Source organism: Halobacillus sp. B23F22_5 (assembly GCF_043497085.1).
Taxonomy (GTDB): domain Bacteria; phylum Bacillota; class Bacilli; order Bacillales; family Halobacillaceae; genus Thalassobacillus.
Window position 1 is genome coordinate 1 of record NZ_JBIEKI010000019.1, and the last position, 57,671, is coordinate 57,671.

Annotated in this window: 58 protein-coding genes, 1 tRNA gene and 3 pseudogenes (1 of these 62 running past the window's edge); 19 read left to right on the plus strand and 43 right to left on the minus strand. The window is 42.2% G+C overall.

From position 1 onward, the window contains the following. Window positions 1-164: 164 nt before the first annotated feature. Window positions 165-237: transfer RNA gene (locus ACGTN9_RS17985), tRNA-Ala, on the minus strand. Between the two features lie 158 nt (window positions 238-395). Here ACGTN9_RS17985 and ACGTN9_RS17990 point away from each other — a divergent pair. Next, the gene (locus tag ACGTN9_RS17990; RefSeq protein WP_499595407.1) at window positions 396-737 is read left to right on the plus strand and encodes a YflT domain-containing protein; all 342 of its coding nucleotides are present in this window, start codon (window positions 396-398) and stop codon (window positions 735-737) included. Between the two features lie 52 nt (window positions 738-789). Here the strand turns inward: ACGTN9_RS17990 and ACGTN9_RS17995 are convergent, their stop codons facing one another. From ACGTN9_RS17995 to trpE, 7 genes are read right to left on the minus strand one after another with little or no spacing between them, the layout of a single operon-like run. Further along, window positions 790-1,374, minus strand: a complete 585-nt coding sequence (locus ACGTN9_RS17995) for an anthranilate synthase component II (RefSeq protein WP_499595410.1) — start codon at window positions 1,372-1,374, stop codon at window positions 790-792. Window positions 1,375-1,407: 33 nt separating this feature from the next. Next, complete coding sequence (gene trpA, locus ACGTN9_RS18000) at window positions 1,408-2,211, minus strand: tryptophan synthase subunit alpha (protein ID WP_499595413.1); 804 nt, start codon at window positions 2,209-2,211, stop codon at window positions 1,408-1,410. A gap of 1 nt (window position 2,212) precedes the next feature. Next, window positions 2,213-3,406 (minus strand): tryptophan synthase subunit beta, encoded by a 1,194-nt coding sequence (gene trpB / locus ACGTN9_RS18005; RefSeq protein WP_499595416.1) that lies wholly within the window; start codon window positions 3,404-3,406, stop codon window positions 2,213-2,215. Continuing rightward, on the minus strand, window positions 3,366-4,043 hold the full coding sequence (locus ACGTN9_RS18010) for a phosphoribosylanthranilate isomerase (RefSeq protein ID WP_499595419.1): 678 nt from the start codon (window positions 4,041-4,043) through the stop codon (window positions 3,366-3,368). Before ACGTN9_RS18010 ends, trpB begins: the two co-directional genes overlap by 41 nt. Continuing rightward, window positions 4,040-4,801, minus strand: a complete 762-nt coding sequence (gene trpC, locus ACGTN9_RS18015; protein WP_499595421.1) for an indole-3-glycerol phosphate synthase TrpC — start codon at window positions 4,799-4,801, stop codon at window positions 4,040-4,042. The genes ACGTN9_RS18010 and trpC overlap by 4 nt, the downstream gene beginning before the upstream one ends. Next, window positions 4,794-5,813 (minus strand): anthranilate phosphoribosyltransferase, encoded by a 1,020-nt coding sequence (gene trpD, locus ACGTN9_RS18020; RefSeq protein ID WP_499595424.1) that lies wholly within the window; start codon window positions 5,811-5,813, stop codon window positions 4,794-4,796. The genes trpC and trpD overlap by 8 nt, the downstream gene beginning before the upstream one ends. After that, the gene (gene trpE, locus ACGTN9_RS18025; protein ID WP_499595427.1) at window positions 5,810-7,318 is read right to left on the minus strand and encodes an anthranilate synthase component I; all 1,509 of its coding nucleotides are present in this window, start codon (window positions 7,316-7,318) and stop codon (window positions 5,810-5,812) included. The genes trpD and trpE overlap by 4 nt, the downstream gene beginning before the upstream one ends. 352 nt (window positions 7,319-7,670) lie before the next feature. Here trpE and ACGTN9_RS18030 point away from each other — a divergent pair, with 352 nt between their 5' ends. From ACGTN9_RS18030 to ACGTN9_RS18040, 3 genes are read left to right on the plus strand one after another with little or no spacing between them, the layout of a single operon-like run. Further along, entirely contained in the window at window positions 7,671-7,874 is a 204-nt protein-coding gene (locus ACGTN9_RS18030; protein ID WP_499595431.1) for a PLD nuclease N-terminal domain-containing protein, read from the plus strand. Continuing rightward, entirely contained in the window at window positions 7,874-8,782 is a 909-nt protein-coding gene (locus ACGTN9_RS18035) for an ABC transporter ATP-binding protein (protein ID WP_499595434.1), read from the plus strand. Before ACGTN9_RS18030 ends, ACGTN9_RS18035 begins: the two co-directional genes overlap by 1 nt. Next, window positions 8,779-9,555: an ABC transporter permease gene (locus tag ACGTN9_RS18040; protein WP_499595437.1), complete on the plus strand. Its 777-nt coding sequence runs from the start codon at window positions 8,779-8,781 to the stop codon at window positions 9,553-9,555. Before ACGTN9_RS18035 ends, ACGTN9_RS18040 begins: the two co-directional genes overlap by 4 nt. 375 nt (window positions 9,556-9,930) lie before the next feature. On the opposite strand, the gene ACGTN9_RS18045 is transcribed toward ACGTN9_RS18040, so the two are convergent. The 3 genes from ACGTN9_RS18045 to ACGTN9_RS18055 all read right to left on the minus strand — a co-directional run bounded on the left by ACGTN9_RS18045 (window position 9,931) and on the right by ACGTN9_RS18055 (window position 12,308). After that, window positions 9,931-10,740 carry a GNAT family N-acetyltransferase gene (locus tag ACGTN9_RS18045; RefSeq protein ID WP_499595442.1) on the minus strand — a complete coding sequence of 270 codons (810 nt, stop codon included), beginning with the start codon at window positions 10,738-10,740 and terminating at the stop codon, window positions 9,931-9,933. Next, window positions 10,740-11,909, minus strand: a complete 1,170-nt coding sequence (locus ACGTN9_RS18050; RefSeq protein WP_499595446.1) for an FtsW/RodA/SpoVE family cell cycle protein — start codon at window positions 11,907-11,909, stop codon at window positions 10,740-10,742. The genes ACGTN9_RS18045 and ACGTN9_RS18050 overlap by 1 nt, the downstream gene beginning before the upstream one ends. Before the next feature lie 162 nt (window positions 11,910-12,071). Then, on the minus strand, window positions 12,072-12,308 hold the full coding sequence (locus ACGTN9_RS18055) for a hypothetical protein (protein WP_499595450.1): 237 nt from the start codon (window positions 12,306-12,308) through the stop codon (window positions 12,072-12,074). Between the two features lie 176 nt (window positions 12,309-12,484). Here ACGTN9_RS18055 and ACGTN9_RS18060 point away from each other — a divergent pair, with 176 nt between their 5' ends. Then, entirely contained in the window at window positions 12,485-13,672 is a 1,188-nt protein-coding gene (locus ACGTN9_RS18060) for a M14 family metallopeptidase (RefSeq protein ID WP_499595452.1), read from the plus strand. Window positions 13,673-13,714: 42 nt separating this feature from the next. On the opposite strand, the gene ACGTN9_RS18065 is transcribed toward ACGTN9_RS18060, so the two are convergent. The 6 genes and pseudogenes from ACGTN9_RS18065 to ACGTN9_RS18090 all read right to left on the minus strand — a co-directional run bounded on the left by ACGTN9_RS18065 (window position 13,715) and on the right by ACGTN9_RS18090 (window position 18,516). Beyond that, window positions 13,715-14,707, minus strand: coding sequence for a sodium:calcium antiporter (locus ACGTN9_RS18065; protein WP_499595454.1), 993 nt, complete (start codon window positions 14,705-14,707; stop codon window positions 13,715-13,717). 46 nt (window positions 14,708-14,753) lie between these two features. Continuing rightward, window positions 14,754-15,208: pseudogene (locus ACGTN9_RS18070) on the minus strand (SAM-dependent methyltransferase). Between the two features lie 20 nt (window positions 15,209-15,228). Then, window positions 15,229-17,388 (minus strand): ATP-dependent helicase, encoded by a 2,160-nt coding sequence (locus ACGTN9_RS18075; protein WP_499595455.1) that lies wholly within the window; start codon window positions 17,386-17,388, stop codon window positions 15,229-15,231. A gap of 129 nt (window positions 17,389-17,517) precedes the next feature. Continuing rightward, a pseudogene (locus ACGTN9_RS18080) lies at window positions 17,518-17,853 on the minus strand (MBL fold metallo-hydrolase); the annotation flags it as partial. Window positions 17,854-17,887: 34 nt separating this feature from the next. Next, window positions 17,888-18,052, minus strand: a pseudogene (locus tag ACGTN9_RS18085) (sulfurtransferase TusA family protein); the annotation flags it as partial. A gap of 230 nt (window positions 18,053-18,282) precedes the next feature. After that, window positions 18,283-18,516, minus strand: coding sequence for a hypothetical protein (locus ACGTN9_RS18090; protein ID WP_499595458.1), 234 nt, complete (start codon window positions 18,514-18,516; stop codon window positions 18,283-18,285). Between the two features lie 227 nt (window positions 18,517-18,743). Here ACGTN9_RS18090 and ACGTN9_RS18095 point away from each other — a divergent pair, with 227 nt between their 5' ends. Then, window positions 18,744-18,902 carry a hypothetical protein gene (locus tag ACGTN9_RS18095; RefSeq protein WP_499595461.1) on the plus strand — a complete coding sequence of 53 codons (159 nt, stop codon included), beginning with the start codon at window positions 18,744-18,746 and terminating at the stop codon, window positions 18,900-18,902. A gap of 254 nt (window positions 18,903-19,156) precedes the next feature. Here ACGTN9_RS18095 and ACGTN9_RS18100 read toward each other — a convergent pair whose 3' ends face one another. Together ACGTN9_RS18100 and nadE are read right to left on the minus strand one after the other, a co-directional pair. Further along, window positions 19,157-19,717: a cysteine hydrolase family protein gene (locus tag ACGTN9_RS18100; protein WP_499595464.1), complete on the minus strand. Its 561-nt coding sequence runs from the start codon at window positions 19,715-19,717 to the stop codon at window positions 19,157-19,159. A gap of 15 nt (window positions 19,718-19,732) precedes the next feature. Next, on the minus strand, window positions 19,733-20,476 hold the full coding sequence (nadE, locus tag ACGTN9_RS18105) for an NAD(+) synthase (protein WP_499595582.1): 744 nt from the start codon (window positions 20,474-20,476) through the stop codon (window positions 19,733-19,735). Window positions 20,477-20,636: 160 nt separating this feature from the next. On the opposite strand from nadE, the gene ACGTN9_RS18110 reads away from it, so the two are divergent. From ACGTN9_RS18110 to tnpB, 4 genes are all read left to right on the plus strand, one after another. After that, complete coding sequence (locus ACGTN9_RS18110; RefSeq protein WP_499595467.1) at window positions 20,637-21,632, plus strand: potassium channel family protein; 996 nt, start codon at window positions 20,637-20,639, stop codon at window positions 21,630-21,632. 107 nt (window positions 21,633-21,739) lie between these two features. Beyond that, window positions 21,740-22,423 (plus strand): bacillithiol biosynthesis deacetylase BshB2, encoded by a 684-nt coding sequence (gene bshB2, locus ACGTN9_RS18115; protein WP_499595585.1) that lies wholly within the window; start codon window positions 21,740-21,742, stop codon window positions 22,421-22,423. A gap of 98 nt (window positions 22,424-22,521) precedes the next feature. Next, a complete protein-coding gene (locus tag ACGTN9_RS18120) occupies window positions 22,522-22,710 on the plus strand; it encodes a CsbD family protein (RefSeq protein WP_499595469.1) in 189 nt (62 codons plus the stop codon). Window positions 22,711-23,157: 447 nt separating this feature from the next. Continuing rightward, window positions 23,158-24,264, plus strand: coding sequence for an IS200/IS605 family element RNA-guided endonuclease TnpB (tnpB, locus tag ACGTN9_RS18125; RefSeq protein WP_499595588.1), 1,107 nt, complete (start codon window positions 23,158-23,160; stop codon window positions 24,262-24,264). 133 nt (window positions 24,265-24,397) lie between these two features. Here the strand turns inward: tnpB and ACGTN9_RS18130 are convergent, their stop codons facing one another. Next, window positions 24,398-24,820, minus strand: a complete 423-nt coding sequence (locus tag ACGTN9_RS18130; RefSeq protein ID WP_499595472.1) for a DUF4064 domain-containing protein — start codon at window positions 24,818-24,820, stop codon at window positions 24,398-24,400. Window positions 24,821-24,978: 158 nt separating this feature from the next. After that, window positions 24,979-26,826: a translational GTPase TypA gene (typA, locus tag ACGTN9_RS18135; RefSeq protein ID WP_499595475.1), complete on the minus strand. Its 1,848-nt coding sequence runs from the start codon at window positions 26,824-26,826 to the stop codon at window positions 24,979-24,981. A gap of 243 nt (window positions 26,827-27,069) precedes the next feature. Here typA and ACGTN9_RS18140 point away from each other — a divergent pair, with 243 nt between their 5' ends. The 3 genes from ACGTN9_RS18140 to ACGTN9_RS18150 all read left to right on the plus strand — a co-directional run bounded on the left by ACGTN9_RS18140 (window position 27,070) and on the right by ACGTN9_RS18150 (window position 29,132). Next, window positions 27,070-27,903: a sensor histidine kinase gene (locus ACGTN9_RS18140; protein WP_499595477.1), complete on the plus strand. Its 834-nt coding sequence runs from the start codon at window positions 27,070-27,072 to the stop codon at window positions 27,901-27,903. A 2-nt stretch (window positions 27,904-27,905) separates the two neighbouring features. Beyond that, window positions 27,906-28,538, plus strand: a complete 633-nt coding sequence (locus ACGTN9_RS18145) for a response regulator (protein WP_499595591.1) — start codon at window positions 27,906-27,908, stop codon at window positions 28,536-28,538. A 114-nt stretch (window positions 28,539-28,652) separates the two neighbouring features. Beyond that, window positions 28,653-29,132, plus strand: coding sequence for a FixH family protein (locus ACGTN9_RS18150; protein ID WP_499595480.1), 480 nt, complete (start codon window positions 28,653-28,655; stop codon window positions 29,130-29,132). 197 nt (window positions 29,133-29,329) lie between these two features. Here ACGTN9_RS18150 and ACGTN9_RS18155 read toward each other — a convergent pair whose 3' ends face one another. From ACGTN9_RS18155 to ACGTN9_RS18165, 3 genes are all read right to left on the minus strand, one after another. Beyond that, complete coding sequence (locus tag ACGTN9_RS18155; protein ID WP_499595482.1) at window positions 29,330-29,626, minus strand: 4a-hydroxytetrahydrobiopterin dehydratase; 297 nt, start codon at window positions 29,624-29,626, stop codon at window positions 29,330-29,332. 25 nt (window positions 29,627-29,651) lie between these two features. Further along, entirely contained in the window at window positions 29,652-31,442 is a 1,791-nt protein-coding gene (locus ACGTN9_RS18160; RefSeq protein ID WP_499595485.1) for a M3 family oligoendopeptidase, read from the minus strand. 121 nt (window positions 31,443-31,563) lie between these two features. Then, window positions 31,564-31,779, minus strand: coding sequence for a hypothetical protein (locus ACGTN9_RS18165; RefSeq protein ID WP_499595488.1), 216 nt, complete (start codon window positions 31,777-31,779; stop codon window positions 31,564-31,566). A 328-nt stretch (window positions 31,780-32,107) separates the two neighbouring features. Here ACGTN9_RS18165 and ACGTN9_RS18170 point away from each other — a divergent pair, with 328 nt between their 5' ends. Together ACGTN9_RS18170 and ACGTN9_RS18175 are read left to right on the plus strand one after the other, a co-directional pair. Further along, window positions 32,108-33,052 (plus strand): LLM class oxidoreductase, encoded by a 945-nt coding sequence (locus ACGTN9_RS18170; protein ID WP_499595490.1) that lies wholly within the window; start codon window positions 32,108-32,110, stop codon window positions 33,050-33,052. A 20-nt stretch (window positions 33,053-33,072) separates the two neighbouring features. Further along, a complete protein-coding gene (locus ACGTN9_RS18175) occupies window positions 33,073-33,786 on the plus strand; it encodes a DUF5694 domain-containing protein (RefSeq protein WP_499595493.1) in 714 nt (237 codons plus the stop codon). 39 nt (window positions 33,787-33,825) lie between these two features. On the opposite strand, the gene ACGTN9_RS18180 is transcribed toward ACGTN9_RS18175, so the two are convergent. Further along, window positions 33,826-35,439, minus strand: a complete 1,614-nt coding sequence (locus ACGTN9_RS18180) for a BCCT family transporter (protein WP_499595496.1) — start codon at window positions 35,437-35,439, stop codon at window positions 33,826-33,828. 552 nt (window positions 35,440-35,991) lie between these two features. On the opposite strand from ACGTN9_RS18180, the gene ACGTN9_RS18185 reads away from it, so the two are divergent. Then, entirely contained in the window at window positions 35,992-36,261 is a 270-nt protein-coding gene (locus ACGTN9_RS18185; RefSeq protein WP_499595500.1) for a hypothetical protein, read from the plus strand. 21 nt (window positions 36,262-36,282) lie between these two features. Here ACGTN9_RS18185 and ACGTN9_RS18190 read toward each other — a convergent pair whose 3' ends face one another. Then, entirely contained in the window at window positions 36,283-36,537 is a 255-nt protein-coding gene (locus ACGTN9_RS18190; RefSeq protein ID WP_499595502.1) for a hypothetical protein, read from the minus strand. 156 nt (window positions 36,538-36,693) lie between these two features. On the opposite strand from ACGTN9_RS18190, the gene ACGTN9_RS18195 reads away from it, so the two are divergent. Then, window positions 36,694-37,596, plus strand: a complete 903-nt coding sequence (locus ACGTN9_RS18195) for an acetamidase/formamidase family protein (RefSeq protein ID WP_499595505.1) — start codon at window positions 36,694-36,696, stop codon at window positions 37,594-37,596. 34 nt (window positions 37,597-37,630) lie between these two features. On the opposite strand, the gene ACGTN9_RS18200 is transcribed toward ACGTN9_RS18195, so the two are convergent. From ACGTN9_RS18200 to ACGTN9_RS18250, 11 genes are all read right to left on the minus strand, one after another. Beyond that, on the minus strand, window positions 37,631-38,053 hold the full coding sequence (locus tag ACGTN9_RS18200; protein WP_499595508.1) for a hypothetical protein: 423 nt from the start codon (window positions 38,051-38,053) through the stop codon (window positions 37,631-37,633). A 186-nt stretch (window positions 38,054-38,239) separates the two neighbouring features. Continuing rightward, window positions 38,240-38,668 (minus strand): GNAT family N-acetyltransferase, encoded by a 429-nt coding sequence (locus ACGTN9_RS18205; RefSeq protein ID WP_499595512.1) that lies wholly within the window; start codon window positions 38,666-38,668, stop codon window positions 38,240-38,242. Window positions 38,669-38,728: 60 nt separating this feature from the next. Continuing rightward, window positions 38,729-38,863 carry a hypothetical protein gene (locus ACGTN9_RS18210; RefSeq protein WP_499595515.1) on the minus strand — a complete coding sequence of 45 codons (135 nt, stop codon included), beginning with the start codon at window positions 38,861-38,863 and terminating at the stop codon, window positions 38,729-38,731. A gap of 125 nt (window positions 38,864-38,988) precedes the next feature. Beyond that, window positions 38,989-40,569 (minus strand): acyl-CoA synthetase MbcS, encoded by a 1,581-nt coding sequence (gene mbcS / locus ACGTN9_RS18215; protein ID WP_499595518.1) that lies wholly within the window; start codon window positions 40,567-40,569, stop codon window positions 38,989-38,991. Window positions 40,570-41,501: 932 nt separating this feature from the next. Then, window positions 41,502-42,350, minus strand: coding sequence for a YitT family protein (locus ACGTN9_RS18220; protein ID WP_499595520.1), 849 nt, complete (start codon window positions 42,348-42,350; stop codon window positions 41,502-41,504). Between the two features lie 242 nt (window positions 42,351-42,592). Further along, on the minus strand, window positions 42,593-44,476 hold the full coding sequence (locus tag ACGTN9_RS18225; RefSeq protein ID WP_499595594.1) for an ATP-binding protein: 1,884 nt from the start codon (window positions 44,474-44,476) through the stop codon (window positions 42,593-42,595). A 481-nt stretch (window positions 44,477-44,957) separates the two neighbouring features. Then, window positions 44,958-45,737, minus strand: a complete 780-nt coding sequence (pdaA, locus tag ACGTN9_RS18230; RefSeq protein WP_499595522.1) for a delta-lactam-biosynthetic de-N-acetylase — start codon at window positions 45,735-45,737, stop codon at window positions 44,958-44,960. Window positions 45,738-45,864: 127 nt separating this feature from the next. Continuing rightward, window positions 45,865-47,172 (minus strand): Na+/H+ antiporter family protein, encoded by a 1,308-nt coding sequence (locus tag ACGTN9_RS18235; RefSeq protein WP_499595525.1) that lies wholly within the window; start codon window positions 47,170-47,172, stop codon window positions 45,865-45,867. Window positions 47,173-47,379: 207 nt separating this feature from the next. Next, window positions 47,380-47,526, minus strand: coding sequence for an SE1561 family protein (locus ACGTN9_RS18240; RefSeq protein ID WP_499595527.1), 147 nt, complete (start codon window positions 47,524-47,526; stop codon window positions 47,380-47,382). Between the two features lie 154 nt (window positions 47,527-47,680). Continuing rightward, window positions 47,681-48,469: a YfkD family protein gene (locus ACGTN9_RS18245; RefSeq protein WP_499595530.1), complete on the minus strand. Its 789-nt coding sequence runs from the start codon at window positions 48,467-48,469 to the stop codon at window positions 47,681-47,683. Between the two features lie 124 nt (window positions 48,470-48,593). Further along, a complete protein-coding gene (locus ACGTN9_RS18250) occupies window positions 48,594-48,986 on the minus strand; it encodes an OsmC family protein (protein ID WP_499595532.1) in 393 nt (130 codons plus the stop codon). Window positions 48,987-49,149: 163 nt separating this feature from the next. On the opposite strand from ACGTN9_RS18250, the gene ACGTN9_RS18255 reads away from it, so the two are divergent. Continuing rightward, entirely contained in the window at window positions 49,150-50,325 is a 1,176-nt protein-coding gene (locus tag ACGTN9_RS18255) for an MFS transporter (protein WP_499595534.1), read from the plus strand. Window positions 50,326-50,413: 88 nt separating this feature from the next. Here ACGTN9_RS18255 and ACGTN9_RS18260 read toward each other — a convergent pair whose 3' ends face one another. From ACGTN9_RS18260 to ACGTN9_RS18285, 6 genes are all read right to left on the minus strand, one after another. After that, window positions 50,414-51,421: a metal ABC transporter solute-binding protein, Zn/Mn family gene (locus ACGTN9_RS18260; protein WP_499595535.1), complete on the minus strand. Its 1,008-nt coding sequence runs from the start codon at window positions 51,419-51,421 to the stop codon at window positions 50,414-50,416. Window positions 51,422-51,497: 76 nt separating this feature from the next. Then, window positions 51,498-51,911 carry a Fur family transcriptional regulator gene (locus ACGTN9_RS18265; RefSeq protein WP_499595538.1) on the minus strand — a complete coding sequence of 138 codons (414 nt, stop codon included), beginning with the start codon at window positions 51,909-51,911 and terminating at the stop codon, window positions 51,498-51,500. Then, window positions 51,908-52,765, minus strand: a complete 858-nt coding sequence (locus tag ACGTN9_RS18270; RefSeq protein WP_499595540.1) for a metal ABC transporter permease — start codon at window positions 52,763-52,765, stop codon at window positions 51,908-51,910. Before ACGTN9_RS18270 ends, ACGTN9_RS18265 begins: the two co-directional genes overlap by 4 nt. Further along, on the minus strand, window positions 52,758-53,537 hold the full coding sequence (locus tag ACGTN9_RS18275) for a metal ABC transporter ATP-binding protein (RefSeq protein WP_499595543.1): 780 nt from the start codon (window positions 53,535-53,537) through the stop codon (window positions 52,758-52,760). Before ACGTN9_RS18275 ends, ACGTN9_RS18270 begins: the two co-directional genes overlap by 8 nt. A 680-nt stretch (window positions 53,538-54,217) precedes the next feature. After that, window positions 54,218-54,910, minus strand: a complete 693-nt coding sequence (locus ACGTN9_RS18280; protein ID WP_499595545.1) for an amino acid ABC transporter permease — start codon at window positions 54,908-54,910, stop codon at window positions 54,218-54,220. A gap of 10 nt (window positions 54,911-54,920) precedes the next feature. Beyond that, the gene (locus ACGTN9_RS18285) at window positions 54,921-55,799 is read right to left on the minus strand and encodes a transporter substrate-binding domain-containing protein (protein WP_499595548.1); all 879 of its coding nucleotides are present in this window, start codon (window positions 55,797-55,799) and stop codon (window positions 54,921-54,923) included. Between the two features lie 276 nt (window positions 55,800-56,075). Between ACGTN9_RS18285 and ACGTN9_RS18290 the strand changes: the two genes are divergently transcribed. Further along, window positions 56,076-57,671: the 5' portion of a heavy metal translocating P-type ATPase gene (locus ACGTN9_RS18290; RefSeq protein WP_499595551.1), read on the plus strand. Its footprint extends 342 nt past the window's final position; the window shows 1,596 of its 1,938 coding nt (coding positions 1-1,596); it begins with the start codon at window positions 56,076-56,078; its stop codon lies beyond the right edge, outside the window.

Genomic DNA, 57,671 nt, shown 5'->3' on the forward strand with positions numbered 1-57,671 from the left:
GGTTTGCCTTCAAATCCTCCGCACGTTACCTCACGGTAACGCACTATTTGTCAGCTAATGCTTACCGGCTGAATCGGTGCATTCGGGACTCTCACCCTGTAGCGCATGTGCTGCCACTCGCAAAAAAAATCCACTTACAAGTGTAAGTGGATTTGCTCTCTAGATGGAGCATAGCGGGCTCGAACCGCTGACCTCTACACTGCCAGTGTAGCGCTCTCCCAGCTGAGCTAATGCCCCGTGATTCGATTAACTCGACAATCAGTATTATATAACGACATTCGTCCTAATATCAAGAGGAAAATGCAAAACCTTGCCATTTTTTATATACCAGGACTTTCTTCATCGTTTATGCTCCTCTTTCCTCGGGTATCCCTGTTTCTAAGGAGGCGATATCGATGCAACCGAACTATCAAATTTTTGGCGATGATGAACAAATGGGTGAATCTATCGACAAGATTAAAAAACACGGCGTAGATGAAGATAATATCTACATTCTTTCTCACGACAATGATCATGTCAGACGAACGAAAAGGCAAACAGATGCTAACAAGATCGGCGTGAGTGAAACTGGTCTTGGTACAGCAACGAAAAATGTCTTCCGTGGTAAAGATGATAAACTGATCTCCAAAATGAAAGAGATTGGTTTCGATCAATCCACAGCCAAGGAGCTCCATAAAGAATTAGAAAAAGGGAAAACCTTGTTAGTTGTTACGAATGAAGAAGACGTTAAATTTTAATAGGTTGAAGCCAAAAGCGGAGTGATATGAGCCAATATCCACTCCGCTTCTATTATTTAACCGGTATTTTAATGTATTGCTGAAGCACGCTCTTCATCAACTGCTTCCCTTCCAGCGTCCCGATCGATTCAGGGTGAAACTGGACCCCTTCAATTGGATAGGTTTTATGCCGGATCCCCATGATTTCACCTTCAACGGTTACGGCGGACAAATCAAAGGACTTCGGCAGACTTTCCATATCCACAATTAAGGAATGATAGCGCATTGCTTCCATCGGAGAAGGCAGCCCTTCGTAAATTCCCTTTTCATCGTGATGGATGAAGGAAGATTTGCCATGCATCAATTTTTCTGTCTGTACCACTTCAGCTCCGAACGCCTGGGCGATTGCCTGGTGGCCGAGGCATACACCAAAAATCGGAAACTTTCCTTTGAACTTATCAATAACTTCCAAGGTCAATGGTGCATCACCTGGTGAACATGGCCCTGGTGACAGGAAAATCAAATCAGGCTGAATCTGTTCGATTTCCTCTATGCTCACCTTATCATTACGTCGAACAATTATTTCTTCTCCCATTTCTCCTAAATACTGTACGATATTATAGGTGAATGAATCATAATGATCAATCATGTAAATCACTTTGCTCAGCTCCTCTCTGCTCTTCCTCCTCAGTTACTCGACCAATTCACATACATTATTATAAAAACGAACCAGGGCTGCCTCTCGTTTTTGCTCATCCTTCAAGTTTTCTACTTCTGCCTCCACCAGGCGGATGATCTTGCTCCCGATAATCACCCCGTCGGCATGCTCGCGAATCATTCGCACATCGTCATTGGTTGAGATACCGAAACCTACTGCTACAGGAACAGGACTGTGCTTTTTCACTTTCTCAATGAAGTGGGTGACTTCAGAAGACAACTGATTTTCACCGCCGGTTACACCAAGTGTTGATACGCAATAAAGAAATCCGCGGGCTTCGGAAGCAATTTTCTGAAGCCGTTTCTCTGAGTTAGGAGCGACCAGGGATATATATTCTATCTCATGTTTCAGTGCCAGTTCCCTGACAGACTCACTTTCTTCATGGGGAAGGTCTGGAATAAGCACGCCTTCTGCTCCATGCTCCTCAAGCAGTTCAAAAAACGTTTCCTCCCCGATGCGGAGGACAGGATTATAATAAGTGAAGACGACAACAGGAATGGTCAGGCCTTTTTTACGCATCGCCGGAATTAGTTCAATCGCCTGTTTCAAAGACATTCCATTATCCAATGCGCGTTTCGCCGCCCGCTGGATCGTTGGTCCATCGGCCAGAGGGTCAGAGTAAGGAATACCAAGCTCCAGGATATCAGCCCCTGCCTCCTGAAGCTTCAAGGCCAGCTCGATTGTCACCTCAGGGGCAGGATCACCTGCTTCAATGAATGGGATGAACAAGTCTTCTGTCTTACTGAGCTTACCCTGGAATGAAGTTTGTGTCAGCATGTTATTCCTCCCCCTTGAAATGATTCATAATGGTAGCCAGGTCTTTATCACCGCGCCCGGAAAGATTGATAAGGATTGTCTTATCCTCTGGTAGATTCTTCGCTTCCTTGAATGCCTGAGCTAACGCATGGGCACTTTCCACAGCCGGAATAATACCTTCCGCTTCCGTTAACAGTTTCAATGCTTCCATCGCTTCCTCATCGGTCACCGCTTCATAACGCACTTGTTTGGAATCAAACAAATAAGCATGCTCCGGTCCTATGCCAGGATAATCAAGACCTGCTGAAATCGAATAAGGCTCTGTTATCTGACCATGTTCATCCTGTAATAAGAAGGTCAACGAACCGTGAATCACTCCGCGGTCGCCTTTGGTCAATGTTGCTGCATGCTCCTCCGTATCGACACCTTTCCCAGCGGCTTCTACACCGACCAGTTCGACATCGTCTTCTAAAAAAGGATGGAACATCCCGATCGCGTTGCTGCCACCTCCGACACAGGCATAGATATAATCTGGCAAAGTCGGCTCACCTTCCAGGAACTGACGCTTCGATTCATCACCGATGATGCGCTGGAAATCACGGACCATGCGAGGATATGGATGAGGGCCGACCACGGAACCAATCAAGTAAAAATGATCTTCACAGTTCGCTACCCAGTAACGGATCGCTTCATTGGTCGCATCTTTAAGTGTTCCACGGCCGCTGGATACAGGAATAACTTCTGCTCCGAGCATTTTCATCCGGAACACATTCGGTTCCTGGCGGCGGATATCTTCCTCCCCCATAAACACTTTACATTCGAGACCGAACTTGGCCGCTACCGTGGCGGAAGCGACTCCGTGCTGGCCTGCTCCTGTTTCTGCAATGATTTTACTTTTGCCCATCCGTTTTGCAAGCAACGCCTGCCCAATGGCATTATTTAACTTATGAGCGCCGGTATGAAGCAGATCTTCCCGCTTCAAGTAAATCCTGGCACCGCCTAACATGTCTGTGATTTTATCAGCGTACGTAAGCGCCGTTGGTCTCCCTGCATACTTTTCTAACACATGATGATATTCTGCGATAAAATCTTTATCTGCCATGGCTTCATCAAGCGCTTCTTCCAGCTCCTGCAATGGAGCCATCAATGTTTCTGGCACATATTTACCACCAAAATCACCGTACCGCCCTTTTTGATCCGGATATACTTGGACCATAGTTTTCCACCTCTCTCATCAGCGCTTGAATTTTATTTCGATCTTTTTTATTTTCAGTTTCGGTGCCGCTGGAGAGATCGATTCCTCCAGGGTAATAGCTTAATACCTCTCCTGCGTTTTCAGCAGTGATGCCGCCCGCAATCAGACATGGCACTCCCTGATGCTCTGCTTCTTTCCGATAAGCAGGGATCGCTTCCCAATCGAATTGCACGCCGGTCCCGCCATAAGCCCCTTTTACTTTGGAATCTACTACGAAGCCATCGACGGCTCCCTTGAATAGATGCATATAATCGACACCGAAGTCGGCGTGATGGATCACTTTCCACACTGGTAAAGAAAAATGCTCTTTAATTTGAAGCACTTCCGAGACCGTTTCATTGCCGTGTAATTGGATGATATCGAGTGGGACATAATGCAACACGATCTCAAGTTCTTCTATAGTTGGTTCTACGAAAACACCCACGAGCGTTTGGTACGGGTTTACTTCATTTATCCAGCGTCCAACTCTCTCCGGCCGGACATAACGTTTTGTTCCTGGCACGAAAATAAAACCGAGGTGAGTTGCCTGAGAATCCGCACTAAAAGCTAAGTCCTGCTTCGACCGGTTGCCGCATAGCTTGACTAAAGGTTCCATCATGAGCGGACGCCTCCCATCAAACGAGTCACTGCTTGATTGAGGTCATCCTGCCGCATCAGCGCTTCACCGACAAGAATGCCTTCTGCCCCTGCTGCTGTAACCTGTTCGATATCTTCATAGCTGAAAATGCCGCTCTCAGAGACGATTAGGCTTTTCTTTGGTACCATTGGGGCGATCTTTTTTGTTTGTTCCAATGTAGTTTCAAAGGTTTTGAGATTCCGGTTATTGATGCCGATGATCTTCGGGGTGAACTCCTTCAAAATCCCTTCCAGCGTTTCTTTCGAATGTACTTCAACGAGCGCTTCCATTCCAAGACTCTCCGCATGCTGGTAAAATTCGTGCAGCTGTTTCGGCTCTAACGCTTCACCGATTAATAGAATCGCATCTGCTCCGATCCTGGCGCTTTCTTCGATTTGGACAGAATCGATAATAAAGTCTTTCCGCAACACCGGCAGATTCACTACCTTTTTTATATCGCTTAAAAAGTCCCGGTGACCCTGGAAAAAATGCTGGTCCGTCAGCACAGAAATTGCCTGGGCACCTGCTTTTTCATATTCCCGGGCAATGACGACAGGGTTGAAATCATCACGGATAATCCCTTTGGAAGGAGATGCTTTTTTCACTTCCGCAATCAAACCGGCAAGGTAAGGTGAATGCTTTAAGGCATCATGTAAGGAATAGTGAGTAGTGCTCTGCTCCTCTGGGAGGAAAATCTTATCTATTTCTTGTTGTTTGATAGCGAGAATCGTATCAAGCATATTTCCGCTCCTTTGTATGTGTAATTGCTTCAAAGTATTCCCTTACTACACCTTCTTCAAGCGCTTTTTTCACTTGCTTTACACCTGCCTGGATGCTCTCGGCTTCACCTGCGATATATAACCCTGCTGCCGCGTTCATCAATACGATGTCACGCGCGCTGTCATTCGCTTTGTTATAGACGATATTCTGGATGATCGCTGCACTTTCCGCTGGATGGGCGATTTGAATATCTTCTAATTTTCCGCGCTTCAGGCCGACCTCTTCCGGGCTCAGTGTAAATCTGGTAATCTCTCCATCTTTCAATTCCACGATATCTGTTTCACCTGTAATGGTTATTTCATCAAGGCCGTCTCGGCCAGTCACAAGCAAAACATGTTTGGAACCAAGCGCCTTCAGCGTGCCTGCTAACTTCTCGCCATAGTCCGTATCATAGATACCAATCAACTGGCGTTTCGTCTGAGCAGGATTGGAAATCGGTCCGAGCAGGTTGAAGACTGTCCGGAAACCAAGCTCCTGTCTCGCTGGTACCGCGTGCTTCATTGCCTGATGATAATTTGGGGCGAATAGGAATGTCATTCGTTTTTCTTCCAGGGCGCGCTTCCCTTCTTCAGGCGTAACTTCTAGAGGCATCCCCAACATTTCAAGCACATCGGCGCTGCCACTTTTTGACGATACTTTTCGGTTCCCATGCTTCGCCACTTTCACACCCATGGCGGCCAGGACGATCGCAACTGCGGTAGAAATGTTGAAGGTTGAACTTCCATCTCCTCCGGTCCCGCAAGTATCGATAACTGCGTCGTCTTCGATATCCATTTTCAGCATATTATTTCGCATTGCTCTGGCAAATCCGGTCATTTCTTCGACCGTTTCACCGCGGTAGCGCAACACACTCAATACGCTCATCAATTGTCCTGTAGAGACTTTGCCCTGCATTATTTGATTCATTAATTCAAAGGCGTCCTGTTCCCCTAGCTTTTCTCCTTCAACGACACGTGTCAATAATTCTTTCATCTCTGCTCCACTCCTTCTCTGCTCTTCTCAAAAACCTTCTCAGCTAACTCGATTGTCTTCTTCAATGCGCTTGCTTTATTCAACGTCTCTTCATATTCGCTTTGCGGGTCAGAATCAGCAACAACCCCGGCACCTGCCTGGATATATGCTTTACCTTGATACAGGGTCATTGTCCGGATGGTAATGCAGGAATCAATGTTGCCATCAAATCCAAGATAAAGGATACCTCCTCCGTATAAGTGTCTGGGAGTCGGTTCTAATTCTCTTAGAATTTGCATGGCCCTCACTTTCGGTGCTCCGGATAACGTTCCTGCCGGGAACGCGGAATACAATGCTTCAATCGGGTGGACATCCTTCCGTAATTCTCCGGTCACTTTACTGATGATATGCATTACCTTGGAAAAGCGTCCGATGGTCATGAACTCCGGTACTGCAACGGATCCATATTCGGCTACGCGTCCGATATCATTTCGTGCAAGGTCGACAAGCATCCGGTGCTCGGCCCGTTCTTTTTCATCAGCCAGCAATTCCTCGGCTAATGCATCGTCGTCTTCCTCCGTTGCGCCTCGTTTTCTTGTCCCGGCAATCGGGTGAATCTCTAATCTCCCGTTCCGGACTTCCAGCAAACGTTCCGGTGAACTTCCGATCACTTCCAGCTCACCAAACTTCAAATAAAACATATAAGGCGACGGGTTCACTTTCCTCAATACCCGATACAACTGAAAACCGCCAAGCGTCGTTTCAGCCTCGAAACGCTGGGATAACACCGCTTGAAAAATATCGCCGGCATGGATGTATCGCTTCACTTTTTCTACATCCTGTAGGAATGATTCATGGGTATAATTGCTTTTCAGAGGGACCTCTTCTTCAGACTCCTCATCGTTCGTCAGCATAAGGTCATGAACAAATCCGTTGCTCATCAACTGATCGCTGAGCTCTTTGATTCGCGTCTTCGCCAGGTTGAATTTCTCTTCCGGTTCAATCCCGTTTTCCAATCGTGCGAACTGCATGATCGTTGTCTCTTTCGTTTTATGGTTATAAGCGATCAACGTCTGGCAAAACAGCAAGTGGTAGTTTGAAATCGGGATATCATCCTTGATAGCGTGGAGCACTGGTTCTACATCTGATATAGCATCATAAGCGATATAACCGACGGCACCTCCACGGAACGGAACAGCGACATCCGGTTCTTTAACTTTCAAGTACTCCAAAGAGCGATCGAAGGCATCCTGTAAATTCGGAGCTTCCATCACATATTTCCGCTGCAAGTCTTTGATATGAAAAGTTTCCCCACATTGTTCAACTTCCATCATAGGTTCGATCCCAATAAAAGAAAAATTGGACCATGGGGACTCCGGGTCCTGGCTTTCCAGCATATAAACCGCTTCGTCTTTCAATGCCTGAAACATATGAATCGGTGTCAGGGTGTCCGTGTAAAAGGATTCTGTAACAGGAATGGTCTGATGCGTGCTTGCATCATTCAGAAAAGCTTCACGTGTGGTCATGTTCTCACCTCTCCATAATTGTTATGGAGAATGAGAGTTTGAGGGTGAAAAGTGGATGATAAAATGAAGGTTGGTACAGGCAACGGCTCAGGCTCTCCCTGACGTCCCTCTACTCGCTCGGCTCAACTCATCCCACTACCTCAACTCAGCTCACTCATTCTCATCTCTTAACTTTAACTTGTTTGTTAGTTTATAGAATACTATTCTTCCTGTCAACCAAAAGTTCTGACTATTTGTACAAAAGTAACACTGAAGCTTTAAGAAAATTATAGAAGGAATTATTTACAAAAATGAAGCTTTTTCCTATTGTTATTCGTATAATTAGTTATTCGGTAATAAAGGGGGATTTAAGATGGCAGAAGTTTTTGAAACAATCAATTGGGCACTTGTTGCACCGCTGCTTGTCATCCAGCTGATTTTACAAGTGGTCGCATTGATCGACTGGTTCCGCATCGAGCATACAAATGGCCCGAAAATCATGTGGCTGTTCATCATTCTGTTATTAAATATGATTGGACCGATATTGTATTTCGTTATTGGAAGGAGACAGGAGTAATGTCACTGCTCACGGTACAAAACCTTAAGAAAAATTACGATGGCAAGTCTGTCATCCAGGGGATAGATTTTTCCATTAATAAAGGTTCATGTGTAGCGCTGCTTGGTCCGAATGGCGCCGGCAAGACCACGACATTACGCATGCTCTCCGGCCTGATCCGTTCCAGCGGAGGAAAGATCTCTTTTGAGGGGATGAGCGACCAATCGGATATCCGTTATCACATTGGGTACCTTCCCCAGCACCCGGTTTTCCATACCTGGATGTCAGGCAGGGAGTTCCTCGTCTATGTCGCGAGACTTGCTAATATGGACAAACAAACCGCCGCCAAGCGTGCAGAGGAATTAATGGACCGTGTCGGTATCGCGGATGCGAAAAATAAACGGATCAGCAAATATTCCGGAGGTATGAAACAGCGTCTGGGTATTGCCCAGGCAATGATTCACCAGCCGAAATTATTGATGCTGGATGAGCCGGTTTCCGCCCTTGACCCCATCGGCAGACGTGAAGTACTGACATTAATGGAAGAACTGAAGGAAGAAACGACCCTGCTGTTTTCCACTCATATTCTGAATGACGCCGAAGAAGTCAGTGATGAACTGCTGCTGATGCATAACGGTAAAATTGTGGAGGCTGGATCCCTCGAAGGTGTACGGCAGAAGCATCGTGTTGATAAGATTGACGTTTCATTCCAGGAAGGCTTCACCCCTGAGGAAGCAAAAATAACCGCCTTGCCTACCGTAATACGAGCGGAAACTAATAAAGGGACTTATCATATTTTTGTCAACGACACCAACCAGGCGAGAGATGAAATTTTACAATTGGTTTATACAGAAGGCTGGCCGCTGGAACGATTTGAAGTCGGTCGTGCATCCTTAGAGGATCTCTTCATGAAGGTGGTGAATCAATGATGCAATTCATGACAGTTTTCAAACGTGAAATGCTGGAAGCAGGACGTAACTTCAAATGGATCTGGGTTCCACTCGTATTCATCCTGCTCGGCATATCTGACCCGTTATCCACTTATTACCTGCCGCAAATCATCGAATCCGTCGGTGGACTTCCGGATGGCGCATCATTTGAAATACCGACACCTCCACCCTACGATGTGCTGATGATGAGTCTGGCACAATACAGCCAGCTTGGTGTGCTTGTCGTCGCCTTGATGTCGATGGGGCTGATTTCAGGGGAAAGAAAAAGCGGAGTAGCTGAACTCGTGCTGGTGAAACCCGTGAAGTATAGCACGTATGTATCAGCAAAATGGAGCGCTGTCAGTGTTTTAGTTTTAATATCTTTTTTCGCCGGATTAATGGCCAGCTGGTATTACGTCAATATCCTGTTTGGTGATATTTCCTTCTTAAACCTGATATGGACCTGGTTCTTCTATAGTTTATGGCTGTTGTACGTCATTAGTATATCGGTGTTTATGAACACGGTGTTCAAAGTGCCAGGACTGGTTGGATTCTTAACGATTCTATTCGTCATCATCACCAGCATCATTACAAACATTTTCAGCCATGTCCTCGATTGGAGCCCCGCTAAGTTAAGTGGCTATATCCGAACGATGCTAAGTGACGGAAGTATTCCAGCTGACCTGTGGGGAACTGCACTGGTCACGATAGGAATCATTGCCCTCTTGCTAATAGCTGCTATCTACACTTTCCGCACCAAAGAAATGGCTTAATTTAAGTGGGGGTAGTTCAATCGAGGCAGCCAGACCTAGATGGGACGCCCCCTCTAAATTTATAGATTTAAAAAAGAAGAATGCCTGAACCTAAGTAGTTCAGTTTCAGAACGCAAACAATAAAAATAAAATTTAAATTGAGCATTAAATTGCAATGCAATTTGATGCTCAATTTAAATTGTTAAATCCATATTCACGCGTATTTAGGACGGTTTTTATGCACATGAAAATGTAACCTAATTTGCAAGCCTGCAATAATTTTTGAAGACTTGCAAAACCACGAGCAAACACCAATGTGATTTGAGGTACAAAAAAAGCAAATTCCTTATCGGAAAATGCTCACTCTTCTTTATCTAATCTTAATAAAAAACTATCTTATCTTTGAAATATATAAATAGGGTGTTCACTTTTTTCTTCAAAACCGAGTGCTTTCGCCAGCTTATAAGAAGGAACATTTTGTTTGTCGCATGCCCAATCAGTAAATTTGTTATTTTTTTGACCGTACGAAATAAAGTGATATGCTAAGAATTTTCCTAATCCATATCCACGAAAAGATTCATCAGTCATGATATCGAGATCAATTTTATTAGAAGAACTCGCTGGTGAAGTTGCTTCACAAATAACTTTATTTTCATGATCAATCAGACGAAACCCAAAACCGTGTGTTAAGAATGTATCTGTATCGTTCCAATACATTTCATAAAAGCGTGGTGGAAATAAATCGCTTTCCTTAATGTTTTTTTCATTTATTCTTTCAAGTATTAAATTATCTGGAATTTTAGGAATTAAAGTGTTTTTAAAATTCGAATCGTTGAATGAAAAGGTGGTTCGTAAATTTTTTTGATAAGTCAGGTTAGTATCTTTTAAGTGTATTTCGAAAGTCTCATTTGAAAATAAAACAACTAATTGATTGTTAGTAACTTTTTCATTTATTTTGTCTACTACCCACTGATAAAACGGAATATTTTCGCTTGAACCATATAAGTGATGAATACCGTTTTCAATTTCTATTAAGGCACTTTTTGGTTCAAATTTATTATCCACGTATACTTTACCATCAATAATGCCTTCTAAAACTGAATAAGAAAATGTATGATCTAATTTATCTTTTTCTAACAAACGCAAAGCTAAATCATAGTTTTTATTACTTAATAAAATTATAAAATTCAGTCCTTCCTTTTTCATCAATCCTGTAAATTGTTATCGCCGAACATAAACTCGCGCTGATGGAAATGCACAGCGAACGCCAAGCCGATCGCCATCAGATTGGCAAGCAGCGAGCTTCCCCCATAACTGATGAATGGCAGAGGAATTCCTGTGATCGGCAAAAGCTGGACAGTCATGCCGATATTTTGAAATACATGGAACGTAATCATGCTGACGACCCCGACACATACATACGCACTAAAAGAATAATTTGCCCTAATGGCCAGCTGGATCAGATGATAAATCAATAAAAAGAATACCAAAATGACAAGGCAGCTGCCGACAAAGCCGAATTCCTCTCCGATGACAGCGAAAATGAAATCGGTATGGCTTTCCGGGATGTACACTTCCCCATCCCCAAAACCTTTTCCGGTCAACATTCCTGAGCCGATGGCTTGTAAGGATTTGATCAGATGATAGCCATCTCCTGATTGATATTTGTAAGGTTCGAGCCAGGCATATATCCTTCCCAGCTGATACTCCTTGATTCCCAGGTACTCCCGCAATATTTCAGGAGCCTGAATCACTAAATACAGGACGGAGCCTCCTACAGCTCCAATTACACCGTAAATCGGCAAAATCAACTTCCAGGTGATTCCTGCCACGATAATCATCCCTGACATGATACCTAAAAACACTAATGCTGTGCCGAAATCCGGCTGCTGCATAATTAGCAAAATCGGAAGCCCTGTAACTCCCATGATTTTCAACAGCAGGTAAAAATCTGTTTTCGTAGTTTTGAATTGGTTGCTTTTATTGTGATTGACGATGACCCTGCTTAACACAAGAATCGTAAATATTTTCATGAACTCTGACGGCTGTATAGAACCGATCCCTGGCAGCAAAAACCAGCTCTTCTGGCCATTAATTACCGGAGCAATGCTTGACGGAGCAATAACCAGTATTGCAAGAACGAGGGTTCCTGCTCCATACAGGTACCAGCTCAACCCTTTATATTGAATAGGTTCAATCATGAGCATTCCAGCTATAATCATGCTTCCAAGTGTATACCACATGATTTGGCGCACTACGAAATTATCGGAATACTGATTGGTCTGTATAGCGCTGTAAATGGCAACACAACTGATGGTAAACAAGGCTAACATAATAAAAAATAGGCGCCAGTCAAAGCGCTCTTCAAAAGTCATTCAAACCATCCTCAAGATTTTTTCAAAATGATGTCTATAATTAAAGATTCTATTACAATATTAAGGACGTTGAAACAGTTTTGCAACAGTTTTCGTTATTATTAACAATGCTTCCAATTAAAAGCAGCATTACGGGAATTTCGTAATGCTGCTTAATGCTTATTATTCGATTTCTGCTACATATTGGCGAAGCTTTTCATTTCTTTCCTCGCGTTCCTGATCGGATGCAGTGTCGTATTTTTTCAAGAGATGGAATACTTCATTCAATTCTTCCTGAGGACGGATCTCTTTCAAGTACATATGCATCTTCACGACTAAATCATCAGGTAGAAATTCTTCCTGACTGATCAATTTCTTTTTTACATCTTTTTGTCCATGATCGATATTGCATTCTGCCATGATTAACAACCTCCATCTTTAGTATAAATAACTATTGAGTCTTATTACATCCTTACCCATATTGAAACCTGAAAAAACTTACCTATTGCCTATATTCGTTAGAGGATTATTATCCGTTCATTGACAGCTTGTCTGCTACATACATTGGTAACAGTATCTTTTCAGGAGGTCATGGCATGGACATTTCTGTACGAAGAGGTGACACCCTCTGGTATTATGCCAGCATGTTCAATCTCCCATTACATTTGATTATCGACTCTAATCCTCGTATCAACCCAAATGCTTTGACTATCGGACAGACCATCCGCATTCCCGGATACAGAAGTATCAGCTACCAGATACAGCGAGGGGACACATTTTGGAAATTGGCGACCGACCGTAATATCTCGCTTGACGCACTTTATCTGCTAAACCAGACTATCAACGCGAATAACCTGCAGATTGGCCTGGCAATTTCCATCCCGTCCAGAGTTACTTCAAGGGTAGTATTTGGCAAACAAGCCTATGACTCCTCTGTGTTAGGTCAGGATCTCGCAGAACTGTTCCATATATATCCGTTCATCCGCACAGAATCCATTGGTCGCAGCGTAATGGGAAAAGAGTTGACAGAACTGCTAATTGGACGTGGACCACAAGTCGTTCATTGGAATGGTTCCTTTCATGCGCAGGAATGGATAACCACTCCGGTCATCATGATGTTTCTGAATGATTACCTGCTTTCCCTCACCAACCAGGGATCCATTCGCGGCTTACAAATGAATCCCTTCTATGATCGGATTACGTTATCAATCGTTCCCATGGTCAATCCGGATGGTGTCGACCTTGTTATTAACGGCCCTCCTTCCGGGCCACGCGGTGAAGAAGTGCTCGAGCTCAATAATGGCAGTACAGACTTTTTTGCCTGGAGAGCCAATATTCGCGGAGTGGATCTCAATAATCAGTATCCAGCAAAATGGGAAGTGGAGGCTGAAAGAAAGCCAGATCAGCCAGGGCCAAGAGACTTTCCAGGCTACCAGCCATTGACGGAGCCGGAAAGCATCGCCATGGCAGAACTGGCGGGGAACAGACAGTTCGCTAAAATGCTTACTTTCCATACACAAGGTAAAGTGATCTATTGGGGGTTTGAGGGGCTGGAACCGCCAGAATCAGAGACGATCGTCAATGAGTTCGCACGCGTCAGCGGCTACCGTCCGATTCAGTATGTCGACAGTTTCGCCGGTTATAAAGATTGGTTCATTCAGGATTACAGGCGACCGGGCTTTACCGTGGAATTAGGACGAGGAACAAACCCGCTCCCTTTGGGACAATTTGATGAAATCTACCAGGAAGCCATCGGTATCTTCCTGGCCAGCATGTATATGTAACAAATGTAAAGGCCTGCCTCCACACAGGCCTTTTATTACTTCTTAAGAGTAGATGTAAATCAGGTAGCTCGATACAAAATACGCTATCACAATCAATACTGACGGCATAATGTAGGTCAGCGTATTTTTCACCTGGACACGGATAATTGGGTAAATTGCCACTAACCCCAAAGCCATCGCACTCAACGTAGTGATGGCGTGCGTATTATTGACCGCCTGCAGGATAGCTTGTTTCCAGTACAATACATCTGTCCCGACAAGGATCATAAGATTGAACAGGTTACTTCCAAGGATGGAACCGATAGCTAACGGATAGTTTTTCAATTTCACAGCCACCAATACAGAAACAGCCTCTGGTAAAGAGGTGAATGCGGCTACGAGAAATGTACCGACAAAGCTTGACCCCAGACCAGTAATAACAGCGATTTTATCAGCGGAAATCGTGAGTGCAGACCCAGCTGCTAAAATAAGCATAGCAGATAGGATAAATCCAATAACCGCTCGTTTCAGTGTGATATTTTTATAGGCGCTATAAGATTCTTCCTGCCCTTTTTTTGCGTTTTCCTGCGACTGATCGGTATTTGCTTTCGAGATCAATTTAATACCGGTAATGTACATAACAACCATGGCGATGGATTCCCAACCGACCCCGAATAAAGCAGGAGGCATTGGGAGGATGATCGCAACGACGACAGTCAATGATAACAGCATGAACAGCCCCATCGTATAAAAGTTTTCGTTGGCAGCATGGTTGAAAATGCGTTCTTTTCTGAAAATCGCATCCATGACAGCCAGAATCATCAGGTTGAACAAATTGCTGCCCATTACATTCCCTACCGCTATATCCGGATTGTCGATCACAATGGAAGTGACACTGGTTGTCACTTCTGGCAGCGATGTAGCTCCGCCTAACAGCACACCTAAAACCGCTGCTTTCAACGTAGATTTCTTATCAATGACATCTACATAATTGGATATCTTGATACTTAAATAGATCGTTACTATCGCAGAAAGTAGAAATATTAAATAAACCAATATGCGTCCTCCTAGCCAGACCAATAAACCAGGTCTCTCTGCACGATTACCAATAATTCTTCATAAGTACACTTACCCAGTCTGGCTGTTTTAAATCTCCTGCAGGTAAAAATTCTTTCATAACAGGTTTAATATCAAGTACCGGTGTACCATCAATTGCATCCAACCCTTTCACAATGAGCGTTTTTCCATTTACACCTAATATCTTTACATAGGTGGAGCCTAATCGGTTAGGCCTGTTTTTACCTCGCTGTGCAAATATACCATATCGCCCGTATTCTGTATGATTGCGTGGATATCGCGACCCACGCTCCACCTTTTCCGCCCTTACTTTATGAAAATGATAGATAATTTCTGCATGCGAAAATTCATCTAGACCCTTTAGTGCTTCCTCCCGAAAATCTTCATTCAGCAAAATCGTTGAATCAACTTCCCCCCAATCATCGTCCATATTTCTTTTCTTTCGTTCCTTATATACCCGATTGGTTGTACGTGGATTATATCGTTCCTGGTCTCTTCTCTCATCCGTTTTCCACCTTTTCCAGATTCTTAAAATTCCTGCTGATCGGCCGGGGTGCCTTCAATTTATCAAAATAAATCAAATAGGTATTCATCTTGTCATCAATACTCTCGATATTCCCTTCGCCAAATACGGGATGCCTCACACGTGTACCTTTCTCAAACGCGTTTGCTGTTTCTTGTTCAGGATGGGCGTAAGCCTGGATGTACTGCTTCGCTTCCTTAATCAACTCTTCATCAAGCAAGCCAATTCGCTGATAGTCTGTTTCATCGACTTCGAAAATGAAACGGGAAGGATACTTCTGCAGGCCTCCGCTTTGAAACCCTTCCGATTCAGTCATGTATAATTCTTTTTCGGCTCTTGTCACTGCAACATAAGCAAGCCGCCGTTCTTCTTCGAGCCCCCGTTCCTTCCTTTCCCTCAGCGTCCGCACGTTAGGAATGATACCTTCTGTCATTCCTGCAAAAAAGACGTAAGGAAACTCAAGTCCTTTGGCAGTATGAATCGTCATCATCTTTACCGTTTCTGCCTGGGCTTCTCTGTCATGCTCTGTATAAAGGGTGAGCATCTGTAAATATTCTTCTAGTTCAATATCCTCCCCCAATGTCTGTTCATATTGAACAATCGAATGCAGCAGCTCAGTCAGGTTATCGAGTCTGTCCTGGTCCCCATCTTCCCTGATATAAGCCTCATATCCTGTCTGCTGCAAGGTTTCCTGGAGCAATTCAGAGATATTCAACTCTTTTCGTTTAACCTTTAAAGACTCGATAGTATCTACAAATGACCTGGCTCCCGTACGCTGCAGTCGTGGGTGGTCAATATATTTTTTCAAGGTATCATACAGAGTCGCACCTTCTGCCTCTGCTCTTTCCCTTATAAAATGCATCCGTTTCTTACCGATTTGCCGTTTGGGGACATTGACAATTCTGGAAAATGATAAATCATCTCCAAACGCAATCAACCTTAAATGGGCCAGAGCATCTTTGATCTCCATCCTGTCGAAAAACTTGAAACCTCCAAAGATGGTATATTCAATATTCTCGTTTATAAGCGCTTGTTCAATGAAGCGTGATAAATAATTCGCCCGATATAAAATAGCTATATCGTTATAACTGGCTCCCTGTTTTTCAACTAAATGCTTGATTTTGTCCACTATCCATCCGGCTTCATCCCGTTCATCTTTTCCATGAAAATGGATAACCTTCAATCCTGTTTCGTTATCGGTAACCATTTCCTTATCTACGCGGAAATAGTTATGCTTGATAAGTGAATTACCCACAGCTAAAATTTCCGGGGTGGACCGGTAGTTCCGATTCAAGAAAATCGTTTCTGCAGAAGGAAAATATTCCTGAAAGTCCACAATATATTTCGGATCAGCGCCCCGCCATTCGTATATGGTCTGATCCGGGTCGCCAACGACAAATAAGTTTCCGTGCTTTTCCGCCAGCATACGTATCAATTCGAACTGCTTGGCATTGCTGTCCTGGAATTCATCGACCTGGATATAAAACAGCCGATCCTGCCACTTTTCCAGAACCTCCGGATACTGACTGAATAAAACGAAGGTAAAGTTGATGAGATCGTCAAAATCCAGACCGAACACCCGCTTTTGCTTTTTCAAATATAATTGGATGATACGCCCGTCCAGATCGTCACCCGCTTCTTCAGCCATCATCTCTCCACGTTGGACCATTTGCTGGACATAGTGGGTGTTTCCTTTTAGCATGCCGATTTTATCGAGCAGCCGTTTGAACGTTTTATCATTCAACTTCAACCCAAGATCTTCAAAAATTTCTCTTAATACAGCTTTTTGATCCTCGACATCCATGATGACGAAATTCTTGGGATAGAATAGGCGGTGAATATCCTCGCGCAGGACACGGACGCAAAAACCGTGGTACGTCGTGATAAAGCCGGTGTCCTGTTCCCCGCCGATCAACTGTTTGACCCGTCTTCTCATTTCATGTGCTGCTTTATTTGTGAAGGTGACACACAACATGTTAGAAGGTTCGATACCTAATGCATTCGCAATGAATGCATAACGATGGGTCAGTGCTTTTGTTTTTCCTGAACCTGCACCAGCAATGACGCGTATGTATCCTTCTGTGGAAATAACTGCCTGTTGCTGAGCTTTGCTCAAACCTGTCATTAACTTTTCCATCATCTCCCCGCCTTTGTCTAGAACGTTTGTTTGTATTATATCATAATCGGGGTACATACACTTGTCTCATAAATCCTCTTAAACATAAAAACCAGCCATCCTGAAAAGGGTGGCTGGTTTTCCATGTTATTACCGAATGGCACAACGGTTCGGACCGATTTCCATTTCCCGCTGGGCTTCTGTTTCTGGTTTTTGTTTTCCCATATTCGTCTCCCGGATATCCTGATAACTGTTCGGCTGCGGCGGCAAGTTATCTGTAACCGAGCTTCGGAATTTGCTTTCATCCTCAATATTTAATCCGTGGTTCTCTTTATATAATGTCCGAAGATTCTCCGACACGCTTCCATCTTCGTTCATTTCTTTGATGCTCATAAAGTGGGCAGGAAGTACTGTCAGACTATCTGGCAACGATTTATACCTTTCATAAAGTGTGTTGCGTAAATCTGCTACCCAGTCTTCTGCTTTAAAGATGGTCACAAACAACTGCCGATGCCTGAAGGGACTGAGCATTTCCAGGAATATCCGTTGTGGAACCTTTATCTGTAGCCTGAATTTCCATGACCATCCCCGGATCCAGTTTATCTATTTCTTTTTTTGTCTTTACAATCGGCATCGGACACGCAAGTCCTTTGGCATTAACTACTTTATTAACAGTAACTTCCAAAGAAACTTCACTCCTTTCGTAATTATTATTGATGATTCTTAGCCTGTTATGCTTAGTGACATTTCCCATTAGAAAAACTTGAATTGTCGCAAATTACTAATGGCGAAAACCTTAGTATTTTCTTTAACTTTAATTATTTTACGAAGTTAAACTTTCTCATAGCAAAAAAACAAGCACACCTGAATAGTGTGCTTGTAATTATCCAATATAATTATAAGTGCAGTATTATTTTATAAACCTTCTAATTCTTTTTCAGGTTCTTGTGTACCCGCTTTTTCTTTTGCAATGATTTCAACATGTCTTAAGTTTCCAATGCTGTCAAAATCTATGGCTAACGTATCTCCTACTTTAGCAAAAGCAATCAGTCTCTCTTTTAACACCATCAATTCATTATGCTCGTTTCCTTTTTCCACTAGCACTGCGTAAAATCCCTCAAAACGATCCAAGGTGTATTGATTAATCATTAAGATGAACTCCCTCTCTTCGTTATTAGTTGGAGATATCAGCCATAAAATTATGTCTCTTATTTAACACTACCCTTGTCAGAAAATTAAAAACAGGTTTTTAATGGAAAATTGTCGAAACTTTTGTATTTATGCGTCTTTATTTGTAAAGAAATCGTAATAAATCCCTCGTCTTATTTCCTATTTTAGTATAAAATGAACTTAGACATTATGAAGGAGGAACAGCAGTGCGCACGTTATTATTGGCCTTATTGATCATTTTCATGGTCAGCTTCGGTGTTATTGGTTATACAGACACAGGAGAAGAAGGCGAAATCAAGATCCAGGATGATACTCGTACCGAACACTTAGTGATTCAAACCATAGCAAGCATGATGGTAAAATGAAAATCCGCCTGTCCTAAACGACAGCCGGATTTTTTCTTATCCCTCCAGCTCCAGCGCCTACCCCCTCGAGGTCTTAAGTCCATCCTCTCTGTGATTAGAAAAACTTTGCTTATCGCCACTTCCTAATGGCGAAAGCCTTAGTTTTTCTTATACTTTGGTCCTTTAATAAAGTTAGTCTGTATTAAAGTACACAAAACGTCACGGCGTGGATTGGCTTAAGCTTTTCGGGGGTGAGTAAGGCGCCTTCGCTTTTGTTACTTATTAAGCACTTCCTCAAAATCGAACTCCCCACTTGGAGAAATATCTGCGAATAAAGAACGTTTCATGATTTTTAACGCATTTTTATTATCCGTTTTATCCTCAGAAACAACCAGGTCCTTTGGAATATAAAGGTCATATTCACGCATATAGGCTCCGTTTGCTGTGAACAATACACACATATCTCCTGTCGTGCCCGTTAAAATTAGCCGATCTACTCCTATTTGAGCAAGAAGAATATCTAACTGAGTTCCATAGAAGCCTGAATGCTTCGGTTTGATGACAAAAAAGTCGTCCTCATCCGGCTCCATTTTCTCTACAAGCGGCTTCCCTCTTCCCTTTTTGCACTCTTCCACGATTTCGCGGGCATTGTCCTGCCAGAGACCAAAGTTGTCATTAACATAAATGACCGGTATCCCTTTTTCTTTTGCCTCCTGTTTGAAAGCGTACAGATTGTCCGCTATTTCCAAGGAATGTTCAAGCAGGTCTTCTCCTCCATCGAAATCCATTTTGTTGATCACATCGATAATAAGTAATGCTGTATTTGATTGTTGCATCTATTACACCCTCTACTACTCGAATTTTGGCGGTTCCGCCGGCATGATCCGCTTATGTGCTGATTTCTTATGGAGCGCTTCAATGATTTCCTTATCTTTTTCAGCCACCTGTTCCCCTTTCAAATAAGCGTCAATGGTGTCATAAGAAACACCCATTTCTTCTTCATCCGTCTGACCTTCCCAAAGTTCAGCACTTGGCTTTTTCTCCACAACTTGAGAAGGAACTCCCAGATAACGTGCCATTTCACGTACTTCCCCTTTTGTCATATGAATGAGGGGCACAAGATCGACACCGCCATCCCCATATTTAGTGAAATACCCGGTGTAATGCTCAGGAGCGTTATCCGTACCCACTACCAGATAACCGTAATTAGCTGCAACAGAATAGAGCGTACTCATCCGGAGTCTCGCTTGCAGGTTAGCTCCATTCAATTGAGCATTTTCTTCATTCCAATCCTGATTTCCTTGTAGCTGCTCCTGTATTTCGCTGTAAGTCGTTTTATAACTTTCCGTCAATTCGATACCGACCTTTTTGAGGTTCGCTCCTTCCACCACTGCGATTGCGTCTTTTTGATCCTCCACACGCTGGTTAATCGGAAGGATTACTCCGATGGAATCATCAGGAAAAGCCTGTTTGATCAAGTAAGCAACAACTGCAGAATCGATCCCCCCGCTCACACCTACTAACGCACCATTCAACCCGGCATCATTTACTTGTTGTCTTATCCATGACACTAAGTGGTCTACACGTTTTTCCATTTCCATAATAAAACCTCTCCTTATTCGGGTTTATAGCTTCAGTTATTTCTATAACCACAAATTCCTTAAAGGTCAGTATTCTAAACATTTATGTTTACCTATTAGCTATAAGGGCAATATTCGTATCGTATAAAGGATTTGTCATGTTAGGGGCGAGAGTATGCCGAATCGGTTTAAACGCGCTATTCAATTCAGTATTACATTAGCTACTTTGATATTAATCATGACCATTGTGTTCATGCAGGTGGAGAATTATACTTTTTTCGAAAGTTTCTGGATGACAATCGTATCTGTGCTGGCAATCGGTTATGGCGATATGGTTCCAGTCAGTAATGCCGGAAAAATCTTTGCTATGTTTTTAATCCCGGTTACGATGGGGTTTTCTACTTACTTATTGACATTTATCGCAGCATCCATGATTGAAGGCAGACTATCGAAAAAATGGGAGAGAAAAAAGATGGATAAGCAAATCAGTCGAATGAAGGAACACTATATCATTTGTGGATATGGCCGTGTCGGGGAGCAAGTGTTAAAAGAACTCACCCAACACGATTATCATGCAGTAATCGTCGATTATGACGAGAAAGCTGTAGAAACAGTCCCGGAAGGCATTCCCTTTATCGTGGCAGATGCTAAAAAGAATGAAGTATTGGAGCATGCAGGGATAGGTAAAGCGAAAGGAATCATCATTACTACGTCGGATGATGCCACGAATGTCTTTATAACATTGACAGCCAAAGGGTTGAATGAGGGTGCTAAAGCAATTGTAAGAGCAGAAGCATTCGAAACGGAAGATAAAATAAAACGTGCAGGGGCAGACCACGTCGTAAATACCAGTGATTTAGGAGGCAGAAGAATGGCGCTTTCTATGATCAAGCCTGCAAGCATGCATTACATCGATTCTATTATTCACGCCGAATCTGATCACTATCAGGTGGAAGAAATTAAAATTAATGAAGATTCTTCCCTTGAGAATCACAAAATCACCGAGCTGCCTTTGCATAAGGAACACGGTATTTCTATTCTCGGTCTTCAACGAGATAGTAAATTCATTGGATTGGCGGATAAAGATGCATCAATACAAACGGGCGATATTCTCATTTTATTCGGGGATTCCGATAATATAAAATCTTTCAAGGAGAAAATCATCACTTAAGCTTCCACTCCTATAGAACAAATGACTTTAAAAACTTTTTATCCTGCGGGATAATAACAGACAGATAATTAATTTTTTGCAGTCGTTTTAAAGGAGTGCTGATTATGATAGAAAAAGAAAGGCAAGTGCTTGTCATATTCCCTCACCCGGATGATGAAGCTTTCGGTGTATCAGGTACTATCGCTTCTTATATTAACCAGGGAACACCATTGACTTATGCTTGCTTAACCTTGGGGGAAATGGGAAGAAATCTCGGAAAGCCGCAATTCGCTAACCGCGAAACCCTGCCGCTTATCAGGAAAGAGGAACTGAAGCTGGCGGCGAAAGCAATGGGAATTGAAGACTTACGAATGATGGGCTTCCGTGATAAAACATTAGAATTTGAAGATGATGAAAAAATGACCCAGCTGGTTCGTGATTTGATCAGTGAACTTCATCCATCTTTGATTATTACGTTTTACCCAGGCTACGCTGTGCATCCAGACCACGAAGCTACCGCAAGGGCGGTCATCCGAGCTGTCAGTGAAATTGATCCGGCTGAACGACCGAAACTCCATTGTCTGGCTTTTGCCAATAACACCTATGAGGAATTAGGCGCACCGGATGTCATCAATGATATTGAAGCGGTCAAAGAACAGAAACTGGACGCCATGCGCGCCCATATTTCTCAAACGGCACGCATCCTGGAAATGATTGAAGAAGGTATGAAAGTCAATGATCCAGAAGCATTGAAGTGGGTCACGAAGGAAAGCTTCTACAGTTATAAATGGGAAAATGATCAGGTGAAATAAATGCTGTCCAAAAGGGCAGCATTTTCTTTGTATTGTTTTAGCTTCCAGTCGGCAGGGTAAATGTCTAATACAATAGTTCGGAAAGGAGCATGTTACCAATGAAAGATAAAAAAGGTCTTAGCGATAAAGTGAAAGCAGGGGTTTCAAAAGCAAAAGGTGAAATGAAGGACCAGGCAGGTAATGCTAAAAATGATCCGAAGATGCAAGCGGAAGGTAAAAATGAGAAAGACAAAGGTGAATTCCAAAAGAAGACCGGTGAGATGAAAGATAAATTCAATAATAAATAAAAAAAGGATCCTCCCTCTATCAAGTAGTTCATTTTTGGTGTGCAAAATGTCTTTGCAACCCTTAACTGAACTACTTTTTTATTGAAAAGATCTGTTAAACGATGTTGGCTATTTTTATAAGTGTCTTACTTCATTTAAGGGGCCGAAAAGTCGAAGACTTGAGCTCGAGATACTTCGGGTCCGTTGCCGAGTCAGGAGTAAGGACGGCTGGGAAACGATTCGCTTTCCTGTGGGGGAACTGGCAAGCCTCCTCAGACTTCGTCTTCCGGGGTTTTTATCATATATTGGTAGAAGACCCCCACCTCAAAACGCGGAGCGTTTAGGTGGGGGATGAATGCCGGGTTTTCACTTCGGGCGATAAAATAGATAAGAACTCGTGTTCGTAATATTTTAACAGATGCTGTATAATATAGGTATCTAAATACCTGTAAAGGAGTGAGCAACCGAATGGAGGTGAAGAAAGCTTATAAGTTTCGTATCTACCCAAATCAAACGCAAACCCAACTTTTCGAACAAACCTTCGGTTGTTCACGATTCTTGTATAACCGGGCACTCTATGAAACAAAAGAAGCAGGTACTAAGTTCCGTAAGACTCCAGTAATCACAGAAATACCTAAACTCAAAAAAGCTTTTACGTGGCTGAAAGCTGTTGATAGCATCGCCCTCCAGGCATCCATCGAAAACTTAGACGACGCATTCATAAGGTTCTACCGCAAACAAACGAAATTCCCGCGCTTTAAGTCTAAGAAAAACCTGGTGAAGAGTTATACAACAAAAGCAGTCAACGGAAACATTAAGCTGGAAAACAATAAAATCAAGCTACCGAAGGTAGGCTGGATCCGTTATGCCAAAAGCCGTGAAGTTAAAGGAACTATTAAGCGTGTCACCGTGCGCAAAAATGCGGCGGGTAAGTATTTTGTATCTATTCTAGCTGTCGTGGAACACAACTATAACCGTAACCATACTAACGAAACGGTCGGTTTGGATCTCGGATTAACAGATTTCCTCATCACGAACGAGGGTTCGAAAATCAAGAACCCTCGTCATCAAAAGAAGTATGAACAAAAATTACAACACGCGCAGCGTACCCTGTCCCGAAGAACTAATGGTTCTTCGAATTGGCACAAACAAAAAAATAAAGTAGCTCGCATCCATGAAAAGATCGTTAATGCCCGCCGGGATTTTCAGCATAAATTATCCCGCCAACTAGTGGACCAATTCGATGTCATCGGCATCGAAAGCTTAAGTGTGGCCAAAATGCTGAAAAACTCGGATCGAGCCAAGTCCATATCCGATGCCTCCTGGAGTGAGTTCATAACAATGATTAAGTACAAAGCAGAATGGTATGGATCCGCCATTGTTGAGGTTGGAAAATTGTTCCCGTCTACACAGTTGTGTTCTGTCTGCGGCCACAAGGAAAAGAGCGTCAAAGATGATACCGTTCGTGTGTGGATATGTCCTAATTGTCATACGAATCATGATCGGGATATCAACGCTGCTTGTAATATAAAAAAAGAGGCGGAACGCCTCTTGACAAAATCTAAAAGTGCGTAAGCGCGCCAACCGTCGGGACGACGGGGGTAGCCTGTGTCGATTACTGTCCAACAGGACGGTCAACCCAGGAATCCCCCACTTCAAATTTCGGAGAAATTAAGTGGGGGTAGTTCAACACAAATCACAGTAATTATCATACCGGTTTGGGTTTACGGACAATACCCATTATCCCAGCTACAATATAGAACAAGCCGGCCACCACCCCGACACCGACCGTTATTACCGTTGCGATGACTGCTGTGACAATCAGTACTATACCGGCAAGTTTCGGCTTTTTATTCCCCTTGATCAAATAAATGGCTACTATCCCGATCAATAAGGCAACTATACCGGTAACAATAATGATCATCGCTCCATCTGCGATTCCTTCTATCATCTGATCTATATTGATTTCCTCCAGATTTGCCTCTGGGTCTTGTTGTATCGTACCTTCCAGACTTTCCCGGAATTCGGGGTTGTCTTTTGCATTTACAACAATGCTCAGCATACCGGCAATCAATCCGTAAAGAACGACTCCAATTACTGTGAGGACGATTTCAGCTGTACGTTTCATCATTCGTTCTTCTCCCCTCTATTAAATCTTTCATAGCGAATTCGATCTTACTAAACAGAGTAACATATCAGTCCGTAATTCTTTTATCAGAAAGGCTGACTGAATCATAATAAATAGAAAAAGCCCAGCCGACTGAACAATTCAGCGGGCTGGGCTTTTGTTTACTTTTCAACATTTTGAAGTTTCTTCTTCTTCGCTTCTTTTTCACGTTCGTTCTTGTTCAAGATCTTTTTACGGATCCGGATGGATTCTGGCGTAACTTCACAGTATTCGTCATCATCCAGGTATTCGATCGCTTCTTCAAGCGTTAGCTTACGTGTCTTTTTAATAGTATTCGTTGTATCTTTGTTGGCGGAACGGATATTGGTCAAATGCTTTTCTTTCGTAATATTAACCGTCAAGTCATTATCACGGTTATGCTCTCCGACTACCATCCCTTCATAAACCTCTGTACCTGGCTCGACAAAAATCGTACCACGATCTTCGAGGTTCATAATACCATACGTAGATGCTTTTCCTTTATCGAGAGAGACAAGTACACCTTGACGACGGCCGCCTACTTGCCCCTGGACAAGTGGCGCATAGCCATCAAACGTATGATTCAGGATTCCATAGCCACGAGTCTGGGATAAGAACTCAGTCGTGTATCCGATCAAGCCACGGGATGGCACTAAGAATTCCAAGCGGACTTGCCCGTTGCCATCATTGACCATGTCTTGCATTTCACCTTTACGATAACCAATGGATTCCATAACAGCACCCTGGTAGTCTTCTGGCACGTCAATCTGAACACGTTCAACCGGCTCACAAGTAACGCCATCGACTTCTTTCAGGATAACTTTTGGTTTGGACAGCTGCAATTCAAACCCTTCACGGCGCATGTTTTCTACTAAAATAGAAAGGTGAAGCTCGCCACGGCCTGAGACTGTCCAGACATCTGGAGATTCGGTTGGTGTTACACGCAAACTGACATCTGTCTCTAACTGTGTCATCAAACGCTCTTCGATTTGACGGGAAGTTACATACTTACCTTCGCGTCCGGCAAAAGGACTGTTGTTGACAAGGAAAGTCATTTCAAGTGTCGGTTCATCAATTCGAGGAATTTCCATTGCCTCTTGATGATCAGGAGGACAAATGGTTTCTCCCACGTTGATGTCTTCCATACCAGAAATCGCGACAATGTCTCCTGCCTGTGCTTCCTGGATTTCAATACGCTTCAAACCTATGAAACCAAACAGTTTCGTCACGCGGAAATTTTTGACAGATCCATCTTTTTTCATCAATACGACCGACTGTCCAACTTTGATGCTGCCGCGGAAAATACGACCAATACCAATACGTCCGACGTAGTCATTATAATCAAGCAAAGTCACCTGGAATTGTAATGGCTCATCTGAATTCTCAACCGGTGCCGGAATATTATCCATAATGGTTGTGAACACAGGGTCCATGGTTTCTTTCTGGGTATCCAGCTCAGGTTCTTCACTGGAAGTACCATTCAAGGCAGATGCGTAAACAACCGGGAATTCCAATTGATCTTCATCGGCGCCAAGTTCAATGAAAAGATCCAGGACTTCATCTACGACTTCATCAGGGCGGGCACTCGGGCGGTCGATTTTATTCAACACGACTACAGGAGTCAATTTTTGTTCCAAAGCTTTCTTCAATACAAAGCGTGTCTGCGGCATACACCCTTCATAAGCATCCACGACAAGTAAAACTCCGTCGACCATTTTCATGATCCGTTCTACTTCGCCGCCAAAGTCAGCGTGACCTGGTGTATCCATAATATTAATACGAGTATCGTTATAATTAATCGCGGTGTTTTTAGCTAAAATAGTAATACCGCGTTCTCTCTCTAAATCGTTGGAATCCATTGCGCGTTCGTCCACTTGCTCATTATCACGGAATGTACCGGAATAGCGTAGCAGCTGATCCACTAAAGTAGTTTTACCGTGGTCAACGTGGGCAATGATCGCGACGTTGCGAATATCGTTTCTGTGTTGCATGTTGCACACACTCCTCTTTAACATTTAGAAAAACCTGGCTTGTCGCCAGGTCCTTATAGCGAAAGTCATAGTCTTTCTTTACATGAATCCTTTTATTTAAGTTAAATCTACTTAAAATACAAAAATTATTCAACTTGTCTATTATAACACACTAACCACTATGATAATACACCTATCTTATATTTTGCTATTATCTCCATTCGCAGTACAATTAAAACAACTAAATCAAAGCAGGTGTTGTATATGTTATCTTACACACAAATCAAATGGCTGATTCTACTTGTCCCAGCAGTAGCAATTGGTTTATGGGAATATATACGTCATGAATTTTTACTTCCTTACCTCTCTATGAACGCAGGTAATATCCTCTCCCCTTTCATAGTGCTGGCAATTATCCTGCTTGTAAACAGGCGACTTTTCCATGTTCTCGAGAGACATCAGGAAGAACTGGAAGAAGAAAAAATGAAACAGGCTGTCATGGAAGAGAGACAGGCGATTTCACGGGAACTTCATGACTCGATATCACAATCTTTATTTTTACTGGGAGTCAAAATAAATAAATTACGTAATCGGGAAGATAATGAAGAAAAACAGTGGCAGCAAATCGATAACACCATTATGAGCATTCAAAAAAATGTCCGGGAATCCATAAAACAATTAAGAAAACATGAGCCTGTCATCCAGAAATGGGATGCTGCTCTGGAAGAATTGATAGAGCACGTAAAGGAAACTCTTCCCACAGTCCGTATCGAAAACGATTGGAACTTGAACGATGAGATTTGGAATATGGAAGAAAAGGTTCAGGCTTACTTCATACTCAGAGAGGCATTAACCAATATCATCAAACACGCCAGCCGGGTTAAGCAGGTGGGGCTTTACAGTACAAATACAGACAAGGGATGGGAATTTCAAGTAACTGATGACGGGGACCCTTGTGAAATAGATACACCAAAAACATCCCATTATGGAATGGAAATGATGAGGGATCGGGCAAATAAAATGGGCTGGGAATTTTCTTATGAACGGGTACAAAACAAAACGATCGTCTCTGTCCGTTACAAAGGGGGAAACATTTGACTATGTATCATGTTGTGATTGCAGATGACCATGAGGACGCACGGGAGGGTATCCGGGAAATATTAAGCACCCTACACAACTATCAAATCGCCGGAGAAGCTGTAGACGGAGAAGAAGCTGTTAAGATGGCAACAGAACTGCAACCAGACCTAATCTTGATGGATATCCAGATGCCTAAGCTGGATGGACTGCAAGCAACAAAGGCTATTAAAGACCAGTGGCCGCATATCAAAATCATCATTCTTACGGTCTCGGACGACAGCATGCATCTCTTCGAAGCCTTGCGCGAAGGTGCTCAAGGCTATCTTTTGAAAAATGTGAAACCTACCGATTGGGGCAGCTATATTAATGCTGTCATGAACGAAACAGACAGCTTATCGAAAACCCTTGTGAATGAAACACTCCAAACCTTAGTTGAAAATAAGCAGACGACTAATCGTCCTCCTTTAACAGATCGTGAGATAGAGATCATGACGCTGGCAGTTGCGGGTGCCAAAAACAAAGAAATATCCCGGCAATTGCACATCTCGGAAAACACAGTTAAAAACCACCTAAAAAGCATGCTGAGGAAGCTCGGCATCAAAAACCGGGTGGAATTGACCCGGATGGCTTACGAGAATGGTTGGATAAAGTAAACCGATTGTCACAAAGTTGGCACAAGGATAGCCCGACAGGGTCATAGTTTTTCCAAAAATGACGTGTTAAGCTATATGAGAATGTAATTATTTTCAAATAAGGGAGCCATCACGATGAAAAAAACACTTATTTATTTAGGTCTATTCATCACTGCTATCGTTCTTAGTGCATGTGGCGGAGATCAATCGGGAAGTGCTGAAGAAGACGGCATGGAACCGATGCTTGCGACCAAAGTCGTCATGCCTGAAGATATCCAGCCAAACGAAGAAGTCACTTTCCAGGCTAAAGTAACTCAAGGAGAAGAAACAGTAGAGGATGCAGACTATGTAAAATTTGAATTCTGGGCCGAAGGGGCGTCAGATGAAGATCACGAAAAAGTAGAAGCAGAACATAAAGGCGACGGTGTCTATGAAGTCTCCTATACCTTTGAAGAAGAAGGGGCTTACTATCTTTTCGCCCACACGCAAGCACGTGACATGCATGTCATGCCTAAGAAGAAGTTTCCTGTCGGGGATGTAGAAATCACCAAAGACACAGAAGAAGAAGCTGATATGAGCGGCGATGATATGGAAGGTAACGACGACAGCCATTAACCGCTCACCTACTGACTAAAAACAGAGAGAAAAAAACGACGACGATGAATATAAAAATATATTAGAAAAACTTGGCTTGTCGCCAAGAACTTATGGCGAAAGGCTTAGTATTTTCTTATACTTTAACCCTTTAAAAAAGTTAAACTCTCTTAAAGTGCAAAAAAAGCAGACCGGAATCAGGTCTGCTTTTTTTGCAGCTATTCTTTTATCTTTTCATACATCCGATCATATTCTTCAGCACTTCTGATATCAAGTTCCGTAAGTCCTTTAGCATTCCAGGATGTCAGTTTCATGGTAACTACTTTATAATCAATATGAATCAAAGGGTGATGTTGTATTTCCTCGGCATACTCCGCTACTTGCTCGACAAAATGTATGCCTGACAAGTACCGTTTGAACCGGTAACGCTTCACTATCCATTTCTCGTCTTCCAGCTTCCAACCTTCCAGTTTACTTACTTCTTGTTCCTTCTGATGATCTGAAAGTCTTTCCACTATATATCCTCCTTTTAAAAGGTGATTAGTTTGAAGCGGCAGCTCCAGTCAAGCTGAGAAACTCCTCTACATCAGCGATACATAACTGCAGCGCATCTTCCCAGAACGCTTCATCTTCCAAGTCTACTCCTAAGTGTTTTAAAGCCAGGTCTTCCACTCGCATTTTACCGGTGTCCTGGAGCAGTGAAATATACTTATCTTCAAAACCTTCGCCTTCTTTTATTGCTTTCGCATAAATACCCAGGCTAAACAAATATCCAAATGTATACGGAAAATTATAGAATGGTACGCCAGTAATATGAAAATGAAGCTTGGATGCCCAAAAATAGGGGTCATACTCACCGAGCGCTTCTTGGTAAGCCTCCTTTTGAGCATCGACCATCAGTTCATTCAACCGGTCGGTTGGAACCATTCCTTGCTTCCTTTCTTCATAAAAACGAGTCTCAAATATAAACCTTGCATGGATATTCATAAAGAATGCGACACTGCGCTGCACTTTATCTTCGAGTAAAGCCAGTTTTTCCGCTTTCGTCTTAGCATTCTTCACGGCAGCATCAGCAACGATCATTTCCGCAAACGTAGAGGCGGTTTCAGCTACATTCATTGCATATCCCTGATTCAATATTGGGAGATCGTTCATGACATGCTGATGATAGGCATGGCCAAGTTCATGAGCTAGTGTGGCTACATTAGAGGCTGTGCCAGAATAAGTCATAAAAATCCTTGTCTGTTTACTGTCCGGAAAACTGGTACAAAAACCTCCCGGACGTTTCCCGGAACGATCTTCCGCTTCAATCCACCTGTTTTCAAAAGCCATTTTAGCAAAATCGGCCATTTTCGGGCTGAACTTGCGAAACTGTTCCAGAATAAATGCCGCTCCTTCATCGTAAGACATCGTTTGTTCAGTTTCCCCAATTGGAGCCCCGATATCATACATACTCAACTTATCAAGTCCCAATAAATCCGCTTTCCGCTGAAGGTAAGTTTTATAAAAACCTTTATGTGTAGTAATCGCTGTCCACATGGCATCAAGTGTTTTTCTACTCATGCGATTGAAGTCGAGCGGTTCTTTCAATACATCATCCCAGCCACGGTGTTTGTACGTCTGCAGTCGAAAACCAGCTAAATGATTGATTGTCTCTGTAAATAAATCACTTTGCCCCTTCCATGCTTCCTTAAGCTTACCTGCCACTTCCTTCCTCACTTCACGACTGGATGAACTCAATTTATTCGAAGCCTGCCCTACCGATAATTCCCTTCCTTGAAAATATATCGTCATTTTTCCTACCATACTGTTATACATTTGCCCCCAGGCATGATAGCCATCCACACTCAAATCATTGATCAATGATTCTTGCTCCAGAGGGAGTTTCTCTTGGGCTCGGCTGCGACGCTCATCCAATACGAATGCGATTGGTGCGACCCTTTCCTGTTGTAATAACCAGCTCCAACTGTCTTCGTCCACCTGGATCAACTTCTGGTCCAACTTTGTGAGAATGTTACCATATTGAGCTCCAAGTTGACTCCTTTTTGCAAGCCACTCCTTAGCTTTAGCGTCCTTCACATTTTGCGCAGTCAAGCAGCTGACAAATGCACCGATTTCTCTGATTCTCTTGGTGACGCTTTGTAATACATCAACTACCTCCATCAAAGTTCCTGTACCTGATTGGTAGCTTGGCAATTGGAAGTCAGCAACTACTCTTTCCAGTCGCTCCATTAAACGCTCTGTTTCTTGCACATAATTTTTAAGTTCCTTCGACTCGCTTCCATTTGGGAATATGCTGTCGAGATCCCAGCTCTGGTTATATGTATTCATTACAGGAGCCCTCCTTTTATCCTTGATACGACTTCCATTATATAGAAATTTCTGAAAATTTTCTACTACGTAATCACTTAACAAAATAAAAAACCCATGTTCTATAATCATTAACATAGGTTTACATGGTTGCTATATTTTTTTCTACGAGAGGTTCAGTTTCAATCGTTTCGATAGTAAAATGATATTTTCCTTGCATATAGCCCGAGTCTTTCAATGAAGCAATAAAGCGCTCCGCTTCTGTCTTTGTTTCGAAACATAAATCCACCTTGTTTTCACTACACAAAAAGTTAATCTCTGTTTTTTTATTGAACCATGCAACTACCTTATAGCTCACTTATATTCCCCCTCCACACTCTAAAATAGTGAAACTGTTCCTAAACTTGTTTCTACAACGGGAGGTCTTAACAATGTAGTGAATGCAAATGTTTAAATTATATTTCTATTTTTTTATTCATTATGTATATTTTAACATTATGCGACTTCCTTTTTATCCTTTTTAACAAAGAACAGGTGATAAGCCTTATTTAATATAACGAATTTTTCAGATTATTGTAATATAGATAGGTATTAAGGTTCAGATAATAATGATTGAAGCAAATTTTTTGTAGCTTAAAAATGTTTGCTTCATACTAAAATGACTAATTCCTAGGAGTTTGATGATAATGAAAAACCATACAGGCTTTCAAAAAATGGTCAAGCCCGGCTACCTTTCTTTTGGCTTGTCCATTCCTATTGAGAATTATGGCAAAAAGTCACCTGCTATGAATGATCAAATTGAGATGGCACAGCTTGCTGAACAAAAAGGCTTTACAAGCTTATGGCTGCAGGATGTCGTTTTAGAGGACCCTACCTTTGAAGACCCTGCGACTGGTCAGATATTCGATAGCTTTATTTACCTCACTTACCTGGCTAGTCATACTAAGTCCATCAATTTAGGCACTGCTGCAACCGTATTTTCTTTACGCCACCCGCTACGTACCGCTAAAGAAGCGGCCAGCATCGAACGTTTATTTCCAGAGCGCTTGATGCTCGGTGTCTCATCAGGAGACAGGAGGAAAGACTTTTCAGGATTGAATATTCCAATTATGGAGCGCGGCGAGTGGTTCCGGAATGCCTTTCACTATTTCCAGGAGATTCTTTATGAGGAATTCCCAACGATCGATTCACCGTTTGGCAAAGTAGATAAAGCTAACCTTGTTCCAAAACCCACAAAAGAAATTCCTCTCTTCCTTACGGGGTATGCCCAGCAAACCCTCGATTGGGTAGCCCGGCATGGACATGGATGGATGTTCTATCCACAGCGCCCTGAGCAGCAGCAGGAAACTGTCGCTAAGTATCGCGAACTTGTGGATAGCTATTCACCGGGAGATTTCCGAGCGTTTCTTATGCCGCTTCCGCTCGACTTGGTGGAAGACCCCGATCATCCATATGAAAAAATTCCAGCTGGCTACCGAACCGGACGGAACAACCTCCTGGAGATTTTGGCGAAATATCAAGATGCAGGTGTTAACCACATTTTCTTTAATTTGGCTCAAAGCAAGCGCCCGGCCAAAGAAGTAGTAGAAGAACTAGGAGAATATGTACTTCCTCAGTTCCAGTGGGAGTAAATGAAAGGAGGCAAACCGAAATGGGTACAAAACCACAGCTTCTTATGTTAGGAACATTTCATTTAGAGATGAACCCTGAACTGGTAAACCACCATCACAAACAAATAAGCAGTATTGCACAATCGCTTAAAGCTTTTGCACCTACAAAAATAGCAGTAGAAAAAACATTTCTGCTTGAAAATGAACTCAACCGAAAACTGGAAGCGTACAAAAGCGGCAATTTCAAACTTGGATATGATATAGTCGATCAACTCGGCTATCGCCTTGCTGAACAACTTGGCTTGGAGGAGGTTGTGCCGGTGGATGAAGATGTGAACATGAACGCTCCTGCGCTGAACCAGGTATTCGAATGGGCAGAGAATTATCAGCCAGGATTACTTCAGGAGATCGTAGAAATCCAACAGCAATTAGTTGCATGCGCCCCCGACGATAATCCTCCATTAACCCAGCTTCAGGCAATCAACAGCCCTGAGTACCGGAAATTGATAGGAAAATTATACATGAAACTTGCTTTGGTTGGTGACCCTCAGCATCAAGTAGGCGCAGCGTGGCTCAAACAGTGGCATCATAGAGACTTAGCCATTTTTGCCAATGTTAGCCGTCAAGCAGCCCAAAGCGACCGTATATTGCTTATGATTGGAAAAGACCACCTTCCACTTCTATCTCACTTTTTCGATGCCAGCGGAGAATTCGATATCGTTCCTGCACTTGATTACTTTCCCCAGGAGAAATAACAAAACCTCCACTTTTTTCCTAAGTGGAGGTTTTATAGATTATTGTTCCGGTGGCCTTTGCTGGTTTCGTTTTCTTCTTAATCTTTCAAGAATTTTTTTGCGATTGATGTGAATGGTTTTAGGTTCATATCCTTCACTGGCCCGTATGTCTTCATTGGAGGCTTTCATAAACGATAAAGCCAGCATGAACATGATAAAAATCAATGGAAAACCACCAACAATACTCGCTGTTTGTAAGGTACCCAGTCCACCAAGGAACATCAGTGCTAATGGCAGCAGACATAAAGCAAATGCCCAAAACAATCGGTTCCAACGCAACGGTTCATTTTCTACTTCTTTTTGAACTACTGCAGATAAAATATAGGAACTGGAATCAAAGGTCGTGGCAAGGAAAATAATCGCCAGTACAGTAAATATCAATACCATGAACTTGGCAAGTGGCAGCTGTCCGATAATAGCTATTATCGCAGCCGGAGCACCGTATTCGTTCATATAACCAATGGCATCAAAGCTGCCTGTCATCTGCAAGTACAACCCGAAGTTCCCCATGATTCCAAAGAAGAGAATACAACCAAGGGTCCCATACACCATGGTTCCAAGCACCATTTGGCGAATGGTACGTCCTCTGGAAATACGCGCAACGAACAAACCGACAAACGGAGCATAAACGAGCCACCAGGCCCAGTAGAATATCGTCCAGCCTTCAGGAAATCCTGTTTCTTCAAATGCTCCTATATCACCAAACGGTTCGGTCCATGTCGCCATTTTAAAGAAGTTATCCATTAGGATTCCGACACTGTTGGTGGTTGTCTCTGTCAAAAAGCGAGTCGGACCGAACAAGAAAATGAATCCTAGTAAGAATAGTGCCAGCCATAAGTTGATATCGCTTAGCAGCTTGATTCCTTTTTTCAACCCGGAATAAGCACTGAAAGCAAATATTGCCGTACATAATAACAAAATGAAGGTTTGCATCGTCAAATCTGCTTCCAGACCAGTCAATTCACTGATACCTTCAGCAATCATAGGAGTACCAAGTGCAAGGGTGGTTCCTGCCCCTCCCATCAAACCGAACATGAATAGAATATCAATGATATGGCCGACTGGACCATCTACAATCCGCCCTAACAAAGGACGACATGCCTCACTGATTTTCAATACTGGTTTCTTACGAACATAATAGAAATACGCAATCGGCAATGCTGGGAGTGTATAAATCGCCCATGCAATCGGTCCCCAATGGAAAATACCATAAGCTGTCGACCATTGGATCGCTTCTTTCGATTCCGGTTCAATGCCGAAAGGAGGGCCTTGATAGTAATAAGCCCATTCGATTACAGCCCAATATAGAATACTCGAACCAATCCCGGCAGCAAATAACATTGCCGCCCAGGAGAATGAATTGAATTCAGGCTTTTCTCCTTCATCTCCTAATAAAATGTGTCCATTTTCACTAAATGCCACAAAAATCAAAAATGCAAATACTAATAAACCCATGATTAAGTATAATACCCCAAAGTTAGAGGTCATGAATGTATTGGCCTGATTGACGACCTCCACACCAGCCTCAGGGAAGATGATAAGTGGCACAACAACCCCAAGCAATAAGATAAATGCCCCTATAAACGTGGGCCAATCAATTAATTTTGTATTCATTTGAAACTTTCCTTTCATAATTTGTTATTATTACTGCAACAACACTAGGAAAACTGTTTAAGAATAATTAATTTGAGAGGAAGACATTTTTTTAGAACTCCCGCATCTTGTTACACAACCAAGGAGTAACTTATCAAAAATGAAATACATCGACAAACCTTTAAAAATCACTTATAGCACCATTCCGTGTAAATAAACCGCAATAAGTCTATTTATGTCGAATATACACTGTTTTTGTCGATAATTGTGGCCCAGGCGCCGGAGTATATGATCTCGACAGCCCTGCTATTAAGTTTGCTCTATTTCCTTCCTTTTATTAATCATTTGATTAAGGTGTGATATATGAGGTGGAAATGAAGAACCTGTTGGAAATGCGTAAAAAACATACGGGGCAGTTTAAGGGACGTTCAATACTACGGTGACAATTATGAGTGAGTTGACGAGAAGAAAACCTTATCGAATTACCATATGAACTTAGGGTAGGCTTTCGGGTTTGGCACAGCCAGCAGCCTGCTTGCCGTACTGCTACTATGAGGAGAGGATGTGAAGGTTATGCGTAAATGGAGAAACTGGGATGAATGGTTCAATCCCCTGTATTTCCCACTAATAACAGCTATTCCAATTGAAATATGGCTGTTGAGTCTGATTCAGAGAAAAGCCTGGAGTACAGTAGAACTGACCACTTTTATCATTGCGGCCCTGTTTCTAGTATTTGCCGGGATCGTAGAAATGAGTGCGGAGGAAACAAAACATCGTACGTTCGGACACCTTTACCTGGGAAGTGCTGTGATTTTTGGTGCATTAGGATATCTGTTTTTTTAAAATACAGCGCTTCTCCAGGTCTCAAATGAAAAACAACCAAGGCAAAATCATAGGAATCATTATAATAAGGGTGACCGTTAACCAGGGAATCGAATTTTCTTCCTTCAACTGTTTACGATAGGACATCCCCCATGCCAATAACAGGAGAAGAGTTACAATGATACTCTGTAAGTGAAAGGTATCGTCTTTATTCATCATAAAAATATATAGAACTCCTTCAATGATCAGTAAAATACCGACCAATGAATTGAATATATGGGTGAAACGTCTGCTCACTCTTGTCCACTCCTTGTAAGGTTAAATTCAGTTATATTATATCATTCGCTTAAAACATTATAGAAATACTTTTGCTTTTACAAGGCGGAAAGACTAAAATTGAATATGACAGAAAATTCCCTTAATTATCCACTGTCTTAAAAGGAGGAATTATATATGAGCCGAAACCTCACTTGCCAGTCATCGGTATATTCATTAAGTAAGGATCACTCCCCTGCTATCCACGTACAACCAGGAGAGACGATCACCATTGAGACATATGATTGTTTCCAGAATCAGATTCAATCAGAAAAGACAGAAATAAATGCAATTGATTGGAACCAGATCAATCCGGCTACTGGACCGGTTTATATTGAAGGGGCAGAGCCTGGAGACATATTGAAGGTGAAGATCGATAGACTCGAAATCGGGGAACGCGGTGTTATGGTCACCGGTAAAGACCTCGGTGTCTTAGGCAGGCATTTTGAAGATTTCGATGTCAAAATTATCCCGATTAAGGATAACCGGGCTATTTTTGATGACAAGCTATCATTACCTTTAAATCCTATGATTGGTGTGATAGGAGTGGCACCTGAGAATGAAGAAGTAAACTGTGGAACTCCTGGTGCACATGGTGGAAACATGGATACAAAATTGATTACGGAAGGTGCCGAGTTATACTTCCCTGTCTTCGCACCGGGCGCTTTGTTCGCTACAGGTGACTTCCATGCTGCCATGGGTGACGGGGAAATCAGTGTGTCAGGAATTGAAGTTCCTGGTGAAGTAACCGTAACCTTCGATATCATAAAAAACAAATCGCTTTCTTATCCACTTGTAGCGAATGAAGAAGGTATAGCCTTACTTGTTTCTAAAGAAACATTGGATGATGCGGTCCAAACGGCTGTAGAGCAAATGGCAGAACTGTTACTCCCGCACACCAATTTTACACTTTCACACCTTACCATGCTGATGAGCGCAGCAGGAGAAGTCCAAGTGAGTCAGGTAGTAGATCCGCTGGTAACAGCTAGATTTTTTGTTCCTGTCCACATTTTAAAGGCGTATGATATTCAATTATTTTAACAACATAAGCCAACTCTGCTTCCTGGGAGTTGGCTTACATATTTAATAAGTTATCTATCCTTTCTGTGCGTTGGTAGGGTTTGGCATCATATTTAAGTATTTCCCAGTGATAGGTGTAAATTAATATTTCAACCAGATTCTCCTGCTTATTTTCCACTGTCAATCCAGCTTCTACTGCCTGAATGTTAGATATACTTCCCTCAGCAGTCTCTGATTTTTTTAACACCGTCAATATTCGTTTAATTTCTTTCTGATCTTCTATGACATAGCCTTCATAATCGCCAGAAATATTATGGAATTTCATTGTCAATGGTCTTTTATAATCCCACCAGTCATGCGGGGTAACCGAGTCTTTTTGGAATGTTAACGGAGTGTATAAATATTGGGTGTCGAGATAAATGTATGCTGCTGTAATGATAACCAGTAACGTGGTAAAAGCTGTTGCTATTCTTTTCAACCAATCTCTCCCTTGTCTATATTTGTCAGAAAAGACACTTAATTGTTATACGTGTATGTCTTCCTATTCGTTTCATACAAAATAAATTTCTTTTAAAAATAAGATTTGAAAAATTCACCCAAAAAAAGCCTATCCACCTCCATCCAGGATAGACTTGCAAAGCGCCCCTATTGAAAAGGAACCTTTTTAATCTAGCGTTTTAGCGAAGCCAGTGGATTTTTTGACAAACCCCATGTGTTCATAGACTCTGTGTGTTTCAGCCCTTTCTGGTCGATTGCCACTATTCAATATCAATGAAGCAGCACCATTGGCTTTTCCCCACTTTTCTGCTTGCTGAAAGAGCTGTTTACCTATCCCTCTTCCTCTATGCTGTTCTTCTACGACGACCGCTACAACTCTTATGTAACTATCATTACCCTCATACCGGATCCCATGAACCATCCCTATCATCCCCAACAAGCGTTCATTCTCTTCATACACATACGTCTGATAATCCGTCTTCATTTTTATTTTCGCAAATCTCACGGCCATTTCCTGTTTAGTAGTGGGGTATCCTAACACTGTCACCAGCCTTGCTAAATCTTTCGCATCTTCTAATTCAGCCTTACGAATCACATTTATCCTCCTCTAAAACAAAAGCCCTCCCCTGGGTAGAGAAAGGCTATGCTTCATTATTCATTTGGATTTTGTTTCTTCAAAACTCTCCCACTTCTCTTGTTTGTCTATTTGTGGGCTTTGGACTTGAAATGGAATTACTGCCAGTGCAATACCTATGACAATTATAAAAGCAATTCTCTTTATCCAGTTCACATTCTGCCCCCTATGCAGATTATTAATCTAAGTTTATCATATCCAAGACTTGGAAATAAGGATAAAGAAGGAATTTTTTAAAAGCAGGTGACATTTGACGGCCACCTGCTTTATCTTGTTGTTGATTATGATTGCTGCTTTTCTTTTTGCCTTAATTCTACTCTTCGGATTTTCCCTGATGTTGTTTTAGGTAATTCCGTGATAAACTCGATTTTTCTAGGATATTTATATGGAGCGGTCAGTTCTTTAACATGATTCTGCAGCTCCTTGGTCAAGGATTCATCCCCATTCACATCTTCCTTCAGAACGATGTACGCCTTGACGATATTGCCACGAACTTCATCCGGGCTTGCCACTACAGCACATTCCTGAACAGCAGGATGCTTCACCAATGCATCTTCTACTTCGAAAGGTCCAATCGTGTAGCCAGAGCTTATAATGATATCATCACTTCTGCCTTCAAACCAGAAATAGCCTTCTTCGTCTTTAGAAGCCTGATCTCCTGTCACATAATAGTCCCCGCGATAAGACATCTTTGTACGTTCCGGGTCCTTGTAATACGCTTTAAACAAAGCGGGTGTTTCTAAATGGACCGCAATATCTCCAACCTCTCCTGGTCCTACCGGTTCTCCCATTTCATCGATGATTTCTACCCGGTTTCCAGGCGTTGGTTTCCCCATAGAGCCTGGTTTGACATCCATGTCCTTCATGACACCGACAAGCAATGTGTTTTCTGTTTGGCCATATCCATCCCGCACAGTGACATTGAAGTGTTTTTGGAAAGTATCGATGACTTCCCTATTCAATGGTTCACCGGCTGATACAGCACTGTGCAATGCAGGTAGATGATAATCACCCAGGTTGTCCACTTTTGCCATTAAACGATATTCAGTCGGCGTACAACAGAGGACATTCACCGTATAGCGTTCTAATATACTTAAATAGGTTTTAGGATCAAATTTACCCTGATAGACAAGTCCGGTTGCTCCAGAACCCAGCACAGATAAAAACGGGCTCCAAATCCACTTCTGCCACCCAGGACCGGCAGTAGCCCATACCTTATCTCCATCTTGAATACTGAGCCAGTTCTCTGCAGCTGTTTTCAAATGAGCGTAACCCCAGCCATGTGTATGGACAACCCCTTTTGGATTGCCGGTGGTTCCGGACGTGTAGGATAAGAAAGCCATATCATCCCGTGTAGTATCAGCCATGTCCAGTTCAGACGATACTTTTTCCCCTTCAAGCAAGTCATCAAGGTACGTCCAGCCTTCCACAGCAGCTCCGATCGTAAACTTTTTGATTGAACTAATTTCTTTAATATCATCAAATTGTCCCGTATATGGGTGAAAACTGACCACACCGCTTACCTCACCATGAGTAATTCGATATTGCAAATCTTTGGTCCGGAGCATTTCAGAGCTTGGTATGACAACCAGTCCTGCTTTTAAAGCGCCGACATATACCTGGTAAGCTTCTATCAGACGAGGGATCATAATTAGAACTTTATCGCCTTTTTTTAAACCTTCTTGTTTGAAAGCGTTACCAATTTTGTTTGCATTTTGCATTAGTTCTGAATATGTAATCTCTTTTTGATTTCCCTGCTCGTCTTCCCACTGCAAAGCTTTGCGATCAGGTTCCTTTGCAAACTTTTCAATTTCATTCACTACGTTATAAGACTCTGGAGCTATCAACGATTCTCTATCCATGGTACATCCCCTTCCCCAAAATAAAGTAACATCATTCACCAGTATTATATCAAACAATTCACAATTGTTGAAATTTAAATATAAAGGGGTTTTCAAGAAAGTTGGACTGGTGTTCGTGGTTGTTTTTCATAAAAGGATTATTTAATTATTGGCCCGAAAAGTCGAAGACTTGATTTCGAGATGTTTTGGGAGTTTAAGGTCGTTGGAGAAGGATTCGCTTTCCAGCTTCATCGCCTAGACACTCGCGACATAAGCAGTCCATTAACGGGAAGAAAGAGCCCTTCCCTTTTGCTGTTCTGCTTATGCGTGTCGTGTCTCCCAAGGCGATTACGCATTCATTTCTTTCCTGCGGGGGAACTGGCGAGCTTCCTCTGGCTATCGCCCTGTGGGATCTCGCCTAGACCCTTCTCCCGCGGGAGTCTCACCCTTTCCCCACGCCCTTTGCCATACAAGATACTCGAAATCGCACTTGGGAAGTCCACCCCTTTTGTGAAGAAAATCCTATTACAATGCTAATTTGAATCTGCTTTCTGTTCCAAAAGTACACTATTCTTGATAGGCGTTTCGAGATTCTAACCCTTGAATGGTGGCTGGGAAAACGGTGAGACTCCTCGAAAATGCTACGCATTTCCTTCGTGCGTGGGTTAAGTCAGGGTGAAAATTCATAGTCCTGTGGGATGTAAATGTTCGGTGAGATCCCGCAAGGCGAAGCCTGAGGAAGCTCACTACATGCCCACGGAAAGCGATCCGTTTTCCCAGCCACCATAATTGCAATCTAAAGTCTCGAAACTGAGTCTTCAAGTAAAGGGAGCTTATCTGGAAAATCATCATAAGAAATTTACTTATAATTATGTTATAGAAACAAGCTTCCAGCCCTACCTGGATAAGTAAAAAGCCGGCTGAAACCTTTTCGTTTCAGCCGGCTTAATCCATTAAGCTAGACGTTTGAAGTTTTCCCCGAGAATTTCGTTCATCGAATGAACCGTAACAAAAGCCCGATCATCAATCGAAGAAATATACTTTTTCAGCCGAGTAAAATCTTTTCTTCCCAAAATAGTCGTTATTACCTCTTTGTCATCATAATTAAAAGCACCACGGGCTGTATGAATCGTCGCTCCTTTTCCCAGGGTCCTGACAATAAATTCCCTGACTTGTTCACTTTCTCTGCTGATAATGACAATTTCATTTTTATGGTCGAATTGCTGCAGAGCGTAATCAATGACCAGGCCGTTTAAGATTACACCGAAGAAAGCATACATACCAACGGTCGGACCGAATAAGAAAACAGAAGATGCAGCAATTGCAATATCAGACATTAAAACGCCTTTCCCCACTTCAAAGGAGAAATACTTGTTCATGATCATGGCGAGAATATCAGTCCCCCCTGTGGAGGCTCCCTGGTGGAAGACAATCGCCATACCTGAAGCAGCGATAATTTGTCCTATGATCAGTTGGATTAATATATCATTGCTTAGAGCTGATTCCATCGGATAAACTACTTCCAGTCCCCATACCATGAAAGAAAGCGCAAAGCTTGCATAGATGGTCTTGGCGCCAAACTGAAAGCCGAGAAAGATAATTCCAACTATAAATAAAATAATATTTAAGATCACCATGATGATACCTAGCGACACTTCAGGAAACACTTTATTCAATACAATCGAGAGCCCACTGACCCCACCAGTTGCGAGATCGTTTGGAGATAAGAAAAAATGTACGTTAATCGCAACAGCAAATGCACCAACATTTATCAGCAAAAATGAAAATAATTTTTTAAGCATCAGAAAGCCCCCTTGTTGAAATTTTTTGTTTACAAATCACGTTTCTTTTTTTCAGTACAATCGGGATTATAACGAGGCTTTCAGCGTTTGTAAACAGCTATGCAACAAACTTTATAAAAACTTTCATGTAAGCGATTTAAGCAGTTTCATCATTCATAATTGTAAAAATCTTTTACCTTCACATAACTCATTTCCCAGGAAATATGTCGAAAAAAACAGACCCCTAAGGATCTGCTTTTCACTTATTTAATTGGAAATAAAATTGCAACAGAGGTGCCTTCTCCTTCTTCACTAGAGTAGTTAATTGTACCACCTAAATCATCGACCATTTTTCTAGTAACCATAATGCCTAATCCAGTTCCATCTTTTTTTGTAGTAAAGAAAGGTTCACCGAGCCGTTTGAGTTTTTCGGGTGACAGGCCTTTCCCATCGTCCGAGATTGTGATTAAAGCTTCTCCATCTTCACATACGACATCGACCTGGATTTTCCCATGGCAATCTACAGCCTCAATAGCATTCTTAATTATATTGATCAATATTTGCTTAAACCGGTTCGGGTCCGAATGAATAGCTGATTCATAACAAGCGATCGATGTATGGATCGTGATACCTTTCTCTGAAATCAGAGATTGATACAGCTCAATGACATAATCAATTGTCTGTTTAATGTTCACCTCTTCTACTTGAATAGACGAGGAAGGCTTAGCGAGCATCATAAAATCATTCACGATCGACTCGATGCGATTCACTTCACTTAACAATAGTTCATTATATGATTCCCGCAAATCAGGATTAGCCGTTCCAAGTTGCATAAATCCTTTTAATGCGGTTAAAGGGTTTTTAATTTCATGAGCTATTCCTGCAGACATCTGTGTAATAGCAGAAAGCTGCTCAGACTTCCGCATGAATGCTTCCTTTTCCTTCATCTCAGTAATATCTTCACTAATGCCGACGATATACTTTTCTTTACCATCCTGAACTGGAAATCCTCTTGTACGAATCCATTTTACTTCATTTTCGGGTGTAGTAATCCGGTATTCAATTTGAGAATTTTCTTTTCTCATTTTACGGTAGCCGTCTCTGATGTAAGAATAGGACTCATCATCTGCTATCTGTTCCCACCAGGTTAAAGGATCATTTTCCCTTTCCTCGAGTGGAAGGCCAAACAAATCCTTGAAGCGTGGACTGACATAAATCAGCTTTGCAAAAGATTCATCACATATCCAAAATACATCCTTAATATTATCAGCCAGCAGAGAAAAACGTTTTTCCGCTTCTTGTAAGGCATGCAAATACTTTTTCCTGACCGTTACATCCTGAATAAAAATAGTAAAACCATCATCCGTAGGGTAGATGGTGATTCTAGCGTACATTTTCCGCTCTTGCATATAAGCATCAAAGGTTACCGGTTGTTCCATTTCTAATGCCATATAATAATGACGGTAAAACAGGTAGTAATCACTAATCGGGTATAACTGCCATAATTTATGTTTGTAATGGGACTGCAAATCCTTCCCAAGCATTCTTTCCATTTGCGGGTTTGCATACGTCAATTCCCATTTCTTGTTGATCAAGGCTAACCCATGGGGGAAGTTTTCTGTTATGGCTTTCATTTGTTTGTGCAATTCTACAAAATTCATATCTGGAGGGTTGTCCAATGTTTTCGTTTGGTTTTTAGTTGTTAATGTAATTTCTTCGGAGCTTTCCTTTACCGCTGAGGTTTGTTGGATGTCTTTGGTGAAAGGCATACGGTGGGGTATACTGCCGTCATCTTGATATAAAGGATCGATGACTACCACGATTCGTCGATGGGATAGCTGTTTAAATGAACATCGCACCCATTGATGATGATCTTTGAAGAGAAGGCGCGCTTTGCTGTAGTAAGTCTTTTGTTTAGTTACATGCTTCAACGAATGCTGAATGCCGAATTGGTCATACACGTAAAACAAATCCAGCCAATCTTCCAGGTGGAGTTGTTCCTTTGCATAACTTTCTTTCTGCAAAGAACGACTGCATGTTACCGTCTTCGTTTCCAGATTAATTAGACAAACATTCTGATCGATTAAATCAAAAAGCGCTAAAACGTCACTTTCCTCCAAACCACAATGCATCCTCTCAATTAACATCAATGGACTACCTCTTTCCTTTTGATACTTAAGGTAACGATGATATGCTCCGCAGGTACTATTATAACAAAATTATTTAAAAATTAAATATATTCTTACAATTTTGTGAAAATTAGGTAAAACCCCTTATTATAAAGGTATTTATGACACCCTGACATCAATAGGAACACAAATGCATGCACTCAAAATGACTCACCAAAAACAGTTATTTAGGCCTAACTTTTTAAACTTTTTTAAACTTCTCCATAAAATCAGGCTTGTATAACTTTACTGTTGGCTCAGTGTAAGTAAATCCATTTGATTTTGTACGAAGCTGCCTTGATAGATCGATAACATATTCTGCTTTTCTTTGGCTGAACTGCAGGTTCAACCACTTCCGTCCACCTATGTTACCTCCAATTACCGTTATCATATCAGATAAGAAATGAATATTTTGTCGAAAAACATAAAATAGAGACACTTTTTTTTAGTGTCTCTACAATTAATACCAATAGCCGCCTCGAGGCAGTAACTTTTTCATCATTAAGTGATCGAGACTGTGAAACGAGTAGCCCTGATTTCGTAAATCATCAATCAGTTTCTCTAATGCCAGTGCGTTGTCTTCCGATACACTATGAAGTAACAAGACAGCCCCCGGATGTATTTGCTTCATCAGACTGTCATAAGCATATTTCCATCCCCTTTGCTCCCCAGTGTTCCAATCCACAAAAGCAATTGACCAAAAAGCGTTGATGTATCCCAATTCTCTGGTCCAGTCTAAAGTCTTATTATTGAAAGTTCCGCGAGGCGGTCGTAAATAAAGCATGTCTTCTTGATCTGTAAGATCCGCTACCGCACTTTCGACTTTATCCAGTTCTTCTTTGATGCGGGCTTTTGAAGAAGTAGTGAAATCTGGATGATGCCAGGAATGATTGCCGATGATATGGCCTTCTTTGTTCATTCGCTTCACCAGATCCGGTGCACTATTGATATAATGCCCCGTAATGAAAAAAGTCGCTGGAACGTTTTTTTCTTTTAATACATCAAGGATTTTACCTGTATACCCCTCTTCGTAACCATTATCAAAGGTGAGGTAAATTTCTTTATCCCCGGATTCATCAAGGTAAAAGCCATCATATTCACTTAATAACTGCTCATAAAAGCCTACGTCCGGAGGTTCACCCTCGTTATTTTTTTGGTAACCCCAACCATAGGCTGATGCCGAAATAGGAAAGTTACCTATAACCACTAAGGAAATCACGAAAATCAGGAGTTTATTCATGAATGTCTTCACCTGCTTTTCTCTTAGTTTACAACTACAAAAAGCATATATACCTGACTTACTTTTCCAGTGTCTTGTAACTCAAAAAGAAAAAAGCACCTCTCCTGCAGGTGCTTTTCACAATAATTTATAAAACCATAGCGGCAATCCAGCCAAAAATGAATAACGGAATATTATAATGCAAAAAAGTAGGTACACAAGTATCCCAAATATGATGATGCTTACCATCAGCTGCAAGTCCTGAAGTCGGTCCCAAGGTGCTGTCTGAAGCAGGTGAACCTGCATCCCCAAGTGCACCTGCCGTACCTATCAGGGCTGCTAATGCCATCGGTGAAAATCCGGCAGCTACTCCGATCGGAACGAATAATGCTGCTAAAATAGGAACTGTACCAAACGAAGAACCGATTCCCATCGTTACCAGCAGTCCAACCAGCAATAGGATAAAGGCAATGAGACCTTTATTGTCCCCGATCATACCGGAACTGGACTCCACTAACGCATCGATGGAACCTGTTTCCTGGAGTACATTAGCATAGCCAGCTGCAATCAACATGACGAATGCGATCATGCCCATCATACCGATACCATTTGTAACCACTTCGTCCCCGCGGCTGAACGGTACAACCAGAAAGACAAACATGAGAACAATTCCCGTCAATGCCCCTAACACAAGGTTGCCTGTCCAGATTTGTACACCGAGCGCTCCAGCAACAGCAACCAGGGTCCAGGCATGTTTTGCTTCAAATTTAGCCTCCGGTACAGCAACCACCTTGTTTTCGTCTTCTAATTCATTGACCTGGTACTTATCTCTCGGTTTACGGTAAGAGAAAAATACGGCTACAAGTAAACCAAGAATCATTCCAGCTCCGGGAAGTAGTAGCGACAGTGCTATGTTCCCTATCCCTACTTCTACTCCGCTGCTCCCCATTGCATCCTGGATAGTTTGATGAAAGATCAAACCAAATCCTGCTGGAATCATAATATAAGGTGCTTTCAAACCGAACGTCAAAGCGGTTGCAACACCTCGTCGGTCCAATTTCATTTGATCGAACAATTTCAATAAAGGTGGAATTAAAATCGGTATGAATGCAATATGCACAGGAATGACGTTTTGAGAAAGTGAAGCAACTCCTGCAATCACTAATAACATGATGACACGTTTATTTTTTAACACATTCAATAAATAATTCACTAAAATATTCGTAATACCTGAATAACTGATCGCTACTGCAAAAGCACCTAGTAAAATATAGCTTAAAGCAACGCTTGCCTGATTCCCCATTCCGCTAATCATCAGATCAAGGGAGTTTTGAAGCGATTCTCCAGCTATGAGCCCTGCTGATAAAGCTGCAGCGATAATGGCTATGATTACGTTGACACGCAACAGACTAAGCACAGTCATAATCAGCACAGAAATTATTACAGCCCATGCCATATATATTCTCCTCTCGCATTAATTAATTTTAGTTCGTTAACGATTTATCATGATAAAGAATTAGCGGGTAAAAATCAACCCCCAATTTTTTCAAAGGCAACAATGCCACTACAACTAAATAGGCGGAATAGCGACCCATTGCCCACGCCTCTTATAAAAAATTAAAAACCGCACGTTATGGAAAACAGTGCGGTTTGTCATATGAAGCTACATCTTTTTTTCTAATTCTTCCAGCATTTGAATGAGCTGGTCGATGTCCTGCACAGATGTTTCCTCCGGCTCCATTTCTTCCAGCCGGGACATAAATGCTGCTAATCGTAGTTTAAGGTCTTGCAGTCTCTCTTCTTGAGCCATATATAAACTCCTTTTTCAGTTGTGTTCCTTGAATGACGTTATTGATGATACCAAGCATAATCATAGTAAAAAACATCAGGTTTGTCTATGTTAAGGTAATAAATAAGCATTAAAATACGCCTATTCCAGCAACCTGGAGCAGGCGTGAACTTTATTATTTCAGCTGGAAGGAATAAGACACATGGTCCTGGATCGGTATCCATGCTCCAATACCCTGCTTTTTAATGTTTTTAACTACCAGTTCCTTTTTCGAGCCCTTCAGTTGGATATATACTTCCCCGAAGGCAACGGTTCCTTTTTCATTGACTGCCGGAGCATAAGCTTGCAGGACACCGATTTTCTTAACCGGGACGGCATAGGAGTTTTGCTGTTTCGTACCACTTCCTACGACAGTATGAAAAGATAGCGGCAAGTTGGTATTATTCTGTGCTTCTAAAAGAAGCATCCGCTTCACCTGGTCAGGAGCATCGATTTTGGCTGTCAAACCGCCTTTGACATGCTTTTCTTCTTTTTGCATATAATTCATTTTTTCTGTCGTTTGGCTCGCTTGATTGTTCAATTCATTTGTATTGATGTGCTGATATTCCCAATTGATGCTTGTTTCTTTAGAAGTATAATTCAATGGCCATTTTCCTAAATAAACCTCGCCTCGGTAGCCGATTGCTAAAGGAGAAGGTCTCAATGTCGTTTCATTCAGCAATTCAATCAATTGGGGATTGGTGATTTTCACCTTAGACTCTTCGATTAATTCGCCCGTCAATTCACTTGGTTCAAGTACAACCTGATCCTCGGTGGAATTGGGATAGGTATTGTCCTTCGATATATTTAAAACATGACTAGGCAGTCTTCCCTCATCTTTCTTATCTTCCGCAGAAAGAATCTTGGGCTCGACTGCAGTAAGCACCAATAATAATGCCATGATGGACATCATCCATATTCGCATGTGATGGAGCCCCTTTCTTTTTTTGTTAGCTTTTGATTTGAAGGGCATTTTATGCATCACGTAAACCTGCTGAAAATGAATAAAGCGCGTCCTTTCAACAAGGAACACGCTTTACAGGAATAATTTACATACTCAGTTCTAGATATTCAACAGACTCTTCCACTTCAATGCTGTCTTTGACTGACTGCACCATGGAACAATTATTACGGGCAACTTCCAAGTTCTTTTGCAGCTTATCCTGGTTCAAATGATAGCCTTTGACCATGTAGTGAATGGCCACTTTTTCAATTCGGTTGGCTTCATCCGGATTACGGGTGACATCGACCGTAACTTTGATATCTTCATATTGTACCCGTTGTTTATCTAAGATTTTCCGATAAACTCCGACACTGCACCCAACAATTGAGGAAACCATCAATTGGTATGGGCGAAATCCGAAATCTTCATTACTGGAAATATTCAATTCCCCATATTCAAGCTGGGTACGGATTCCATTCTCTCTCATAAAAAATTCCATCAAACACCACTCCTTCCAATATCTCTTTTATCTATTTTAACAGAATACAAACAGGTATTAACATGTTTTGACTTGATTACTAACGTTTTTTCTTGCCATTCCCTTCGTTCTCCGATAGGATGAAAGAGATTTTTTTCAAGCAGAATGCAAAGGAGGGGGAAGGTTGGTTACAGCAAAAACACGCTTTAAAATCCTCGTAGCATTAGTAGCAATTTCAGGCTTTTCCCAGGGAATGCTGCTTCCCTTACTCGCTGTCATTTTGGAACAAAATGGAATATCCTCTGCTATCAACGGTCTTCATGCCACAGGGTTGTACATAGGCGTCCTGATCGCTTCCCCATTCATGGAAAAACCGATGCAAAAAGCGGGCTATAAGCCGGTAATCCTGCTTGGAGGTGCCTTAGTATTCGTTTCCATGGCATTATTCCCTTTCTGGCAGGCACTATGGTTTTGGTTCATCTTGCGGATGACGATTGGTATCGGAGACCATATGCTCCATTTTGGGACACAGACGTGGATCACCTCCACCTCTTCTCCAGAAACGAGAGGAAAAAGCATCGCATACTATGGATTATTCTTCAGCGCAGGTTTCACGCTGGGACCATTGATGACAAACTTATTATCCGTCCATATGTATTTGCCATTCCTGTTATCATCCTTATTGAGTGTTATCGTATGGTCGGCGATGTTCTGGGTAAGAAATGAGATGCCTGACAAAGATCATCAGACCGTGGATATGTCCAGCTCTATGAACAGATTCGGACAAGCCATCAAATTAGCATGGATCGCTTTTCTGCCACCACTTACCTATGGATTCCTGGAAGCTACCTTACATGGTATCTTTCCGGTATATGGCATGCGGATCGGTCATGATGTAAATATACTGTCATTGATCATACCTTTTTTTGCGGCAGCAAGTCTATTGTCACAAATACCCTTAGGAATATGGAGCGATAAAGTCGGCCGGAAGAAAGTGATTTCCATCGTTGTTTCCGGGGGAATGGCTGCTTTCATTCTTGCAGCCTTATTCGAGACTTCCGCTGTGTGGCTGTTTGTCTTATTCGCGTTTGCCGGATTATGTGTCGGCTCCCTTTATTCACTGGGACTGTCTTATATGACGGATATCCTCCCAAAATCACTACTTCCTGCAGGAAACATCATGTGTGGTATTGCATTCAGTGTCGGCAGTATCAGTGGACCTTTTTTAAGTGGTGCGTTCATTGATTTATTTCCAAATATATCGTTCTTTTATGTAATTGTTGCCCTGCTGGCTATAGTACTTACAGCGAATATTTTCAAAGCAGAGCCCAGCATCAATAGCGCCCAATCCAACACCTAAAACAAAAAGCACAAAGGAAAGGTATTTCCTTTGTGCGGTGTTTATTCCAGTTCCTTATTCATATTGCTACGGTGGAGGGTGTCTTTTTTTATTGCAATGCTTTTTTCAACACTTCAAGGTTTTGGTTCATTAAACTAAAATAATCTTCTCCATTTTCGATATCTTCTTCAGTTAAAACGGATAAATTATGAAGCCGAAGAGCTTCTCCGTTGATTTCTTTTTGTACCACTTCTGCTATCTTGGGTGTGACATTCTGTTCAAACAGCACATATTTCAGATTATTCTTTTCCGCTGTTTCAATAATTTGTTCTAACTGTTTTTGTGATGGCTCTTCGGTAGGACTTAAGCCACTGACCGCGATTTGCTCCAGACCATACGCTTGTTCCCAGTAGCCATAGGCTGCATGCGAAACGATAATTTTATTATTAGGCTGTGCTTTGAGTTCGTCATGGAACGCGGTATCTAAAGCTTGTAACTCTTTCTTAAGGTTCTCGAAGTTCGCCTCGAAAGTCTCTTTCTCTTCCGGTTTAAGGTCTATTAGAAAATCTTTAATGTTTTCAGCAAGCTCGATGGAACGGACAGGGTCGAGCCAGATATGTGGGTCATGGTCTCCATGCTCATGACCATCAACCCCGTCGTGCTCCTCCCCTTCGTCCTCATGTTCATCTTCACTATGTTTTTTCTCATCTTCGTGTGCATTTTCGTCCTGTTGATGAACATGGGAATCTAAATTGATTCCTTCAGCGGCTTCTAAAATCTTTACTTCTTCCGCTTCGACAGCATCAGAAATCTTTCCCGCATAGGACTCAAATTCCTTGCTACTGTATAGGAAGCCATCAGCTTCGGCTACTTCGATCATTTGTTTCGTATCCGGCTCAAATGTATGTGAATCTGCACCAGGAGGAAGGATCGTGTCTGCTTCTACATGCTCGCCCCCAATTTTTTCAGCAAAGTCCATCAAAGGATAGACCGTCGTATATATCGTAATTGTTTGGTTTTCTTTTTTACTGGAACTCCTACCGTCTTCTGCTTGATTTCCACAGGCAGCTAACGAAACAGCGGTTAATATTAATATAAATAATAAGTACTTATTCATCCTCTTATTCACCTTCTTCTCACTTTATATAAAATTACAGAGACAGATAAGCGTACCTTACTCAGATACGCCTATCCTATAAACATCCCGGACACTTGCCATAGATTTCAAATTTATGGTCATCAACCGCATAACCATCCAGGCTTTGTGATATTTTATCCATAGGGCAGAACTCTACTGCTTTTGTTTTCCCGCACGCTGTACAGATAAAATGATGGTGATGGCCATGGGTATCACAATGGAACCGGAAGTGCTTTTCCCCTTCCAGTTCTGTCGATTCCAGGACATGCTCATCTGCCAGCAGATATAAATTCCGATAAATCGTATCATAGCTTACACCGGGAAAGTCCTTCTGAATTTCTTTTAGAATCGTCTTCGCGGGAATATAGCCTTGATCCTGTTCAGCAAAAATTTCCAGAATCCGCTCCCGCTGCTTTGTACGCTTATACCCTTTTTCCTTTAGTTTGTTGATTGCTTTTTCTATATTCATAACGTTTCACCCTTTAATGAAAATTGAGCCGAAACCTTCCGATACGAAATCGCCATTATTAAAATAAGAATGGCTGTCACCACAATCGTACCGCCTGGCGGTACACTTAATTGGTAAGAAGTAATCAACCCTATGAGAACCGAAAACTCCCCAAGAAAGATCGACAATCCGATTGTCTGCTTGAAACTTTTAGCAATACGTAATGCGGCTGCTACCGGCAGAGTCATCAGTGCAGATACAAGCAAGATTCCTACAATCTGCATCGCTGAAGCAATCACTAATGCCACCATCACGATAAATAACAAATGAATCATTTTGCCATTTACCCCGGACACAGATGCATGGTCTTCATCAAAGGAAAGTACAAACAACTCTTTATAAAATAAAAGCACAATTGCCAGAACAAGGATCGTAATCACTAAAACTGTCAGCATATTTGAGCGGCTGACTGCTGTAACACTTCCAAATAAATAACTGAATAAATCCGTATTGAAACCATCTGCCAAAGAAATAAGAATGACTCCAAGCCCGATACCACCAGATAAAATGATTGGGATAGCCAGCTCTTCGTAATGTTTATAAACTTTTCTCAGCTTCTCAATCAGAACAGCCCCGACCACGGAAAAAGCCATCCCCATATACACTGGATTCCAATCATTGATCGCGCTGACTCGTTTTTCTAATAATAGACTTGCCGCAATTCCTGTGAGCGTAATATGGGACAAAGCATCCGCAATGAGTGATAGCCGACGTACGACAATGAATACACCAAGAAGTGGGGCTACAAATCCGATCATGATTCCGGCAAGCGCAGCGTTCTGAAGAAATTCATAGGTCAAGAAGCTTTCAATCATTGTTCTCCACCTCCCCATGATTATGGGTCAGCTGCTGAACCGGATGACCATAAAGCTGACTGAGGTCTTCATTGGAAAAAGCTTTATACTCATGCGACGCGCCATGAAAATGAATCGTCTTGTTCATACAAACGACATGACTGGCGTGTTCTGTAATGGTTCCAATATCATGCGAAACCATCAGCAAGGTGATCCCTTCTTCCCGATTCAATTTGCGCAGAAGCTTATAAAAGTCAGCTACGTGTTTGGCATCGACCCCGACTGTCGGTTCATCCAGGATTAAAAACTTCGGATCACTGACGAGTGCCCGGGCAATGAACACCCGTTGCTGCTGACCACCGGAAAGTTCGCCGATATTGTGATTAAAGTATGCTTCCATTTCGACTGTCTTCAGAGCTTGCATTGCTTTTTCCCGGTCCTTTTTATTATAAAAGCGGAACATTCCTGTTTTCGAAACGAGGCCAGTTTTGACTACCTCTAATACAGTTGCCGGAAAACCTGAATTGAAGCTGTTAGCTTTTTGTGAGACAAAGCCTATATCTTCCCAGTGCTTGAAGTTTCGGACCGGTTCGCCGAACAACTTGATGCTCCCTCTCGTAGGCTTTAATAAACCAAGCATCAACTTGATCAAAGTCGACTTACCTGAACCGTTTGGTCCGACAAGGCCAAAAAACTGCCCTTCTTCAATTGTCATCGACACGTCTTTCACAACTGTTTCTTTTTCATATTTAAATGACACATCGTTTAATTCTAAGATATTATTCACAGACATATTAATCCCTCTTTAAATCATAATGATTACGAATTACATTATATCGGGTAAACTTCCCTCATACAAGTGATTAATCCGTAATCATTACTATTACATTTTTTAACAAGAAACTGTTAAACTTTGTTGTTACTTTTTCATAAAAGCCTTATTCAACTATAGTGCCGAAAAGTCGAAGACTTTATTTTAAGATAATTGGGTCCGTCGCCGAATTAGGAGAAGGGAGGCGGGGAAACGGTTCGCTTTCCTGTGGGGGAACTGGCAAGCCTCCTCAGACTTCGTCTTCCGGGGTCTTGCCTAGATCCTTCTCCCACGGGAGGGAGTCTCACCGTTTCCCCGCCACCCTATCCTATTTTAGATAAGCGGACCGCTACATAAAGATGAAGGTTTCTTCATGGTCCACTAAAAGCCCTTTTGAATCAGCTTTTGTTATAGGAAGATGGGCTAAATACTGATATTTCCGTTACTCTCATTAATTCCCGGACCTCCAGAGATTCTCAACCGTAACGGAAACAGTTTTTCTCGAAACTGAGTCTTCAAGCAAAGGGAGCTTTAACTATAAAATCAACACTAAGATTTAACAAAGCCTTTAGCAAAAGGATAATCCCCTGAACCGATTCGCCTTATAAGGCAAAGCCCAACAAAAAAGAAGCTCTCTGGAAAAACCAGCAGAACTCCTTCTTTTACAAATACTTATTATATCGATGTTCCAGATAATCCTGCAGAGCAGCGAATACCATAGTCATCGGCCAATAAATCAATGCAGCCAGAATATACATGGTCATCGTATCATAGTTTCTCCCCGCCACAATCTGAGCCTTATTGAATAATTCCGGTACAGATATCATTGCAGCAAGCGACGTAGCCTTCAGTAAATCAAGGAAGACGTTCGTCAGCGGCGGGATAGCAATTCTGGTAGCCTGGGGCAAAATAATCCGGCGCATCGTTTGCCAATAACCGAAGCCAAGAGCCTGTGCTGATTCCCATTGGCCCTTATCGACACTGCTTAAAGAGGAACGGTTGATTTCAGCAATATAGGCAGCTGAATTCAATCCGAAACCCAGTACAGCAGCCATCGTAGCGGTCAACTCGATACCGACAACTGGAAGACCAAAGTAAAGTATGAATAAAAAAACTAAGATGGGTGTACCTCGCATGAACGAGATATAGACTCTCGCCGGCCAGCGTAACAACCGCTTATCCGACCTTCTCGCCAGTGCAATGAATAAACCTAGTAACAAGCCTAGCAGCATGCCAAGAATAGCTACTAATAAGGTTAACGGGACACCCTGCAGGACAAACGGCAGGTTATCCCAGGCACGCTGGGCATTGAACAATTCATCGATATCCACTTTTTTTATTTCAATGCCGAACATGGTCATTCACCTACAAATCCAAGCCTTCGATCTCTCGAATTTCTGCATCCGGCTTCTTGGATGCGTCTTTACCACCGAAAAATTCTTTAGAGATTTCAGTCAATGTGCCATCTTCGCGCATTTCTTTTAATGTCTCGTTAACTTTTTGCTTCAAAGCATCTGCTTCTTTCGGCATCACAATAGCAGAGTTAGTTGGATGAAACTTCAAATCCGGATGCAGGGTGACATCAATCTCCGGTAATGCTTTCAATGCCAATGATTGCAGATAGTAATCATTGATGATCAAATCAGTACGGCCATTTTCGACATCACGTAGATAAACATCATTGGTCACATTGCCGTATGTTTTCACTTCTGCTCCAAAATGACGGGAAATTTCAGCGAAAACTGTCGTTGCTCCGCCACCAGCCACTTTCCCTTCCAGATCCTCCAGTTTTTCTATTCCTGACAAATCATCTTCCCGCACAATCATTGTAGAATAAGAATATTTATAAGGATCACTGAAAGCGAATTGTTTCTTACGTTCTTCCGTTACTTCCATATCGTTGATAGCCATATCGATCCGGCCACTCTTAATAGCGGACAGAAGGCCATCGACTCCGTATTCTTCAAACTTGACTTCCATTCCAAGGCGATCGGCGACTTCACGCATGATTTCAACATCATATCCAGTCAGTTTATCAGAATCCTCAGGGTAAAAAGAGGCAGGATAAAGCGTCCCGGAAGTTCCGACAACAAGCTCACCTTTCTCTTGCACCTCTGTCCATTTCTGATCCGATTTTCCAGAGGGTTCTGTGGAACCGGATTGTTTGCTGTTATCAGAGCCGCATGCCGCTAAAGTCAACGCGGTAATAACCATAAGTATAAAAAAGAGTCCTTTATTTTTCATGAGTACTTCCCTCCTATTTAAAATTCACACTTCACCAATATAGCAACGAGGCTTTCGGTTTGCAACTATCCGATTTGCCAAGTTTGAAAAGGATAAAAAATCCATCAATTCTCACTTGATTATCTACTAGAATGTGCTATGATAATAACAGGTACTAAATTATAATTATTTTAATTAAAAACAACGCTATCAATATCCAATTGATAGCTTTTATCATTTATATCACTTAAATGATGTTGATTACTATTCTCAATTAGAGAAAAGGAGTTGAGAAATATGAGTTCAGAAGCACGTGCTGTCAGCACTAACCAAGCATCAGCAGAACATAAACAACAAACATTAATCTGGTGGGAGAAATTCAAAGAACATATCGAACTTATCGCTGCTATCGCCAGTGGTATCCTTATTCTTACTGCCTGGATTTTTGAAGGTTCCATGAGCTATGGATTATTTGTAGCGCTTCATCTATCAGCGTTCGTGATGGGGGGATTCGCAAAGGCAAAAGAAGGTATTGAAGAAACGATTGAGAACAAAGAACTCAATGTGGAAATGCTGATGATTTTTGCTGCAGCCGGTTCTGCTATGATTGGCTATTGGACGGAAGGCGCTATTTTGATTTTCATCTTTGCCTTAAGCGGTGCCTTGGAAACATACACCATGAATAAAAGTCAGCGGGAAATATCTTCCCTGATGGATTTACAGCCAGAAGAGGCTTTACGTCTTCGTAATGGCAGAGAAGAACTAGTTTCTGTAAAGGACCTTCAACTAGGGGATCATATCCTCATTAAAGCTGGCGAACGTGTACCGTCCGATGGCAAAATCATCAAAGGCAGAACGAGCCTGGATGAAAGTGCAATCACCGGGGAATCTGTTCCAGTAACCAAAGAAACAGACGGGGAAGTTTTCGCCGGTACGGTGAATATTAATGGCAGTATTACCGTAGAAATCACGAAACCATCGGATGAAACCCTGTTTCAAAAAATCATCCAGCTTGTCCAATCCGCGCAAAGTGAGAAGTCACCTTCCCAATTATTCATCGAACGATTTGAAGGTACTTATGTAAAAATCGTTTTGATTGTCGTAGCATTAATGATGTTTTTGCCACACTTTCTGTTTGGCTGGAGCTGGACCGACACGATTTACCGGGCCATGATTTTGTTAGTGGTTGCTTCACCATGTGCGCTGGTCGCCTCCATCATGCCCGCCACGTTATCTGCCATCTCTAACGGAGCGCGGAATGGCGTATTATTCAAAGGCGGTGTCCATTTGGAAAACCTGTCCCACTTGAAAGCGATCGCTTTTGACAAGACAGGTACATTAACAAAAGGAAAGCCGGAAGTCACCGATATCTATTTCCGTTCTGATCAGGAATCCATAAAAGTGTTATCCGTTTTAACATCCATCGAGCGCGAATCCAACCACCCGTTGGCTCAAGCAATCGTTAACTACACCGATACCATTCCTGACTTGGAAAGAGTGGAAATTACGAATATGCAGGACCTGGCCGGCAACGGTGTAACAGCTGAAGTAGACGGAGTAACCTGGAAAATTGGAAAACCTGGATTCTTGGGGAAAGACGAGGCAGAAGCCTTCCATAACGGTGTTTTAGAAACATTGGCACAGCAAGGAAAAACAGTAGTGTTTATCGGGGACGATGAAGGAATCGCCGGAGTTGTTGCTTTGAAGGATACTGTTCGTAAAGAAACAAAAGATGCCATTAAAGTATTACAAAAACATGGTGTATACACAGTCATGCTGACAGGCGATAACGAAACCACCGCCAAGGCAATTGCTGAAGAAGCCGGTCTTGATAACTACGTCGCGGAATGTATGCCTGAAGAAAAAGTTGAACAAGTGAAACTATTGCGTAAT

Coding starts and splice junctions, on each gene's coding strand:
- ACGTN9_RS18030 (WP_499595431.1), top strand. CDS start 7,671: ATGGCAGAAGTTTTTGAAACAATCAATTGGGCACTTGTTGCACCGCTG.
- ACGTN9_RS18150 (WP_499595480.1), top strand. CDS start 28,653: ATGAAAAAAACACTTATTTATTTAGGTCTATTCATCACTGCTATCGTT.
- ACGTN9_RS18120 (WP_499595469.1), top strand. CDS start 22,522: ATGAAAGATAAAAAAGGTCTTAGCGATAAAGTGAAAGCAGGGGTTTCA.
- ACGTN9_RS18145 (WP_499595591.1), top strand. CDS start 27,906: ATGTATCATGTTGTGATTGCAGATGACCATGAGGACGCACGGGAGGGT.
- ACGTN9_RS18175 (WP_499595493.1), top strand. CDS start 33,073: ATGGGTACAAAACCACAGCTTCTTATGTTAGGAACATTTCATTTAGAG.
- ACGTN9_RS18075 (WP_499595455.1), bottom strand. CDS start 17,388: ATGGAAAAGTTAATGACAGGTTTGAGCAAAGCTCAGCAACAGGCAGTT.
- tnpB (WP_499595588.1), top strand. CDS start 23,158: ATGGAGGTGAAGAAAGCTTATAAGTTTCGTATCTACCCAAATCAAACG.
- ACGTN9_RS18055 (WP_499595450.1), bottom strand. CDS start 12,308: ATGGCAGAATGCAATATCGATCATGGACAAAAAGATGTAAAAAAGAAA.
- ACGTN9_RS18090 (WP_499595458.1), bottom strand. CDS start 18,516: ATGATTAATCAATACACCTTGGATCGTTTTGAGGGATTTTACGCAGTG.
- ACGTN9_RS18280 (WP_499595545.1), bottom strand. CDS start 54,910: ATGTTCGGCATTGAAATAAAAAAAGTGGATATCGATGAATTGTTCAAT.
- ACGTN9_RS18170 (WP_499595490.1), top strand. CDS start 32,108: ATGAAAAACCATACAGGCTTTCAAAAAATGGTCAAGCCCGGCTACCTT.
- ACGTN9_RS18185 (WP_499595500.1), top strand. CDS start 35,992: ATGCGTAAATGGAGAAACTGGGATGAATGGTTCAATCCCCTGTATTTC.
- ACGTN9_RS18180 (WP_499595496.1), bottom strand. CDS start 35,439: ATGAATACAAAATTAATTGATTGGCCCACGTTTATAGGGGCATTTATC.
- ACGTN9_RS18110 (WP_499595467.1), top strand. CDS start 20,637: ATGCCGAATCGGTTTAAACGCGCTATTCAATTCAGTATTACATTAGCT.
- pdaA (WP_499595522.1), bottom strand. CDS start 45,737: ATGAATAAACTCCTGATTTTCGTGATTTCCTTAGTGGTTATAGGTAAC.
- ACGTN9_RS18265 (WP_499595538.1), bottom strand. CDS start 51,911: ATGAATATAGAAAAAGCAATCAACAAACTAAAGGAAAAAGGGTATAAG.
- mbcS (WP_499595518.1), bottom strand. CDS start 40,569: ATGGATAGAGAATCGTTGATAGCTCCAGAGTCTTATAACGTAGTGAAT.
- ACGTN9_RS18260 (WP_499595535.1), bottom strand. CDS start 51,421: ATGAATAAGTACTTATTATTTATATTAATATTAACCGCTGTTTCGTTA.
- ACGTN9_RS18050 (WP_499595446.1), bottom strand. CDS start 11,909: ATGACTTTTGAAGAGCGCTTTGACTGGCGCCTATTTTTTATTATGTTA.
- ACGTN9_RS18140 (WP_499595477.1), top strand. CDS start 27,070: ATGTTATCTTACACACAAATCAAATGGCTGATTCTACTTGTCCCAGCA.
- trpA (WP_499595413.1), bottom strand. CDS start 2,211: ATGCTGACACAAACTTCATTCCAGGGTAAGCTCAGTAAGACAGAAGAC.
- ACGTN9_RS18045 (WP_499595442.1), bottom strand. CDS start 10,740: ATGAAAAAGGAAGGACTGAATTTTATAATTTTATTAAGTAATAAAAAC.
- ACGTN9_RS18245 (WP_499595530.1), bottom strand. CDS start 48,469: ATGCGAATATGGATGATGTCCATCATGGCATTATTATTGGTGCTTACT.
- ACGTN9_RS18250 (WP_499595532.1), bottom strand. CDS start 48,986: ATGGAATTTTTTATGAGAGAGAATGGAATCCGTACCCAGCTTGAATAT.
- ACGTN9_RS18270 (WP_499595540.1), bottom strand. CDS start 52,765: ATGATTGAAAGCTTCTTGACCTATGAATTTCTTCAGAACGCTGCGCTT.
- ACGTN9_RS18275 (WP_499595543.1), bottom strand. CDS start 53,537: ATGTCTGTGAATAATATCTTAGAATTAAACGATGTGTCATTTAAATAT.
- ACGTN9_RS18285 (WP_499595548.1), bottom strand. CDS start 55,799: ATGAAAAATAAAGGACTCTTTTTTATACTTATGGTTATTACCGCGTTG.
- trpE (WP_499595427.1), bottom strand. CDS start 7,318: ATGACCACACGTGAAGCTTTTCTGAATGATGCAAGCACGCATCAGACC.
- typA (WP_499595475.1), bottom strand. CDS start 26,826: ATGCAACACAGAAACGATATTCGCAACGTCGCGATCATTGCCCACGTT.
- ACGTN9_RS18040 (WP_499595437.1), top strand. CDS start 8,779: ATGATGCAATTCATGACAGTTTTCAAACGTGAAATGCTGGAAGCAGGA.
- trpD (WP_499595424.1), bottom strand. CDS start 5,813: ATGAAAGAATTATTGACACGTGTCGTTGAAGGAGAAAAGCTAGGGGAA.
- ACGTN9_RS18240 (WP_499595527.1), bottom strand. CDS start 47,526: ATGGCTCAAGAAGAGAGACTGCAAGACCTTAAACTACGATTAGCAGCA.
- trpC (WP_499595421.1), bottom strand. CDS start 4,801: ATGCTTGATACGATTCTCGCTATCAAACAACAAGAAATAGATAAGATT.
- ACGTN9_RS18235 (WP_499595525.1), bottom strand. CDS start 47,172: ATGGCATGGGCTGTAATAATTTCTGTGCTGATTATGACTGTGCTTAGT.
- ACGTN9_RS18160 (WP_499595485.1), bottom strand. CDS start 31,442: ATGAATACATATAACCAGAGCTGGGATCTCGACAGCATATTCCCAAAT.
- ACGTN9_RS17990 (WP_499595407.1), top strand. CDS start 396: ATGCAACCGAACTATCAAATTTTTGGCGATGATGAACAAATGGGTGAA.
- ACGTN9_RS18010 (WP_499595419.1), bottom strand. CDS start 4,043: ATGATGGAACCTTTAGTCAAGCTATGCGGCAACCGGTCGAAGCAGGAC.
- ACGTN9_RS18130 (WP_499595472.1), bottom strand. CDS start 24,820: ATGATGAAACGTACAGCTGAAATCGTCCTCACAGTAATTGGAGTCGTT.
- nadE (WP_499595582.1), bottom strand. CDS start 20,476: ATGGAAAAACGTGTAGACCACTTAGTGTCATGGATAAGACAACAAGTA.
- trpB (WP_499595416.1), bottom strand. CDS start 3,406: ATGGTCCAAGTATATCCGGATCAAAAAGGGCGGTACGGTGATTTTGGT.
- ACGTN9_RS18100 (WP_499595464.1), bottom strand. CDS start 19,717: ATGCAACAATCAAATACAGCATTACTTATTATCGATGTGATCAACAAA.
- ACGTN9_RS18060 (WP_499595452.1), top strand. CDS start 12,485: ATGGACATTTCTGTACGAAGAGGTGACACCCTCTGGTATTATGCCAGC.
- ACGTN9_RS18195 (WP_499595505.1), top strand. CDS start 36,694: ATGAGCCGAAACCTCACTTGCCAGTCATCGGTATATTCATTAAGTAAG.
- ACGTN9_RS18035 (WP_499595434.1), top strand. CDS start 7,874: ATGTCACTGCTCACGGTACAAAACCTTAAGAAAAATTACGATGGCAAG.
- ACGTN9_RS18220 (WP_499595520.1), bottom strand. CDS start 42,350: ATGCTTAAAAAATTATTTTCATTTTTGCTGATAAATGTTGGTGCATTT.
- ACGTN9_RS18225 (WP_499595594.1), bottom strand. CDS start 44,476: ATGTTAATTGAGAGGATGCATTGTGGTTTGGAGGAAAGTGACGTTTTA.